General features: G+C 41.4%; 37 protein-coding genes, 3 pseudogenes and 1 CRISPR repeat array (1 of these 41 running past the window's edge). Of the genes and pseudogenes, 20 read left to right on the forward strand and 20 right to left on the reverse strand.

Translation table 11 applies throughout. From position 1 onward, the window contains the following. Positions 1-205 precede the first annotated feature (205 nt). Positions 206-514 carry a hypothetical protein gene (locus AB0756_RS02285; RefSeq protein ID WP_038091807.1) on the reverse strand — a complete coding sequence of 103 codons (309 nt, stop codon included), beginning with the start codon at positions 512-514 and terminating at the stop codon, positions 206-208. Between the two features lie 505 nt (positions 515-1,019). On the opposite strand from AB0756_RS02285, the gene AB0756_RS02290 reads away from it, so the two are divergent. Further along, entirely contained in the window at positions 1,020-1,742 is a 723-nt protein-coding gene (locus AB0756_RS02290) for an ATP-binding protein (protein WP_082051846.1), read from the forward strand. A gap of 284 nt (positions 1,743-2,026) precedes the next feature. Here the strand turns inward: AB0756_RS02290 and AB0756_RS02295 are convergent, their stop codons facing one another. Then, positions 2,027-2,980 carry a lysylphosphatidylglycerol synthase domain-containing protein gene (locus AB0756_RS02295; RefSeq protein WP_038091804.1) on the reverse strand — a complete coding sequence of 318 codons (954 nt, stop codon included), beginning with the start codon at positions 2,978-2,980 and terminating at the stop codon, positions 2,027-2,029. Between the two features lie 155 nt (positions 2,981-3,135). Between AB0756_RS02295 and AB0756_RS02300 the strand changes: the two genes are divergently transcribed. The 4 genes from AB0756_RS02300 to AB0756_RS02315 are packed head-to-tail and all read left to right on the forward strand — an operon-like array spanning position 3,136 to position 7,481. Further along, positions 3,136-3,975, forward strand: coding sequence for an alpha/beta fold hydrolase (locus AB0756_RS02300; RefSeq protein ID WP_038091801.1), 840 nt, complete (start codon positions 3,136-3,138; stop codon positions 3,973-3,975). Further along, positions 3,972-4,919, forward strand: a complete 948-nt coding sequence (locus tag AB0756_RS02305; protein ID WP_038091798.1) for an alpha/beta hydrolase — start codon at positions 3,972-3,974, stop codon at positions 4,917-4,919. Before AB0756_RS02300 ends, AB0756_RS02305 begins: the two co-directional genes overlap by 4 nt. Then, a complete protein-coding gene (locus AB0756_RS02310) occupies positions 4,916-5,818 on the forward strand; it encodes an alpha/beta hydrolase (RefSeq protein WP_038091795.1) in 903 nt (300 codons plus the stop codon). Before AB0756_RS02305 ends, AB0756_RS02310 begins: the two co-directional genes overlap by 4 nt. After that, entirely contained in the window at positions 5,811-7,481 is a 1,671-nt protein-coding gene (locus AB0756_RS02315; RefSeq protein ID WP_038091788.1) for a phosphatidylglycerol lysyltransferase domain-containing protein, read from the forward strand. The genes AB0756_RS02310 and AB0756_RS02315 overlap by 8 nt, the downstream gene beginning before the upstream one ends. 1 nt (position 7,482) lies before the next feature. Here AB0756_RS02315 and AB0756_RS02320 read toward each other — a convergent pair whose 3' ends face one another. After that, entirely contained in the window at positions 7,483-8,349 is an 867-nt protein-coding gene (locus tag AB0756_RS02320; RefSeq protein WP_050046465.1) for a formylglycine-generating enzyme family protein, read from the reverse strand. A gap of 362 nt (positions 8,350-8,711) precedes the next feature. Further along, a complete protein-coding gene (locus AB0756_RS02325; RefSeq protein ID WP_050046466.1) occupies positions 8,712-9,386 on the reverse strand; it encodes a type IV pilin-like G/H family protein in 675 nt (224 codons plus the stop codon). A gap of 562 nt (positions 9,387-9,948) precedes the next feature. Here AB0756_RS02325 and glpK point away from each other — a divergent pair. Then, positions 9,949-11,433, forward strand: a complete 1,485-nt coding sequence (gene glpK / locus AB0756_RS02330) for a glycerol kinase GlpK (protein ID WP_038108733.1) — start codon at positions 9,949-9,951, stop codon at positions 11,431-11,433. Between the two features lie 241 nt (positions 11,434-11,674). Here glpK and AB0756_RS02335 read toward each other — a convergent pair whose 3' ends face one another. The 3 genes and pseudogenes from AB0756_RS02335 to AB0756_RS02345 form a co-directional block, all read right to left on the reverse strand. Further along, the gene (locus tag AB0756_RS02335) at positions 11,675-13,330 is read right to left on the reverse strand and encodes a mucoidy inhibitor MuiA family protein (RefSeq protein ID WP_237266022.1); all 1,656 of its coding nucleotides are present in this window, start codon (positions 13,328-13,330) and stop codon (positions 11,675-11,677) included. Between the two features lie 9 nt (positions 13,331-13,339). Further along, the gene (locus tag AB0756_RS02340) at positions 13,340-15,373 is read right to left on the reverse strand and encodes a DUF4139 domain-containing protein (protein ID WP_272900278.1); all 2,034 of its coding nucleotides are present in this window, start codon (positions 15,371-15,373) and stop codon (positions 13,340-13,342) included. Between the two features lie 6 nt (positions 15,374-15,379). After that, a pseudogene (locus AB0756_RS02345) lies at positions 15,380-15,712 on the reverse strand (DUF4140 domain-containing protein); the annotation flags it as partial. 429 nt (positions 15,713-16,141) lie between these two features. On the opposite strand from AB0756_RS02345, the gene AB0756_RS02350 reads away from it, so the two are divergent. Then, positions 16,142-18,700 (forward strand): vWA domain-containing protein, encoded by a 2,559-nt coding sequence (locus tag AB0756_RS02350; RefSeq protein WP_038082038.1) that lies wholly within the window; start codon positions 16,142-16,144, stop codon positions 18,698-18,700. A 333-nt stretch (positions 18,701-19,033) separates the two neighbouring features. On the opposite strand, the gene AB0756_RS02355 is transcribed toward AB0756_RS02350, so the two are convergent. Then, complete coding sequence (locus tag AB0756_RS02355) at positions 19,034-19,561, reverse strand: hypothetical protein (RefSeq protein WP_050046468.1); 528 nt, start codon at positions 19,559-19,561, stop codon at positions 19,034-19,036. A gap of 1,168 nt (positions 19,562-20,729) precedes the next feature. Here AB0756_RS02355 and AB0756_RS02360 point away from each other — a divergent pair. Beyond that, on the forward strand, positions 20,730-24,311 hold the full coding sequence (locus tag AB0756_RS02360; protein ID WP_237266021.1) for a hypothetical protein: 3,582 nt from the start codon (positions 20,730-20,732) through the stop codon (positions 24,309-24,311). A gap of 100 nt (positions 24,312-24,411) precedes the next feature. Here the strand turns inward: AB0756_RS02360 and AB0756_RS02365 are convergent, their stop codons facing one another. Continuing rightward, a complete protein-coding gene (locus tag AB0756_RS02365; RefSeq protein WP_050046472.1) occupies positions 24,412-24,753 on the reverse strand; it encodes a GIY-YIG nuclease family protein in 342 nt (113 codons plus the stop codon). A 78-nt stretch (positions 24,754-24,831) separates the two neighbouring features. After that, positions 24,832-25,539 (reverse strand): PD-(D/E)XK nuclease family protein, encoded by a 708-nt coding sequence (locus AB0756_RS02370; RefSeq protein WP_237266020.1) that lies wholly within the window; start codon positions 25,537-25,539, stop codon positions 24,832-24,834. Between the two features lie 584 nt (positions 25,540-26,123). Between AB0756_RS02370 and AB0756_RS02375 the strand changes: the two genes are divergently transcribed. Beyond that, positions 26,124-28,652, forward strand: coding sequence for a hypothetical protein (locus AB0756_RS02375; protein WP_038082043.1), 2,529 nt, complete (start codon positions 26,124-26,126; stop codon positions 28,650-28,652). After that, positions 28,649-30,406: a hypothetical protein gene (locus AB0756_RS02380; RefSeq protein ID WP_038082044.1), complete on the forward strand. Its 1,758-nt coding sequence runs from the start codon at positions 28,649-28,651 to the stop codon at positions 30,404-30,406. Before AB0756_RS02375 ends, AB0756_RS02380 begins: the two co-directional genes overlap by 4 nt. Before the next feature lie 162 nt (positions 30,407-30,568). Here AB0756_RS02380 and AB0756_RS02385 read toward each other — a convergent pair whose 3' ends face one another. From AB0756_RS02385 to AB0756_RS02400, 4 genes and pseudogenes are all read right to left on the reverse strand, one after another. Continuing rightward, entirely contained in the window at positions 30,569-31,006 is a 438-nt protein-coding gene (locus tag AB0756_RS02385; RefSeq protein WP_038082045.1) for a hypothetical protein, read from the reverse strand. 4 nt (positions 31,007-31,010) lie between these two features. Further along, entirely contained in the window at positions 31,011-31,709 is a 699-nt protein-coding gene (locus tag AB0756_RS02390) for a ParA family protein (protein WP_237266019.1), read from the reverse strand. Beyond that, positions 31,709-31,795, reverse strand: coding sequence for a ParA family protein (locus tag AB0756_RS02395; RefSeq protein ID WP_237266094.1), 87 nt, complete (start codon positions 31,793-31,795; stop codon positions 31,709-31,711). The genes AB0756_RS02390 and AB0756_RS02395 overlap by 1 nt, the downstream gene beginning before the upstream one ends. A 328-nt stretch (positions 31,796-32,123) precedes the next feature. Then, a pseudogene (locus AB0756_RS02400) lies at positions 32,124-32,309 on the reverse strand (hypothetical protein); the annotation flags it as partial. A 665-nt stretch (positions 32,310-32,974) separates the two neighbouring features. Here AB0756_RS02400 and mltA point away from each other — a divergent pair. The 3 genes from mltA to AB0756_RS02415 all read left to right on the forward strand — a co-directional run bounded on the left by mltA (position 32,975) and on the right by AB0756_RS02415 (position 38,215). Next, entirely contained in the window at positions 32,975-34,207 is a 1,233-nt protein-coding gene (gene mltA, locus AB0756_RS02405; RefSeq protein WP_038082046.1) for a murein transglycosylase A, read from the forward strand. Between the two features lie 536 nt (positions 34,208-34,743). Next, positions 34,744-37,137: a sensor domain-containing diguanylate cyclase gene (locus tag AB0756_RS02410; RefSeq protein WP_137986533.1), complete on the forward strand. Its 2,394-nt coding sequence runs from the start codon at positions 34,744-34,746 to the stop codon at positions 37,135-37,137. Between the two features lie 700 nt (positions 37,138-37,837). Continuing rightward, positions 37,838-38,215, forward strand: coding sequence for a hypothetical protein (locus tag AB0756_RS02415; RefSeq protein WP_038082072.1), 378 nt, complete (start codon positions 37,838-37,840; stop codon positions 38,213-38,215). Between the two features lie 79 nt (positions 38,216-38,294). Here the strand turns inward: AB0756_RS02415 and AB0756_RS02420 are convergent, their stop codons facing one another. Further along, on the reverse strand, positions 38,295-39,953 hold the full coding sequence (locus tag AB0756_RS02420) for an alpha-amylase family glycosyl hydrolase (protein ID WP_038082049.1): 1,659 nt from the start codon (positions 39,951-39,953) through the stop codon (positions 38,295-38,297). A 1,054-nt stretch (positions 39,954-41,007) separates the two neighbouring features. Between AB0756_RS02420 and AB0756_RS02425 the strand changes: the two genes are divergently transcribed. From AB0756_RS02425 to AB0756_RS02455, 7 genes and pseudogenes are all read left to right on the forward strand, one after another. Continuing rightward, complete coding sequence (locus tag AB0756_RS02425; protein WP_038082050.1) at positions 41,008-41,349, forward strand: BON domain-containing protein; 342 nt, start codon at positions 41,008-41,010, stop codon at positions 41,347-41,349. Positions 41,350-41,620: 271 nt separating this feature from the next. Further along, on the forward strand, positions 41,621-42,235 hold the full coding sequence (locus AB0756_RS02430; RefSeq protein WP_137986534.1) for a hypothetical protein: 615 nt from the start codon (positions 41,621-41,623) through the stop codon (positions 42,233-42,235). A gap of 363 nt (positions 42,236-42,598) precedes the next feature. Further along, complete coding sequence (locus AB0756_RS02435; RefSeq protein ID WP_038082055.1) at positions 42,599-44,065, forward strand: AAA-like domain-containing protein; 1,467 nt, start codon at positions 42,599-42,601, stop codon at positions 44,063-44,065. Between the two features lie 1,056 nt (positions 44,066-45,121). Next, entirely contained in the window at positions 45,122-45,610 is a 489-nt protein-coding gene (locus tag AB0756_RS02440; RefSeq protein ID WP_038082061.1) for a tellurite resistance TerB family protein, read from the forward strand. A gap of 281 nt (positions 45,611-45,891) precedes the next feature. After that, complete coding sequence (locus AB0756_RS02445) at positions 45,892-47,223, forward strand: aromatic ring-hydroxylating dioxygenase subunit alpha (RefSeq protein ID WP_038082063.1); 1,332 nt, start codon at positions 45,892-45,894, stop codon at positions 47,221-47,223. 71 nt (positions 47,224-47,294) lie between these two features. Further along, a pseudogene (locus AB0756_RS02450) lies at positions 47,295-48,864 on the forward strand (mechanosensitive ion channel family protein). A 154-nt stretch (positions 48,865-49,018) separates the two neighbouring features. Continuing rightward, on the forward strand, positions 49,019-52,747 hold the full coding sequence (locus tag AB0756_RS02455; protein ID WP_038082064.1) for a WD40 domain-containing protein: 3,729 nt from the start codon (positions 49,019-49,021) through the stop codon (positions 52,745-52,747). Positions 52,748-52,855: 108 nt separating this feature from the next. Here AB0756_RS02455 and AB0756_RS02460 read toward each other — a convergent pair whose 3' ends face one another. The 5 genes from AB0756_RS02460 to AB0756_RS02480 all read right to left on the reverse strand — a co-directional run bounded on the left by AB0756_RS02460 (position 52,856) and on the right by AB0756_RS02480 (position 57,331). Further along, positions 52,856-52,966, reverse strand: coding sequence for a hypothetical protein (locus AB0756_RS02460; RefSeq protein ID WP_408019775.1), 111 nt, complete (start codon positions 52,964-52,966; stop codon positions 52,856-52,858). A gap of 286 nt (positions 52,967-53,252) precedes the next feature. Beyond that, entirely contained in the window at positions 53,253-53,447 is a 195-nt protein-coding gene (locus AB0756_RS02465) for a hypothetical protein (RefSeq protein WP_050046476.1), read from the reverse strand. Continuing rightward, on the reverse strand, positions 53,434-54,933 hold the full coding sequence (locus AB0756_RS02470; protein ID WP_038082066.1) for a S10 family peptidase: 1,500 nt from the start codon (positions 54,931-54,933) through the stop codon (positions 53,434-53,436). The genes AB0756_RS02465 and AB0756_RS02470 overlap by 14 nt, the downstream gene beginning before the upstream one ends. A gap of 122 nt (positions 54,934-55,055) precedes the next feature. Then, entirely contained in the window at positions 55,056-55,751 is a 696-nt protein-coding gene (locus AB0756_RS02475; RefSeq protein WP_038082067.1) for a hypothetical protein, read from the reverse strand. Positions 55,752-55,819: 68 nt separating this feature from the next. Next, positions 55,820-57,331: a DUF1565 domain-containing protein gene (locus AB0756_RS02480; RefSeq protein ID WP_038082068.1), complete on the reverse strand. Its 1,512-nt coding sequence runs from the start codon at positions 57,329-57,331 to the stop codon at positions 55,820-55,822. Between the two features lie 234 nt (positions 57,332-57,565). Then, positions 57,566-57,671: a CRISPR direct-repeat array (repeat unit 37 nt; unit sequence GTTTCAATCCCTAATAGGGATTCGTATAAATTGCCAC) (it continues 1,238 nt past the right edge of the window).

The raw sequence follows: 57,671 nt of genomic DNA on the forward strand, positions 1-57,671 counted from the left end.
AGAGGCGGCTCCCGTCGGGAGCCGCCTCTACCCCCTCTCGACGATTATCATTTTAATTTAAAGATCTGGGTTGATAGTTCTCTAAGCATTTATCAGGAATAACGCTAACGTCTTGAGATAATTTCATTACAATATAGTACTTAAGCCTATTTCATTTCTCTTTGTTACACTTTTACCTCTTTATTCGCCGATCTGCGGGTTACCCTTACAGGTGCAAGATCTCAGCTACAAGCATATTCAAACGAGCCGCTTTTTTTTCTCCAGTTCCACTATCAGGAATTTGTACAATCTCTTTGAAGCTAACTGAGAGGCTTGATTTTTTAACAGGTTCAGGAATGGGATTATTTGTTATTGTATAACTTGTCTGCAACTTAACGTTTTGCTTGGGTTGAGTTGGAGAAGCAGGTTGTAACGCTAAAAGCCAATTTGAATTTTCTAGTAAAGATGCAGTCACCCCTCCCAGACTTAAGGTAGTCCCAGCTATTATAGCTGCCAGTTTTCGATTCAATTTCATTGAAAAATCTCTGATTCCACGAGAAATGAGTAAAAATGCTAACAACACCCCTAATAAATCCTACTCTGCTTTTAATCGCATCAGCTTAGGACAGAGCCTTCGTCAGTCAAATGACTCTTTTTGACTACAGTTTTAGGATACGTGTAAAAAGAGAGTAACTCGTGAGCCAATTGTAAATTTTTGGTGAAAAATTCAGAAAAGTGCCATAAAACAGGCAAATATAGCACCTATCTTCGATTCCCGATTGAGAAAGCTCGAATCATTAAGAAGATGTAGGTTGGGTTGAGGAACGAGACCCAGCAATTCGATTCCATGTTGGATTAAACAATATCAACCAAGAGTTTGATGTAGTGGGCATTTGGTTTGTTACCTATCTGTTTGTCTTTTCATTAATTGCCCTACCGCTTTTTCTCTATTTAAAAGAGAGTGGTGTCTAATGACTTATGAGTAGAGCGAAGATAAATATTGGTAGACTGAAAGCGTATTCGCACTCTTGTACGATCGTATGCCTCGTTGGTTCAACATTGCAGGTCCCTGCCAAGACGATATTCATTATATGCTATCGCCAACTGCTCGGTTGCCAGATTTAATGGATCTCATTCAACAACGGAGTTATTTTGTAGTTCATGCTCCTCGGCAAACAGGTAAAACAACGGCAATGTTAGCACTGGCGCAACAGTTGACTCTAAGTGGACGCTACACGGCAGTGGTGGTATCGGCAGAAGTCGGAAGTGCGTTTAATAATGATATAGGTGCCGCAGAATTAGCGATTGTTGGAACTTGGCACGATACAATTGCAGATGTATTACCCAAAGAGCTACAAGCACCTGTTTACCATCAAGAAGAACCCGGACGGAGAATTCGAGCTTATTTACGAGCTTGGGCGCAGGCTTCACCCCGACCTTTGATCGTATTTATAGATGAAATTGACTCGCTACAAAATGAAATTGAGCGGGAATACGCGATTGGACGAGACAGGATGGATTTGTGTCTGAGATATAGAAAAACGACTTTAGGAATTGAGTTAAAAGTTTGGCGGGATAAAAAGGGCGATCCGGAAGCGGAAGGAATTGAACAGTTAGATGAATATTTAGCACGCATAGAAGTTAAAGAAGGCTGGTTATTTGTTTTTGACCGACGCAAAAATGCACCACCTTTTATCGAGCGATTGTTCACTAAAACTGTAACTACCCAAACTGGGCGTTCTATTATTATCCAAAGAGCTTAATATTTAATATAGTTGAAAAGACACTCTCACAATGCTCGTTTCCTTTAGTTAACAGTAGGTTGGCATCCACTTATTGACGATTCACATTAACAAAAATAAAAATTTCGCTATATTTTCCCTGCAAATCAATAAATATGTGGTTCTTCAGTACTTTTTAGTTTAGCATAAAAAGTACTGAAGAACCTTTTTTCTTTCTTCACTGTTCCCTGTTCCCTGTTCCCCGTTCCCTCTTCAGTACTTGTTATTTTAGCATAACAAGTACTGAAGAACCACATATATTTGTCTTAATTATTACTTTTATTTCCTAATTTTTTAGTGCCGTATCTCACTGCGTGCAATCCCAGCATTCCCCCTGCTAAAAGTGTTGGTAAGAAATAGTAAATACCTCTATAAGCAAGCATTGAACCCAGTACTGAGGCGGCAGAAACTTGAGAAGATAATATCAACAAAATCACAGTTTCAAAAACTCCTAAACCACCAGGAACATTACTAATAACCCCAGCAAACATAGCTAGTAAATAGATACCTAAAAAATCTAAATAGGAAAAGGGGATATTGGTAGGAAGCAAAACGTAAAGAATTGCTGCTGCTAAAAGCCAGTCACAGCTAGAAACAATTATTTGTGCTAAGGAGATCCTTAAAGATGGAAAACGAAACTCTTGCGAGCGCAGGTAGATTGGTTGTCTAAGAAAGAAACTGGCCAGCAAATAAGCACCTACTAGTATTAAGAAAAGAATACCGACAGGACGCACGGTCAAAAAAGGTAAATGTAATTGAGTGGGAATTTTCAAAGGATGAGTAACGAACACGATTCCAGCAACAGCAAACATTCCCAACCAAAAAGTGAAATTGGTAAAGGCAATAACTTGAGCAATAGCAAGTGCTGATATTCCCCAGGATGAGTAGAATCGATAACGAATTGCACTACCAGTCAGCAGTGCAAAACCTATGGTATTGCTGAAACTAGAGCTAATGAAGTTTGTGAAGGCAACTTTTGTCCAGCTAAGAGAACGACCAACATAGCTGAAACCTAAGATATCATAGCCAACCATAACTAAATAGCCCAAAGCAGTCAAAACAATCGACCAACTTAAGCGTTGTTTGGGTATTCTTGCTAAAGCTTGGAATACATTATGGTAATTATACTCGCGAAGTTCGTTAGCGATCGCCCAAAGGCAAACAACGAGAAGCAGTAAGCTGAATAACAAACTGAAGTTGAATTGGAGTTTTTTGAGCATGAAACAGAGTGTTTGTGTTGTCTACTACCCAATAGTCGCAATCGTTTAGAGCACATTTCAATTATTTCCGAGTTCTTCACTTTCTCGACTTATTGTGAAAGTGTTCATTTACTGAAATGGTGTGGCTCCGTTAGTCGCACCATTTTTCATGACCAATGACTCATGACTCTTTTCAAGATATCTTAACTGGTTCTACAATTCATCTGAGGCAAGGAGTGCATTTGCAAGTGTGCTATAGTCCGGGAAAAACTCCCACAGTCGTTTTTCTTCATGGAGGAACGGGTAATCGCTTCAACTTTCGTTCTCAGTATGAGTTTGCCCAAAATCAAGGCTGGGAAGTTCTAGCTTACGACTTGGCGGGACACGGACAGTCTAGCCCTTACTCTCGCTATTCCATTGGACGGCACCGTCGGGACTTACAAAGATTATTGCACCAATTTGAGATTCACTCACCGATACTCTGCTGTCACAGCTACGGAGTTCCCATTGGTTTGGAATTTGCTCAACATAACTCTGTCAGTGGCATAATTGCGATCGCAGGTGGAACTCACAACCTAGCGCCTTGGTGGGAAATTCCACTGATAAAGTTTTTCGCTTGGGGTGGTAGATATCTCTATTATTTACCGCAAGTACAAAAAATTTCTAATTGGTTATCAACCTCCTACCGCCACAGCGTTATGGAACAGTTTTTTGTAGAAAATCCAACACCAAAAGATTTTCAAGCGTACAAAGCCCTCGAAATCTTCTGGGGATACGACTTCTTTACACGTTACCCTTCACCTAAGAATTTGCACGTTCCCATCTTAGTCATTACGGGAGGTCTTGACCCGATGTTTACGCGTCATATGGGGGACGAATTAGCACGATGTTTTATCAACGCCACTCACTTGCATTTTAATAAAGCAGGGCATTTGGTTATGGCAGAGTGTCCGGAATTGGTAAACCGCGCTATTACCCATTATTTACAACAACAAGTTTATTTATTATCCTTATGAACCACAAAGAGATTAATATTCTAGTGGTAGTTGCACTGCTCGCTCTTGCAAGCTGTCACAACGTAATAGGTGTCAGAGCACAGACACTCCAAAAAGTTCCGCAGACCGCTTCAGTTCTTCCACAACTAAATGTCAGTGCCTTGGCTAAGCCTTTAACGTATAAAATTGAAACCTATAGGAGTGAGGCTATGGAGGGAAATCGTACTTATGGCATTTCTTTACCTCCAGGCTATGAGGAAAACCCAAATCAGCGCTACCCTGTAATCTTGCTCCTTCATGGTGGACATGGAGATCCTGATGATTGGTTTAAAGAGAAAAAGGGAAATGCCTTAACAACATTACAGCAGCTTTACACAACAGGTAAGTTGCCACCTAGTATTATCATTACACCAGATGGTAACGATCGACGTGGTTCTAGCCCTTACTGGGACCCCGCATATATTGATGGTCCTCACGGACAAGTATCTACAGCAGTTGGTGACGAACTCGTAAAAGTCGTTAAAGACCGTTATCGTACACTACCAACTCCAAATTTTTGGGCAATCGGTGGATTATCTTCTGGGGGTTGGGGTGCAGTGAATGTAGGACTGCATAACTTGAATCATTTCTCAATTTTATTCAGTCATAGTGGTTACTTTCGGGATAAGAGTGGACCGCAAAACAGCCCAATCTCCTATATCAAAAGCATTCCACCCGAAGCTCGAAAACGTTTGCGAGTATACTTAGATTCAGGAAAATCCGATGAAGAACTTGAGGAATCTCAAAAATTTAGTCAAGTTTTAAGCCAAGAGAAAATTTATAATGTATTTCGACAGTTTCCAGGAAGCCATACATGGAGCTACTGGCGCAAACACTTAGCGGATTCTTTAACATTTGTAGGGGAGCAGTTTAAAATTTTAGAAATACAACACGCAGCTGATAATTTAGGTTCTAGCAAACCATGAAATTATCCAAAGTATTCATTGGCGTTGTCAGTTCATTTGCCATTCTAACTGCAGCGGGTTACTGGTACGTATTTATATTGGGTGCGCCACAATTAGATCCACCTCAAGAACAGGGGGATACGGGGCTGAAGTTTCAGTTACAAACTTTTAACAGTCAAGCTATGGGTACAGCAAGACAATTCGGTCTGATTTTACCCCCGGATTATCACAAAAATCCCCAAAAGCGCTATCCAGTGATATTTCTTCTACATGGAGGTCATGATGATGCTCGTGCTTATTATGATAAATACGCAGTCTCGAATGTCTTACATCAACTCTACAAAAGTCAGAAACTACCCCCTTCAATCGTGATTACACCCGATGGAAATGATAAACGGGGTTCAAGCCCTTTGTTCGACCCTGATTATTATGATGGACCTAATGGTAAAGTGGGAACTTTGATTGGTTCGGAACTCGTACAAGTTGTCAAGTCACGCTATCGTACTCTAAACAAACCTGAATTTTGGGCGATAGGAGGTCTGTCTTCAGGTGGATGGGGAGCATTTAACATTGGCTTACGCCATCTAAATAATTTTAATATTTTCTTTAGTCATAGCGGGTATTTTACCGATGATAGCGGTCCGCAAAATAGTCCCGAACAAATTGTGCAAAAGTTATCAATTCAGGAGCGAAAGAAATTAAGAGTCTATCTTGATGCAGGGCAAAATGATCCAAATTTACTTGCATCGACTAAAACCTTCCATACAACTTTAAACAATTTGGGGATACAAAATGTATTTTATGCTTTTCCTGGAGGGCATGGCTTATCGGGTCCTGATGTCGGGTGGAACTATTTTCACAAGCATCTCAAAGATTCGCTATCCTATGTAGGCGAACAGTTTAAAAAAGAAAATGATTAATGACTTAAAAAATCGGATTGGACTTTGGAGTGCGGCGTTCCTAACGGGTTTAGTCGGAGTCGTCAATTTAGTATCAGCCGTAACGCCCAACCTGCACGATCGCACATACTGGTTAAAAGAGTTTTTTCCCTTTGATATTCGTGCTAGCGGTCATATATTTGCTGCTCTGACTGGATTTATTTTGCTGACACTTGCAACTAATTTATTACGACGGAAACGTGTTGCTTGGTTGCTAACAATTGGTTTGCTTGTTATTTCCATTGCCAGCCATTTAATTAAGGGATTGGACTATGAAGAAAGCCTTTTATCGGGAGTCTTATTAGTACAATTACTCTTGATGCGCCATCTTTTTAAAGCGCGATCCGACCGCCCGTCCATCGCACAGGGTGTAAAAGTCTTGCTTGGTGCTTTATTGTTTACCTTAGCGTATGGGACTATCGGGTTTTACTTACTCGATGGAAAATTCTCGGAAACCTTTAATTGGAGTGAAGCCATTGGTCAAACTCTAGCAATGTTTTTTACAGAAGATAATGCAGGTTTGCAACCAACAACCCGATTTGGAGAATTTTTTGCCAACTCTATCTATATTATTGCTGCAAGTACCATCACCTATGCGCTATTTATGCTCCTAAGACCCGTTTTTCTTAGGAACACTGCTACTTTAAGAGAACGACAACAAGCACGTGAAATTGTGGAAAAATATGGACGGTCTTCTTTAGCAGCACTGACATTATTAAGTGATAAAAGTTACTTTTTTAGCCCTTCTGGTAAGAGTGCGATCGCTTATGTTCCTAAAGGACGGGGAGCAATTGCTTTAGGAGACCCTATCGGACCTCCTGAAGATTGCAAAGAAGTCATTACTAGTTTTCAAATATTTTGCCAACAAAATGATTGGTATCCAGCCTTTTACCAAATTCTGCCCGATAATATAGACATCTACAAATCTTTAGGATTTCAAATATTAAAGATAGGAGAAGAGGCTATAGTCGATCTTCATAGCTTTACCTTACAGGGAAAAGCCGGAAAAAACTTAAGAACTTCAGTCAATCGAATGACAAAACTAGGTTATGAGGTTCAATTTTTTCAACCGCCCATCGACCATAACTTTTTGCGCCAATTGAAATCAGTCAGCGAGGAATGGCTGCAAATGGTACAAGGTTCAGAAAAGAAGTTTTCTTTAGGTTGGTTTGATGAGGATTACCTGCGACAATGTGAAATAGCCGCAGTTTTATCTTCCCAAGGTGAAATAGTCGCTTTTGCCAATATCTTGTCAGAGTACCAACTCAATGAAATGACTCTTGATTTAATGCGATATCGAAAGTCTGCCGAGCATGGAACTATGGACTTTCTATTTATTTCTATGTTTCAACATTACAAAGAGCAAGGCTACGATGGATTTAACATCGGTCTTTCGGCGCTTGCTGGAGTAGGTAAAACGCAGGAGTCGCGACGATTGGAAAAAGTTTTGCACTATCTATACAATCATTTGGAAAGATTTTATAATTTCCAAGGATTGCACATGTATAAGGATAAGTTCCATCCTCGTTGGGAACCGCGCTATCTGATTTATCCGAACTTGGCAACTTTACCTGATATCGTTGTTGCTTTAATTCGTGCTGATTCAGGCGATCGCCTTTTGGACTATTTTAACCCAGGAGCTTGATTCAAAACTCTTGATTTGAGATCGCAACTCGAATCCCAATATTATTACCCTTGTCCTTTGGCTCGAGATGGAAGCGAAAAGCCGAACGACAAAACCACGGGGTAAAGTCCCACGAACCACCACGCAGTATCACTCTGCTGTTATCCCTAGAATTTAACCAAGCACTACCATCTGTTGGCGAACCTTCATAGTTTTCATGCCAGCGATCGGCACACCATTCCCAAAGTAATCCGTGCATATCGTACAATCCAAAAGCGTTCGCTACTCCAAAACTGCCTACAGGCGTCGTTTCTCCCCGGTATTTTCCTTGAGGAATATCGTTATAAGTGTAAACACCATTGTAGTTAACTAGCTCGGTAGTAATTGTTTCACCAAAGTGGAAAGGAGTTGTTGTGCCAGCACGACAAGCGTATTCCCATTCTGCCTCGCTTGGAAGACGGTAAGTACGTCCGGTGTATTTTGATAATCTGTCACAAAATTCTACAGCTTCGTACCATGATATTGTTTCTACCGGGCGATCGCTCGCGTTAAATCGAGACGGATTGGGGTCAAGTTCGCAATTCACTTGTGGAAGAGTAGCGACAACTCGCCATTGCTCTTGGGTAATGAGATACTTACTTATGAAAAAGGGTGGAACGGTGACCTGATGCTGGGGACGTTCGCACTCATCACTTGCTTCTTCAGTTTCAGGCGCACCCATGATAAACGTACCGCTGGGGATAGCGACCATTTCTAAGGTGACACCATTACCGAGAGCTTCCGTCAAGTATTGAGTTTGACGCTGTTCTTGGTTAATGAATTCTCCTTGGCCATTAACGGTAACGACATCAAAGGAAAAATATGCGACTTGCTTCGACCTTGACTCCATTATCAATCTCTAAATTAGGTTACTTTGCATGGGCTGAAGCACAACCAAAAACCATCATAATTTAACTGAGGGACTTTCAAGAAATCAATTCTCAAAAACTACAAGGAACTCCGGGAAGATGACTCGTTAGTAGGAATGACAAATGTCATGCGCTCCTGGTGACATTTATTCGATGTCTGCTTCCATAAGATTAAGCTAAATTAAACTTTTGCAGGACATAAAGCACAAAGCATGGCTCCCTCCCCTGATGGAACGGTAACTATCATTACCCGTGATGGCAACAGCTTTCTGGAGATAAAGCCAACCTCTTCCACAATTTTACCCAGTTTGGTTTGAGTGAAAACCAAATTGCTAACTTTTCATTAGAGTAGAGCATGAGAATCGGGTGGACATATAATATTTTGGTCAACTAACTCAGGCGTTGCAGGTGCAATCACTGATGGTTTCTCAGTCTCGCACATTTGAGTAATCGTGATTATTTCATCTTTCCCTGAAATTTTTTTCTTAATTTTAAAAACTGCTCCCGTATAGCTTTTTAAATCACCTAATTTTGATGTAGATTTTACTATTGATTTAGTATCATCACTAGTGAGACTATATCGATAATTTTCAGTTTCATTGCGAATGTCTCTTTTTAAATCTGCTATTGTAGAAGCAAATTTATTATGTTCTTCATAAAAAGCTTGTTGCGATCTGTTAAGAGTAGCGGTAATGACTTTAGCTTCTGCCTGTTTGGCTTTATTCCTAGTTGCCATGAAAGATGGAATGCCAATCAAGGCTATCATGGAGAATGTAAATAAATAGCCTAAAGCAGCAACACCAGTACCGGCAATACAAAAGATTTTAGCTGTATTGGAAGCAGATTGAGCGCCTTCATAATCACCCTGATAATATTTGCTTTCAACTCGAGATGAAAAAACAAGAGCGACTACTCCAAGCGGTAGGAATGCCAGCAGAGTCACTAAAATTGAAGGAATTAGGTAAGTTCGCGGACAGGGAGGTACATTGGACAAGTCGGAAGGAGTTTGTTTTGACATAAATAGTAGACGAGGTAATTAGCGTTATTGGAAAATGGGAATGAATCGGAGATTGTAAAAACTCGTTTTCTGGGAGCCTCATCTGTATAGTTGCGATTGCAAACATCGCTTGGCATTTTTATAAAATTGCGATGCTACCCGTTCTCTCAAGGATCTACTAACTCTCACTCACGCTCGAAAAATACTTTAATTAACAGGATAATGAACTAAAATTATAATTGATAACCGTAAAAATACGAAAAAATAGAGTGTTTTCTTTGAAAAAACACTCATTTACAAAACGTAACTTAAGTCAAAAATATTTTATGAATGAAGCTTTTGTATCAATACTAATGATAGGGTTATTTCTGCCGCACTGTACTAGTTTTTATGGATTAACTAGCATTACATTCGTTAAGGATGAATTAACTTCACGCTCTAGGCAATCCAGAATCAAAGTTTGAAATCTTGAATTTTTGAATTTTATACTTAAGAATTACAATGCCAATTAAGTTGGAATTCTCTGATACTCAATCAAAATTTTTACCTCGTTCTTATCACAAACACATTCGAGATGTATCCCATGACTAAATATATTCTGGCATTCGATCAAGGCACCACCAGCTCGCGCTCTATTATATTTGACCGAAATGGCGAGATCCTAACCATTGCTCAGAAAGAATTTCAACAAATCTTTCCGCAGTCAGGCTGGGTAGAACATGATGCTGATGAAATTTGGTCTTCCCAAATTGGTGTTGCGAATGAAGCTTTAGCTCGCATTGGTATCAAAGCTGGAGATATCGCGGCTATTGGCATTACCAATCAACGCGAAACCACGATAGTTTGGGATCGAAAAACAGGCAAGCCAATTTATAATGCGATCGTTTGGCAAGATCGCCGCACGGCTGCTTACTGCGAGGAACTTAAGGCTGCAGGACATGAGACAACATTCCAGAAAAAAACGGGACTGGTGATCGATGCTTACTTTAGCGGTACTAAACTCAAGTGGTTGCTCGATCGCGTACCATCCGCTCGTGAAAAAGCCAAGCGTGGAGAACTGGCATTTGGAACCGTCGATAGCTGGTTGATTTGGAAACTCACTCAGGGGGAACTCCACATTACAGATGTAACTAATGCTAGCAGGACGTTGTTGTTCAATATTCACACCCAGCAGTGGGACTCGGAATTATTGTCCATTCTCGATATTCCCCCTTCTCTTCTTCCCCAAGTACGGAGTTCGTCAGAAGTCTATGGCTATACAGCCGAAGGTCTTCTAGGTAGCCGCATTCTCATTGCTGGAATTGCCGGAGACCAGCAGGCTGCAACCTTTGGGCAGGCATCGTTGCAATGTGGCATGGCAAAAAATACTTACGGTACGGGCTGCTTTATGCTGCTAAATACAGGTAATAAGCCGATGCAATCCAATCACAAGCTGCTAACTACCATCGCGTGGAGCATAAGTGGACGAACCAATTATGCCTTAGAAGGCAGCGTATTCATTGCCGGCGCAGTTGTGCAATGGTTGCGCGATGGGCTCGGAATTATTAAGCACAGCGCTGATGTGGAAGCGTTAGCTTGCAGTGTTCCCGATAACAATGGTGTGTATTTTGTACCTGCCTTTGTTGGTTTGGGCGCACCTTATTGGGACAGCTACGCTCGCGGTACGATTGTAGGTTTAAGTCGCGGCTCAACCAGTGCCCATATTGCCCGTGCAGCGCTAGAAAGTATTGCCTATCAAACATCTGATGTGATTGATGCAATGCGTCAGGATTCTAACCTCGATCTTTCAGAACTGCGGGTAGATGGTGGTGCTTCCCGCAACGATCTGCTGATGCAGTTCCAAGCTGATATTTTGGGTGTTCCCGTTGTCCGTCCAAAAATCACAGAAACGACTGCTTTGGGAGCTGCTTATCTAGCAGGATTAGCTGTTGGTTACTGGGAAAGCGAAGCGGAAATTGTGCAGCAGTGGCAGGTTGAGAAACGGTTTGAGCCAACAATTAGCGCCGATCGTCGTTTAACACTACTAGACTCTTGGCGACAAGCGATCGCTCAGACACGGCATAGGTAATAAATTTTAGTCCGCGAAGGCGGTGAGTCCAGCGCTGCAGGCGGGTTTCCCGCGCCCTGGCGACTGGCGAACCCGTATAGCCCTGCGGGCATAGCTTCGCAACGCGATGCGTCTCCGTAAGGAGATAGGGCGAACCCGGAGGGCGAACCCAAAGGGACTTTGTTTGTATAGCAGCGAATAGAATTCGCTTCAATTATTCTCTCTCTAGAATGACAAAACAGGGTCGATCGAGGAATATTGCCTACAATCCTTGCACTTCCGGAGCAGCTGATATCCTATGAACAAGAGTTGCTGACATTTGGGAATAAGGTTCAAGAGTAAAGTTCCAAGTACAAAAACCGTTGTCATCAGGTTGCACACCGTTTGTGGTTTTGTTTGCAATAACCTCTACCTTCACTTGCTCTAATTCCGAGACGGGAATGCGTTCAATCGTTTTTATGACCTTGGTCTCTGCTCCTATATTGGAAAGAAATAATGTCCTAGTTTCCGTCAGCTGATTCCATTTAGTGAGATGGTCTTGTTCTTTTTTCTCCTTGATTGTACGCTGTACCCGCATAGCTCCATCAGGACCCCATCCCATAGCAAACTTTTCACCAGGAGCAATAAATCCTATGGATGTCTTACCCACAAACTCTGTAGAACGAACTAAATCCACAGGTCCCGCAAGAATGGGGAATTTTGCTGTGTTTGTCTGTTCGCTCTTTAAAACAACTTGACAGGCAACTTCTGGCATCAAGATATACTCTACCAACGCATCTGAGGAGAAAGAAAAAATTGGTACGCGATAGGGGCGACCATCAGAGGGAATTGTCGCCTTTTTGCGAGAGCGGAGATTGCGAACTTCTCCGCCATCATCAACACCGGGTATCTCAACAGTCGCAGGCGTAGCTGGAGAAGGCGGGGTTGCTCCTGTTCCCAAACCTGTTGTCTGAATCTTTTGATTTCTGGCTTCAATCACAATTTGCTGGGATTTTTCCTGCACTTTTAACTGGTCATCACTCAGTAGAGGCGGCTCAGTTCCTAAAGATGCTCGTGCTGTGGAAAATACTAGATCGACATTGTTCCAATCTTCACCCGTGCGTTGCCAAACACAACCATCCATCCGAAAAGAAACACTCGATTGTTCTTCTAATAATAAATGTGCTTGGTGCCAGGGACGCCACATGGCATTAGGGACTACATAGTCAAAAGCAATTTCATATTCACCCGAGCGAGCGATCGTTAAATCTGCTTCTATGTAAGCAGAATAGATCCGATCGGGACGAGACAAAGCGTCTACTCTGGCAATTAAATCATCAATCTGCTGGCTCAAATGTTCCTGAGTATGGTAGCTAGTCAAAATGTCCCCACGCAGATCCCGTAACTGTTTAAATAGGATGGATAGCTGTTCGCGCCAAGATTTGGGATCGATTTGTCCCCAGATCGCATCTACAGGTAATTCCTGCAAACTTTTCGTCAGAATAGTATTTACCCTTTCAAAACAAGATTCCAAGTGTTGGCGGTCTTCAGAAGTATTGTTAAAAGATTGCAAAAGCGCTCTAAATTCTGCATACAAAGCTTGGAATTCTTCGGGTCGTTCTGCTTCTTTAACAAGCATTTGACGGCGGACGCGTACATCGTCGATCCGCGATTCTCGCTGCTCACTGCAATACTCAGCACGGAGCGATTTATCTGAAAGTACGGGAGCTACTTGCTCTACTTTAACGCGCCACAATCCCTGATTTAAATTAACTTTACCAATTCGTCTTACCTGTGCTCGGTCTTCTAGTAAAGTCACTAAAGAGACGGGAGCATCTATCGTTAATGGCTGAATTCTGTGCTTTAATTTTTCACTCGCTTGCATGATCTCTGTGTGTTCCTCTCCTGTGTGTTCTTTGCGCCTGATGCGGTTTGTCAAAAATCCCTCTTACCCTTCTCGCCGATTTCCACCAATAAGTTCGCTATCAACAAAAGTCTTGATAGTATACTCAACGGATAAACTTTCTTTTTCTTTTGCTGGAACTTCCGCCAACCAACGGTAACCCCCAACTATGGGTGCAGAACGTTCTTGCTGTTTGTACTTCTCCCAAACAGGTGTAACCCGTTCGATTTGGACATCAACTTTAGCACCTTCCGCCGGGATGGGAAGGCGTTCCCGCACTTCTATTTTTACGTTCCTCGACATCAAGTTGTTAATATCAATTTTAATAAGATGGCGCAGTTCGTTGAAAGCAACTATCGTTTCACCCGATCGCACTTCCTGATAAGACGTATTCCGAGCAACCTTAATGCTTTGTTCAACCCCAAGCCCCAGTTCCATGTGTCCTTGAGGGGGCACTGTAGCAATATTAGTAGATAAAATATACTCACCATCTACGTAAACATCCGCAGAACCGGCAAGTAGCGGTGCTAGCAAGGGATTGCGAAGTTGGGCAATTCGGAAGACATTGGTATCTTCACGGGGAACGACTATATACCGCAAGTCTACATCCGTTGTTTTACAGGTCAATGCCACAGAATGAAATTGCCCATCAGAAGGAACATCTACTCGTCCGTCTGCACGGTAGGCATAATCAAAAGACCCAGCTACGGTTCGCACGTTAATCCCACCAGGGGGAAGTGTTGTCCCAAGACAACTTTGGGCATCATTGACGGCTTGTTGTACGATTTCCAAGACATTAAAATTCACTACAACTTGGTGGCGTTTGAGGCTTTCTAAATAAACTTCCTCTTGTTGCTCAATAGATAATTTGCCGCGCTTTGCATGGTTATTAGCTCCGCCCAATCGCATCATATTATATGCTAGGAGTAAATCGAACCCTTGGCGATCGCTTTTACTGAGAGGGGGTCGGCTCAGTCCCCTGCTGCGAGTTAAAAATTCTGGTGCTGGTGATGGTGCTGGTGTACCTCGCCTCTCCAAACTCTTGAGAACTGCAATGTCTTCATTCTTTTCTGACGGGAGAGTAATACCCAAACGCTGTTGTAAGGCGTTAATCAACTCTCGAGCAGACTTTTGGCTCAAATATTGGATTTGTTGTAAATCTTCTTGTGTTAAGTTCAATACATCCGCAACAGTGTTAATTTGAGCGCGTTTGAGAGCTTTTAATGCTGCTGTACTGAGTTGCAATTCTTCAATAGGAATCGAGCTGGTGCGATCTTGAGGCGCTTGGTCTTCATCATATGCAGCACCATACGCAGCACCATATACAGCACCGGGTGCAGAAAAGCCCCGCTCAAATTCTTCTTCAAGAGTTTCTAACTGTGGCTTTAAAGGATGAACGTGTGTCAGAGGTGGAACATACACTGATGAGAAATCATCTGGAATCGCACTTTCAGGTATGCTGGCAAGTAGTGCAGCCTCCTGTTGTCGGTCGTAATCCTCAAAAAGGGCTTCAACACCAATTGGAGGTCTGCGCCACCCCGATTTTTTACTCACGGGTTGAGCTTTGCCAAGTCGTAAGGATGGTAACTCTGGTAGCGCACACCAAGCCAATGGTTCTGCAGTAGAAAGCTCCAAGCGCACTCCAGACCAATCTTCACCCGTGCGCTGACATAAGAGCGATCGCACTGCAATAGACGCACTAGATTCAGCACTATTTAACCGACACACATAAGTTGGTGTCCAACGTGCGCCAGGAACAAAATATTCTACGATTAACTGTCCGACCTCAGTCTCAAGAGCTTCCCCTTCATAACTCAAGCTAACTATAGCTGTTTTGCGAAGCTCGTTTGGTCGAGCATCCTTTGCACTTGAAGCCAAATGCTGCTTTTGTTTCAAGTCTGCCAAGTTTTCTCGAGCTAACCTCAGTTTTTCCTTATTTTCTCGCGCTTCTTGAAGGCGGAGGCGAATTTGCTCGTCACTAAAATTTGCCAGTGCAAGGCGTGCGCTTGTTGGAGAAGGAGGAGGAGCTTTACCCGGTTCTTCTTTGGGACGGTTGGGTACGTGTAACTTATCTAACACCTCAATTTCATTCTCAATAAGAGTGATGAGGTTCTCTAGCTGTTGGACGCAAGCAGTCGCAGCACGTATTTCCTCATCAAGAGGCGGATTTGGTATTTCTCGAGGTGGAGGAACGGCTAGACCAATACGAACATCGTTAGCAAGAGGCGCTGCGCCCCGTTCGACTTCCACTTTTACTCTAACACTGCTATCCTCAAGACTGAGAGGGAGTTCAGCAATTTCTACCTGTTCTGGTAATTTTTCTGGTATCAGAGGGAACTCAGCAATCCGGGTAACTGTCGCTCCAGCAGAGTAGACCTTCACACTTTCAATTCTGGATGTTAGTTGCACTATTGTCATGATCAAAACAATGGCTGAGTCGTGATTCTCTCGGTTATAACATGCGAAAAAGCCACTCAGTTTTTCAAAGAAGAATTTCTTGACTTGACATTATTTTAGTACAATTGTACTATATAAATACAGGATAGCCCTCATCCCCAACCCTTCTCTCCGCAGAAGATTACCAAAGTTCTTCTCTTTGTTCGTTTCGCTCTACAAATATCTGCATTTACCATGCCAATTAAACTAGCATAGCTTTTTGCACAAAAAAACTACGTGTTTACCCTTAAATTACGAGCTTTTCAAGAAACTCGTATTATCCAGGGTGACCGCAGGAAAAGATGAAGGATAAAGTGTGAAGGATAAAAAAGACACTCTCTATGTCTTTACTTTATACCTGAAACTTCCGAATTGTTACTTTAGCTTACCATTATCGGGGAAAGAATAAATATGGCAAAGAAATCATCAAAAAACAACAGTGCAAAACCCACTCAAAATAACAGTACATCCACTGAAAACACCAGAACAAAATTTACTCTGTACAATTTTGCGGGTAAAGAAAAAGCTTATTATCTAGTGGATAAACTTTACTTAGAAAGAAAACCAGGCGATATTCCGGAAAAATCCGTAGCCCATAGCATCATTATCATCGATCGCTCTGGTTCGATGTACGGTGACATTCAAGCATTAAAAGACACTTTGATTAAACTTCTGACTCTTGATGAATACATCAATTTCCAGTTAGTTATCACCTTAATCTCTTACTCTTCTAAAGGCGATGTCACCTGTCACTTCCAACGAATTCCCATTCAAGAAGTGATGAAACAAAATTCTCCCTACCTAGAAGCCATTCGCCAAATTCGCGCAACTTACGCAACGTGCATCTCTCAATCTATGGAGATGGCAAAATCAATGATACAAGAGGGAGAATTAACTGCTATCACTCTCCACAGCGATGGTTATGCGAACGACACTAGCCCCAGCGCGGAAGCAAAAGCTCTAGAGACAATTTGCCAAGAACTAAAAGGCAAAGATGTTTTTGTGAATACCATTGCTTATTCCCATTCATCTGACTTTAAACTTCTTTCCAAGATTGCCAATCTTGTCTCTGGTGTATGTATTAAAGCAGGTGATGTCAAAGAAGTTTACAACGCTATTTACAGCACTTCTAAATTACTAGGTAGTTCGGTAGCACCAGCGATAGAAGAACCTTTAGCTGCTGATTACAGCTATCAAATTCTTTTCTCTCAAAGTGCTAAGAAAATTAACGGGACAACAGGGACTTTAAAAATTTGTGGCTTAAAAGCAGATGATGAGGCAAAAATTTATAAATACAAGCAAATTTCCAAAGAGGCTTACGAGCAATTAGATGTACCCGTGGCTCAAAATGATGAGTCAGTGTACGCTTTTGCAAAAGCAAATTTGGCGGAAGGAAACTTAAATACTGCTAAGTATGCGATCGCAAGTACCTTTGATGCGACTTTAACTGAAAGACATGCTAAAGCCCTAACAAACGAGCAAGTTGCAGATTTTGCACAAGATATTGACATTGCACTGTTCTATCCTAAGGTCTTGAGCGAGCATGAAATCTTAGATAAAGTGAAAGTGAATGAGAAAACATCCTTGTTAGAACTCATTAAAATTTTAGAAGAACATCGTAGTAGCATCATTATTAACTTCAAGCACTTGCAGGAAAATTATCAAAGAAAAGGAATCAAAAGAGTTAAAGGTTCCAGAGATGAAAATGGCAATCTTGTCAAGCCTTGGTTAACAACTGAATATATAGATAAAACTGACTATATTGGTATGGGGTCGTTTGAGATTAACCACAACACCGCCACAGTCAATATGCTTGTCACTCGTAAAGTTAGGCTGGTGAAAGCAGAAGACAAAACCCCAATCATTGAAGTTGCAGGATTGTTAGTGAATGACCTAGCTACCTTTAATAATTACACCATCGTTAGTGATGGCGACCTCAACGTGAAATCACTGCAAGTAAAAATCAGCAGCAAGAAAGCTTTTGAAGCTTTGAAAGAACAAGGCGTGTTGGAAAAAGGTAATTCTCCTGCCAAAGAATTTGACTTTCACGATGAGTATACTATTAACCTAGATAATTTACCTTTAGTACCTTTTGAGGGATATTACAGCAGTATCGATGGTTTATTCAACCAGTTAGCTGAAATCAAAGTTCTTTCCAGTATCATTTCTGCTCATCTAAAAGAGGAGTCAGATATCTTTTTACCAGAACAGTTGGAAGAATTGAAAAAGCACTATCTTTCAAAAAGCCTTTACATTAACTTTCCAACCACCAACGAATACACAGATATCAATACAGCCCTAGCAACTGGCACTATTGATTCTAGAGTCAGTTATAAAATCGATATTGGAAGCCAAGAAATTCTCAACCTCAGCAAACTGCATTCTGCAAACAAGTTCCTTGACAGGATGTATCAGGTTTATGACAAAGACACTGGAGAGATTTTCCAAAAACCTACCTTTGAACTTGCTCTCAAGGAAAATACCGCCTACAGCCACAAGCAACTGTCATCCCGTACAAAAATCACAAAAGTGGATGAGTTTATGAAACCCATTTTTGATGATTTCTTAGGATTAGAGAAAAATGGTGTCGTGACAGCAATCCTTGCAAGAGTGGGTGCTGATAATCTGGTGCGAGTCTTGCAAGATCGGTGGGAAGGGAAACCAATTAGCAAAGAAGAAATGGTAACGGCTTTAACAGCCGCAGATAAAAAATTAGAGGCGTATGTAGAAAGAATTTATCGCGACAAAATTTGTCCTCTAGTATTCTACATCGGTTCTACAGGTCTGTTACCAGACGAAATGCAAGCCAAAGCATCCACTGCAGATGAACTAGCTGTCAAATACCCAAACTTGCAGTTTTCCAAAGATGAGCAAGAAGGAACATTTTTTGAGGTTGGTGAAAGCATTCTTAGCGTATACGCCAAGACCGAGTACTATACCAAGAAAGTTGCTGTTGGTGTAGAGGAATAGGATTGACGCCACTTTCGGTAGGACGTGGGGCTTTTGACCGATTAAGCTAAATTTGCTCAGATACCCGACTTCTTTGAGAAGTCGGGTATTTTACAGTGCCTTAGAGGTTGTTTGAAAAGTGATTTGCTGTGTTTTTAAATACCTATCGATCCCCCTGACTCAATACTGCTCGGTTAAAGAAATTATCGCATCGCTACAAGCTATAAACAGCAGGTGTTTCTAGATCCGGAATGCAGGTTTTTATACTTATCTCGGCTCAACGTCAATATTTGTTGGGGCTCCTCTGTGTCTTCGATAAGCAAAACTTTGAGGGGTACTTTTGATTGAAGTAAGTTATCGTTTAAAGCCAATATAATCTCCAAGTGCCAAAGAAAAACAGCTAGCTACTTTTTGTTTATCGATATCTTTTTCTAGCAATAGATAGTCACTACTCAAATCATCATGTAAGTAAATACAATAAAATAGTTCACAGTCATTAGACAACAGGTATGAAACAGCAACTTCTTTAGCTTCTTCAGACTCAAACTCTTCCCAAAGAGTCCAAATCCGAACATCCTTACAGACTTTTCCAAGACAGTTTGCGAGTTCTTTTGAGACTAATTTGTTTATCTGTGAAAGTCGATAGCCCTTATCAAATTCATTTTCATATAGAACTTCAGGCAATACAACTATAGAAAGTTGTTCTTCATATACGGCTAAGGCATGATTTAGGTTGTCTTGAAAGTAGAGTTGGACTGCACATGAATTATAAGAAAAAAACTCCTCTTCAGTAAATCGGCTATATTTTAAAAATGATGATATATCAGTTACAAAGAAACGTTCAACTTCAATTAGACAACGACCAATTGCTTTTTCAAGCATATTCTTTTTCTTAGATAAGAGTAAATTTAATAGCTGCGATTCACTATACATTTTAAATTTCACTCTCTACTTTTATTTTTGAGAATTTTTTTAAAGCGCTCTAGGATATAATAGAACAACCGCAACAACAGCAAAAGCTAATTGCTATTGAGTCAGCAGTCAGCAAGAAGTAAACACACTGCCCACGCTGCAAGATGAGTTAACCGCAGTGGCAGCAGGCTTAAAGTACTTGGCGCAGTGGTATAAATGCATTTGAAAGTGGGGAACTGACTAAGCGGATGGAGGATACCTACAAAAAAATTAAAAAGTCAAAGGTGTTGGATAATCCTGGCAAACGGAAGAAACTAGAATCTTTGTTGACACAGATGGAAGCGCTGCTCTTGTAAGAAGATTGATATCGTCTTTATGAAAGAGAAATAGGATTGACGTTGGATTGGGGTTGGTCAGATGTGTAAGAGACTTCCAAATAAAAAAATCTCCCAAAATTTCTTGTGGTGCGGGGTTGCGATCGCGACGCATAAGGAACGGGCGAAGACGCCCCGCAGTCGCCTCAACGGGGGGTTTTGGGGTCCCCAGGAAGTGGGTTTGGGGGGAAACCCCCGCACGGCGCTGCTCTCCGGACTACAAGATTGGATAATTTATTTCTTGGAAATCCCTAACTGAGTAGTGTACTGTTCCAATTTACATAACTTAATATCAGGTTTAGGGAGTAGGCGATCGCGCTATACTTTACTGTGCATTCTCTAATTTAGTACAATAGTATTAAAATAAAAAAGTTACTATGTTATACTGAGAGGCGAGATGAAAGCAGAGCTTCTCGAAAGACTGTTTAAAGCGATAAAGAAGCTATTGCAGAAATCAAAGCTACCTGAAGTTAATTTTTGGTTCTGGAGAACTAAATGATTGAACGGTCTTTAGAGATAAATATTGCGGTTATTTTTGCTAAGCTAAATAAGTTATGGGCGCAATACAATTTTGTGAGAGTTGATTTTTCTTCTTAAGAAAAGTGATTTATTGATAATGAAGTGAATAGAATCACTAGTTTATCCAGTGTTTGTACTAATGTAAATCGATTAAAAAAGCTATTAAAGTTACATCGAGGCTCGGGTCTCACTTTTTCGCGTTGCTCCCATAAGTTATGGAATTTAATAAACAGCCAGATCCTATCTTGTCTGATCTACCTCCAATACCACCAGCACACTGGACATCTACCCGTATGTCGATATGTGCTTGGTTAAATGAACAGGCTCCCCCTTTGGCAGAACTTTATGAGGGTGCAGTTTGCTTAATTTTTGAAAGACCAGTTCGTGGGAGATTACGATTTGTGTCTCATGCTGTTCGTGAGATACGTAATCGGTTGCCTGATTATATCTCTAATGAAAAGAGTGGCGAAAGGCTTAACTATAAAGATGAAGTAGATCAACTTTTAGCCATTTGGCAAAGTAGTGGCTTTAGCTTGAATGAAGCACCTTCAAATGACGGAGACATTCCCATTCCGCTTCAAATTTTTAATAATATACAAGAACTCCTTAAAAAACATATAGCAGTCAGTGTAAATAACAAGGAAAAAGCGATTCGCTTTTTTGAGTCATGTATTTCTGAAAATAAACCTATCCGCAATACATTGCTTCCTATAGTCGATCATTGGTGGGAAGTAACAGAATGGTTTATGGAGAACACCCACGATAGTGGTAAAGATAAACTAGCTTCCTATGAGCAGAAACTCCGCCAGCAGTTTGAGGTATTCGAGTCATTTCTCGCCGCAGTTTCTCAAAAGTTTTACGACACTGTAGATAAACTCGATGAAATCTTAAAAGAAGCTAATCCTAAACAGTTTGAACAAGCTATGGCATTGCTGATTCACCCTCAGCATTTCAGTTACTTTTTCAACCATCTACAAAATCCAAAGTGGATTAAGCCATTGAAGGACAAAGGTTTTTTCCAGAATCCTCCCCAAGTTATTGAAGATGCAAGCCAAGGTACTGTTAGCTTCCTAATGTGGCCTCAGTCTCGCTATCTAGCACGCATAGCTGCTTACCAACCGGATGCTGTGTTGGAAATTGCACAAGAAATAGAAACAAATAATCCCAGTGTCTATGAAGACTTTGTTGACGCTGCACTTCAGATGCCCCCTGAAATAGCGGTGCAACTAGTTAGTAAAGTTAAAACTTGGGTTGAATCATCATACTCGTTAAATTTACTTGCAGAGAAAATTGGTGCTTTCATAGTACATCTTGCCAAGGGTGGTCGAGTCAAAAAGGCACTAGACTTAGCTCGAACGCTACTCTTTGTTATGCCAGACCCTGATGTGAATAATGGGAAAGCAGACAACAGCATCGTTTATCGTCCCCTCCCCGAACCGCGAACACGGTTGGATAACTGGCACTATCAAGAGATTCTCAAAAAGTACATACCGGAATTAGTGAAAGTAGCAGGTAAAGATGAAACAGATGTTTTAAAGATGTTGGGTTTTCTGCTATTTGATGCCATTAAGTTCTCCCACCGCGATGAAGAAATTGAACAACTGCAGAAAAACTCACCCATCTGGGAGGATAGGTCGCTTTACTGGCGATATGCCATTGAGAATCACCCTCGAAATCGCCATCCCTATAAGGTTAAAGAACTTCTGGTAGAAGCAGTCAGAGATGCCGCAGAGCAGATTATCAAGAACGAGCCTGCGAAAATGGAAGCTATAGTCCTTACTCTGGAACAACGGCATTGGCGAATTTTTCATCGCATTGCACTTTACCTAATTCGTAAGTTCCCAAATGCAAACCCCGATTTACTTATTGAAAGGCTGGTTGACTGTAAGCGTTTCATAGATACCAGTTCTTACGAGGATTATGAATATGCACTTTTACTCAAAGAGCATTTTGCTCAACTTCCTAGGGAGGAGCAAGAGAAGATTTTTAGATGGATTGAAGTTCCTGAGCTTGACTTGTCTTGGCTAGAGGAGCGCGAGAAAAAAGCTCAGTGGATAAGATATTGGCAAAGGAACAAGCTTGCACTACTAAAAGACAGCCTTCCAACACAGTGGCAACAACGTTATGACCAGCTAATCAATGAGTTTGGTGCTGTTGAACTTTCAAAAATTGTTTCTGGAGGAGTAGGTGAAGTTAAAATTTTAGGCATTGTAAGTCCAAAGACAGATTTAGAATTGGAATCAATGAGTATTGAGGAACTCGTTTCCTTTCTCAGAACATGGGAGCAAAATTCTACAGATCCCTTTGAAGAACCATCACGACAAGGGTTAGGATCTGCTCTGGCAAGGCTTGCTGAAAAAAATCCTCAACGCTATGCACAAGCATCCGCTCAGTTCCAAGGTTTGCACCCAATATACCTAACGAACCTGCTTAGAGGGCTGCGCCAAGCTTTAAATAATCAGTCAGGACAACAGAAAGAAGTAAAAGAATTTGATTGGGCATCTGTTCTTTGTCTCTGCAGTTGGTTAGCCCAGGAGTCTGAGCAAGTTCAAAAGTTTCAGACAACTGATAACAATTCCAATAGGGATTGGCTCGAACCTTGCCGAACAGTGGCAGACTTGTTTGAAGTCGGATTGACAGTTGATAAAATTGGAATTCCGTATAATCTACGCGAGCAGGTTTGGAATACGCTCAGTCTTCTAACTCAACATCTAGACCCCACCCCTGAAAGAGAAATGGGCTACCATGGCTTTAATAATAATCCCAGTGAACTCGCGATTAATACAGTTCGTGGGGAAGCCCTGCGTGCAGTTGTTCGCTATGCCCTCTGGATTCGACACCATTTTGAGCAAATATCTGAGGGAGCAGAGCGACTGGAGCAGGGTTTTGACAATATGCCTGAAGTACCGCTGGTACTTGATGAGCATCTTAACCCAGACAAAGAGCCATCCCTTGCAATCCGCACAGTTTATGGTGAGTGGTTACCTTGGCTAAATTTACTAGATCCGCACTGGACAATTCAGAGTATAGGGAAAATTTTCCCACAAGATGAGATTTTCAGCGATATGCGACGTGCTGCTTGGGAAAGCTACATTACGAATTCTAATGTGTATGACAACGTTTTCGATGTATTGCGTGAAGAATACTGCTATAGAGTCGAACAGATCGCCTCAGCCTTGATTGAAACACCAAAACTGACACATCCTGATGAAGGTCTTTCTGAGCACTTGATGACCCTATATTGGCGTGGAAAGCTAAATTTGGATGAGCCAGAAGGATTACTGGCTCGGTTTTTTGAATTAGCTTCTGATGCGTTGCGTAGTTACGCTCTCAGATTTGTAGGGCGAAGCCTCGACAACACAAAAGACGCGATAGATCCAGAAATCCTTAATCGGCTTCAATTGCTTTGGGAAAAGCGTATTGACTCAGTACGTAGTTCAGCTGACCCTAGTTCCTATGTCAGTGAAATTGCTACTTTTGGTTGGTGGTTCAGCTCCGCGAAATTCGATGATTCTTGGGCTATTGCACAATTCAAACAGGTTCTTGAGCTAGTTGGTAAAGTAGATCCTGAGTTTTTGGTACTGAAACATCTAGCTAAGCTTGCTGATGTGATGCCAGAGTCAGCCGTTGAGTGCCTCAAACTGATAATCGAGAAAGACAAGAAAGGGGGGGGTATCTATGGCTGGCATAATGATGCTAAAACTATCCTGACTACTGCCATTAAGGGCAACAATGACAAAGCAAGACAGGTTGCTGAATCTATTATCCACCGTTTGGGCGAACGCGGTCACTGGGAATATCGGGATTTGCTTTCTGACGGCAAGTAGGGGGTAGAGTAATAATGTTCTCCTCAACTTTACGTCCCAAGTTATTAGCAGGGGTAAGTTCCTACTTGACTACCCCTCCTGTTTTTGCAATACAACCACTCTAGACAGCAAGGTTGCAAGCTGGACGGTATCTCTGTGTCAGCTTACTCTCTACTAACAGACGTTGAGCCTTGGTAGATCCTGGCATACGATACACGCCTACATAAAGGTTCAATTGATTGCCCGCTTGCTTAATCCAGCATTGAGAGGCATGATGGCTCCTAGGAAAACCTCGATCGCCAAAGTTCTCAGTTTCACCAAAGTAAATGATTTGATACGTGTCTGGCTGGGTTAGAGGATAGGGCTTGCACATGATGGCATATATACCTGCGCGATCGGGCGGGTTCCAAGTATTTAGACTCCACGGTCCTTCAAATTCGTAATCGTCCCAAACTATGCTCATTGATAATACTCCATACGAAAAGATGAAAGGTAAATGCACCGTTGGTTGTCAGCAGTGCATCCGCGCCTAAAAGGTGGATTAGCGTTTAGAAACTAAAAGACACGGTTCCTCAAGGCGAGAGGAGTCAAAGCCAACCAACTCCCGCCGACGGAATAGGTCAAGGCGTTCGAGCCAGTTATGCTTGTAAAGTTCCATCTGTGCTGGGGTAAAGATGAATTCGTCGTGGGTAGCGTCACCAATAAGGTAAAGAAGGGCTGCCTGCTCCAAGTCGTACAGCGATTCCAGCGCCAGGTAGTAAGCCGTTAACTGCTGTACCTTATCTTGAATCCAGTCCATCAAGGTCTTTGCCTTAGAAGATGTCTTGAGGTCACTCAGAGTGAGCTTGCCTTTATAGGGGCAGAGTTGGTCTATTACGCCATAGTAGCGGTACTTGAAGTTAACAACCATTTGCTCGGAGAGGAGCGGCTGGTCGAAGTTGGGAAGCACTTGCTCAAGGGCGCGAAGGTAAGGCTCGTAGCGACTGCTAACAGGGCTGAAAACCTCTCCAGTTAGGCGGGAGTGAAGAACGGCATGGGCTGCCTTCCCAGCACCGACCGCCTCGTTGCGAATGCGTTCCGCTTCTTGTTTACCTACCTGACGCTCCCATTTCTGTAGAGCTGCCTCTGACTTAGGATCTTTGGTTTGCCCTTGAATCGCGCCGACACTATAGTAGGTGTTACCAGGAATAGGAAGGTCATCATCTGCGACATAGCAGAATTGACCTGCATAAGTAGACCCCCGCAGCACAGGAAGATGTTGCTGCAGGGGGTCTACAGGGCGGAGTGTCTTGTCTTCGGCACGGTAGTACAGTGCCGCTTCGTTGGAGGGTTCCGGGCAAAGCCTTTTTTGTTGCATAATTAAATTTTGAATTTAATGAAAGAATTGGGCGGTCATGTACCGCCTTTTTATTTATAGTCCAGCAGCACTTGTAATTCAAGCGTTAAAATGCTTTATGCAGCACCATAATGCTTGAAAACGGTAAAAAAGATGGAAACCCCCGTGCATAAGGATTTTAGTCGATTGCTACCTAACATAAGCAGATACAGGATCGCAGGTTGAACTAATTAATTAGGTTTGTAGGCACCAAGAAGTGAAATCGGTTAGCAAGTATATATTCTTAAGTGCTGACACTCTCAACCTCTATAGCGCAAAAGTTTAAGGGATTATGCTAGTGCCTTCAGAGGGGCTGTATAAGTTAAGATAGGAGATTTTACAAAAATACCTGCTAAAATACTCAGGATATAGCACTAGAACGCTAGTAAAATGAGTTAGTAAATTGAGATAATCGCAAACTACAGCGCCCTAATGCTGTAGCTCTTAGGAGACAGCAGATGGATAAAGAATTTCTGGAGAAGCGCTTAAAGAAGCTGAACTGGACCCCATACAGGCTAGCCAAGGAAATTTGTGCGCTACGTGCCGAAGGTGGTAAGGTTCCTCCTGTAACTCAGTATCAGAGTGCTGTCAACAAAGCTGTCTCAGAACCAAGAAAGTCTAAGCTGGAGACTATAGAAGAATTAGTTCAAGCTCTTGGCGGAACTTTGACGATCTCATGGGATGATGAACCAGAGGAAAGCAAAATAAAGCTGTGGAGTGATGTTGCAGTAGTACTCCAAGAGCAAGCGCGCGCTAATAACACGACATTAGAAGAATGGGTAAATAGTCTTCTACAGCAGAGTTTATTTGGTTCTAAGGAAGAACTACCATATATTCCCGCAACCAGTATTAAGGGAGTACTTCAAAAGCCAATATTAATGATGAACTTGACCCCACACTGGCAACAAATCAGACAAAGTTCTGCAGACGCGCATGCAGCTTTACAATGGGTAGCTGCCGCAATCTACGAACAATCTGAGGAGACTGTACCTAGAGCGCCAATTGATGAAGTTGATTTGAGCAAGGCTCTTGAACTTAGGTTTCTCTCAAGCGATGATGGCAAGGTAAGCTTTTCCGATCCAGCAGTTCGGCACGACTACTTAGTTCGTCATGCAGTAGATTTAGCGATCGCAACTTGGGACGAACTCGAAAAGTTTGCCAATTTGTTTGATGAAATATATAGGCGCAGTTATCGTGTTACCAATAATATCGATTGTCGAATTGGTGCTAGCGTACTGCTTGTACTGAACTACGAATACAAGAAAGATATAGTAGGTCGTGTTGTCGAAATCGCAAGACTAGAAAAATCAAGAGAAAAACGAGACCGATCAAAAGGGAAGATTTACGACATCTTCTGTGATGCACTTTCAGAACTTGACCTTAAATCGGAATCTCTGGTTGCATCTCTAGTTGATGCGCTGGAACTAATACTTCAAACTAGTGCTGGATATAAAATATACTCGATTATCGAAAATCTGGCTGCCCGTTCTCAAAATAATGCAGATTTCCTCTACCACGAGTTTCTAGCACGTCCGGAGTCGCGAATTATTGAACTAGCTGTCGATGCACTTCTTGGACTGGCTAAGTTAGACCAAAAAGAAGCCCATCGCCGCGCTCTCGTTCTGACAGATTCTCAGCAGCCTACACTTCGCCGGATAGGTATTGCTGCACTAGGTAAATTTAAGTATGACACTAGCGAGCAGCGTGAGTTACTACGTGTTACTTTGGATAGACTCAATGAACTCAAAACTACCTTTAACGTGGAGACCGACCTCGTATTGCTTAGCGCCTATGGTAATTTAGTTAACAAATCAGAGAAAGCAGCAGAAGTCCTGGTTGAATTTGCATCATGTCAGAACTATGCTGTCCGGGAGCAGTTGGGCAATATATTGTTTCAGAAAGTAAGCGTTGCCAGCAGTCGTCCCTGGTACAAGGAAGCAATTTTACGTTTGGTGCGGGGTCAATCTCTCTCCCTAGAGATGTTACGAGACTTGGATTACTGTATAGAACACTACGCACAAAACGACCCAGATACTGCCCTACAAGTGGTTGAAGTCATAGCATTGGGCTGGGACTACAGCAGGAATGGAGAACAGACAAAATTTTCTGAAATGCTTAACAGTACGTTCGCTGAGCTATATAATAACAATCTTAACGCACTAAATGCAGCAATTACCCGGTGGTTCGCATCTAAAGATAAACGATTGCACCTTGCTGGAAGTGATGTGATTCGTTTCTTTAATTCAATTCCAGTAGGTGAGAGCCATGAAGAGACAACAGAAGTTGTCCGCAGGAAAGCAGCGAAAAATCGAGTCATAATGCTAAGCAAAGAAGTACTGGATACCCTTGACGAGCAAACAGTTATCAATGTACTGTCTCGGCTCGCGGGTTACATAACAGATATTGCTTCTCTTGCTGCACTTCTACTGTCGGCTATAAAGCGAGAACCCTATTCGCCTGGTATCGCAAGCTTGATTGTAGAATTCGAGAGCGAGTATGTACTGTACAATCATCCGCGTGATGCTGGCGAATACCTCAAAAGCCGAATAAAAGAAGATGACATAACAGAAGCTGAACTAAATATCATTCAGGAGGCATTAAATCGTTCCGATGCTTATTTTAATGAACGGCAAAAACTACCCCGTCTGAAGGAACTCGAACCTTCTTCACAGCAAACGTATCTTCTGCGATTAGCTAAGTGGAAGCAGCAGACCGCAATGATGCAAGAAGCAGAACGACGTTCTGTGTTTGCGAGTATATTACCAAAGGTCAGAATTAAGTACGGTCGCGGTATTTCCTATGAGCGAGATGGGGAATTTACAGACCCGTCCCCATTTGCCGCGTTTTCCTACGAGTGCGAATTGCCACAAGGAGAATTTATCGACCCCCTCGGACAATTTCATCAACGTCTTCAGTGGCAGAATGTTGGGTTGCAAGATAAGCAAAACGGAACAGAAGATGAAATCACTGGGGAGACTGCTGTATGAAATTGGTTATTCGCGAGTATCTCAGTATGCTCAAAGAGTCAAAAGAGATAGATGCGCTACTCCCCGACCTTCTTCTGATGATGGGAATTGATTTATTAAGTCGTCCTGCTGTTGGTCCGCGCCAATTTGGTGTTGATATTCCTGCTGTTGGTGTTGACCCTAAAGACAATAAGCAGAAACTATTTTTATTCACTGTGAAAGAGGGGGATATTTCTCGCACCGACTGGGATGCAGGGAAAAATGCTGTGCGTCCGTCGCTCAACGAAATACTTGACTCGTACTTGCGTAACCGTGTCCGACCAGAACACGAGGCACTACCAAAGAAAATTATCCTTGCTACTGGGGGTGAATTAAAACAAGATGTTGAACCGGACTGGGTCAACTTTGTTCATAGGTACACGACGAGCGATCCAAAATATGGCGAGATTGAGTTTGACTTTTGGGGTGGCGATCGGCTAACTTTGCTTATCGAACAGTATTTTCTTGATGAGTACTTATTTCCAGAATCCACTCAAAAGCATCTGCGTAAGACGATCGCACTAGCTGACCAAAACGAGGATGAACCGCGTTTCTTCTATGCGCTCATTGAGGAGACACTGTTTAAACGCGACTTGCCCTCTGAGAAAAATAAAAGCGCTGAGCGCAAGCGCCAGAAAGCACTTTGCTTGCTCAATCTGAGCACCAACATTGTTTTCCATTGGTGTCAAGAAGCTGATAATCTCCGACCTGCTTTACTCTGTGCCGAACGCGCCATTCTTCGTACCTGGGACTGGATGCGTCAAAACGAGCTTTTCGATTGTAAGACAACGAGCGGGAAATTTACCCAACTTTTCTTGACGTACCTTAAGGTTACTGGTGCATATGCTGCCAAGCTTCAGCAACACTGCTTTGTAAAGGATGGTTTGTTTGGCTATGGTGCAGATGAACTGGAGTACCCCCTTCGCACTTTTGAAGTCATCGGTATTCTTGGCGCACTGGGCATAGCCTTTGAGAATTTATCCGCATTTACACGCGATGAACAGCTTCGTGAGAGGTACTCTGGGCAGATGCAAGCGGTCGCACAGATGCTTGCAGGTCTAATTGAGAACAATCCTCCTGCGTTTACTCCCCGATATGACGGTCATGCGATTGACATTGCCTTGGGACTCCTAACACTCACTGCAGCTGGATACAGAGATGAAGCTGCCAATTGGGTTAAAGAACTTAGCTATCATATAGTCAACGCTTATCATTTCGGTAAATACTTCCCCATCACTTCGGACAGTTACAATGACCTTGTTGCAATGGAAGTTGGTCAAGCTCCACCGAAAGAAGAGCTGATGCACGCTTCCACGCTTCTGCCCATGCTAGCTGGTTGGTATGCTGTGTTGAATCTTGCTGATGATTATACAGCTTTCCAAGAAGCTGTGAGGAGAACTTTTACCAACACTAATTTTCAGGTGTGGTTTCCTGACGAAGATACAGACAACCACCTGTACAGCACTAATGCAGGATATGCAAGCGGGTTTACTTTCGAGCCGTTTCGATTGTCGGAAAACTTAGATGACCTGAAAACTTACATCACTCGTCTTTGTGAAAAGCACCAGGCTTTCAACAACCTCTCGTGCATTACTCGTGGGTGGTTTGTATTAGGACTCATTGCCAATCGCCATTTCCGAACCCCAATAATTCCCGTATATTGGCAACAGTATATCTGTGACTCAAAGGTGGGTGGGGAAGAGCAGCCCGAAGATGAATCAAATAATCTAGATTAGATAATAACCCAAGTTGTTAGTTATGCGATCGCTTCGCTACAGCATAGCGGCAGATCGCGAAGCGCTGCTAGATGTGCGAGTTCAAACACACTATATATTAGGTGATGAGCCTGGGAAAACTGGGGGAACTATCCCCCATGGCATAGACTTTTCAATAGTTTTTTAAACTCTTGGAAAAGACCCTGCAAATGTTTTTCCGCTTTTCTCTTGAGCTATTAAATGACTAATAATATGCTCAATAATGCTATTCAAATTTTTCCGACGACGAATCGAACGATTGGGATCGAGTTGACCAAATTTCAAGATTTCTCTTACATTCTCACCTTGCTCAACCAAGTAAATTTTGAGTTGTTCTTTACCCTGTCCTCTTAAAATTTCTCTAGATTTAGTTAAGAGGGTTTCACCATTCAATGTATGACCATCATTCAAATTTTTAACAGCTATATCGTTTGGTTCAATTGTTGTTTTAGATAATTCCTCTGTTTTAGGTAAATTAGTGTTCTTATCCATTTGCTCTTTTATAGCTTTAGCCACTTGTGGGTTTGATTCTATTACATCTGCAAGAAGTCTTAAAAAACTGGTGATTTGTGATGAATCCATTTATTTAACCTACTTTTTGAATAAATTCCTTTGCTAGTTGAGTCATAACTTGATGAGACTCAGCATATTTTTGTTTATATGTTACTTGTCCACCAAAGTCCAAAGCCTGTGCTACTTTGGCTTTTTCTGGAATTTTGGTATGAAAAACTTGTGGAAAGAAGGGATTTTCTGTAATAAATCTCATATATTCTGTTTGAGCTAATGTCCCGTTATAACGAGAAACAATAATCCCTAGAGGCTTTAAATTATGACCATTTTCATTATTAAATGCATCAATCCGTCGAAGTACGATATCTAATCCCTGAATTGACATTTTGTTCGGAACACAGGGCATTATGCAAAAATCACTTACCAAAAAAGCACTTTTAATAATTAGGTTGAGATTGGGTGGGCAATCTATCAAAATATAGTCATAATTTCCTAATAATGGTTTGAGAAGCTCTCGTAATAGATGAACGGGTTTTAATTGCGTTAGCGGATAAAAGTCCGATGATAAATATTCTTGAATTTCAAATAACACCGGGCTACTAGGTATGAAATGTAAACAGTTAAAAGAGTTTCCATTCCTCACATTAGATACAGAAGATTTGACTACAAAATCACCTTTTTTGTAGTCACTCAAGAAGAACTCAGGATGTTTGAACAAATAAGGTAAAGTTAACCCTCTACTCTCAAATTGAACATTCCAAACATCTTCCGACATTAATGCACTTCAGCTAATGCCATAACAAGCGTAGTTTTGCCTACCCCTCCTTTGAGGTTAGAAATACAGACAACTTTGGCTGACATAGTTTTACAGATTAATGCGTATTAGAAGCTACAGTTATAGGTTTCCCAAGAATTCACACAAAATAACAATTCTGATAATCAAAGGTAACAATATCTTAGGTGATGAGCCTGGTTTTTTGGGTTTGGAGTGCGATGATGCGGTTCCCCAGTTCAAAGGAGCGAGCCTGTGCGCGATATCGCTGTCCCCGTCGATCCAGATGCTCCGCGTCCCCACCGTGCTGATGTAAGCGGTGAAGGAATTCTACCGATCAGATGCTTCTTTCTTCCGTGTAATACCCGGTTGAGGTTGGGTTTTTGGTTAAGCGGGAGCTAAAAATTCTGAGCTTTACCGTGTAATACTCGGTAAAGCGTCATGTCTAACAATGTATTCTAAATAGTCAGCCCTAGTTAAGCCTGAGCATTCAGACACAATACCAAGTGCTTTCCAGGTATCATCAGTCAGTCGCAAAGAACGTACTTCACGATAATCATCATTCTTGAGCACAAACTTTCCCTGAACATCCCGTTTCTGTATAAGAACAAAAAAGTCTTACACTGAACAATAAACTCGTACCCTAGGCAATAAAGTCCTACACTAAAACCCTACGAAAAAAGGCACTGCTTCGCTGCCTTTGAGTGTAAAACCCTTTGTTAAAAGGAAATTCAGGTAAATCTAGGTGAGAACTTTATTGTCACTGGTATCCCCTAAAAAAAGTGTGAATTCAGGTTCAGGATAAAACTTTATCCCTCTTCTGTCACTCTGGGAAAAGAAAAATAAGAGCCAAATTTTAACTCTAGACAGGGCAAGGATTTGAGCGTTTATTTACTAACAAAATGGCTGAAATCAAGGTTTTTGCTAAAAGTCCTACGCTGTAAGCATTCTAGATTATTCTCTCCCGAAAGTGATAAAAGAGGGTTATTGTCAATTCAGGTTGTACAGCGCACGTAAAATCAAGGCTTCTGGGTAATGCCAGGGTAGAACATTATTGTTTCTATACAACACGGTAAATCTGCCATTTTTATATTAAGTAATGTTTCGCCAACAGTATCCGTATCTCGGCTCAACGTCAATATTTTGCTACCAACAAGAGGACTTTTAAAAAATCCTCTTAGAATTCATTTGACATACCAGTAGTGACAATATACAACAATGAGCAGAGAATTGTTATGCCGATTGAGTGATTAAATTAAATGTAAATTATGAAAAAAAACCTTGCTTTACTTTCTTTGAGTTTGGGTATTGCCCTCATTAACCCCGTCAGGTCAGCGATCGCTCAAGTCCCCACCATAGCTCCAATACCAATTACTCCAAACAACTCAACCGAACCACTACCTCCACCACTTGAAGCAATAAATGTGGGAACGTGTAAATCTCCATCGCGATGCTTGGGTTGGGATGAGCAAATTTGGGACACAAAGGGTAAACGGGGTGATAAACAAGCGTTACTAGCTTCCATTGATAACAGCTTGCGTTATTTACAAACAGATAAAGCAGTTTCAGCGTATCAAAATTATCCCATTCAAGAAATTACTCTAGATCGTGTCCGTCGTAGTTTGATCCGTTTCCGTCAATTAGTCGTTAACTCCAAATCCCCCGCACAATTACAATCTGCTGTCCGGCGGGAATTTGTTTTTTATAAATCAGTGGGTAGTGATGGTAAAGGGACTGTTAAATTTACTGCCTACTACGAACCCGTTTATACTGCCAGTCGTACCCAAACACCAATCTATAAATATCCACTTTACCAACTCCCTGCCAATTTTGACCAATGGGCAAAACCACATCCCAAGCGTATCGATTTAGAGGGGAAAAATGGTTTGCTCGGAGAGAAAAGCCCGTTGCGCGGTTTGGAAATGTTTTGGTTTCGCAATCGACTTGATGCATACTTGATTCACATTCAAGGTTCTGCCCAACTCAAACTAACTGATGGTACTACGACCTCTGTTGGCTTTGCAGGTGGAACGGATTATCCTTGGACAAGTATTGGAAAAGAACTTATTAAAAATGGGAAGCTTAAGCGTGAAAACGCTACTATGCCCGGTATAATCTCATATTTTAACCGCAATCCTCAAGATTTAAATGAATATCTACCTTTGTGGGAACGCTTTATTTTCTTTAAGGAAACTAATGGTGAGTCTGCGTCCGGCAGTATAGGGGTACCTGTAACGGCAGAGCGCAGCATTGCTACAGATAAATCTCTCATGCCTCCTGGAGCACTGGCACTGATTCATGGCTCATTCCCCTATCCAAAAATAGGTGGCGCTTTGGAATCTCGTCAGGTCAATCGCTTTGTGCTTGACCAAGACACAGGTAGTGCGATCAAAACTCCGGGACGTGTCGATTACTTTATGGGGACGGGTTCTTTAGCTGGTTCTCGGGCTGGTATCACGGGTAGTACTGGAAATTTATACTACTTGCTTTTAAAAGAATGAAAAATTTAGGGAAGGCATTGTTAGATCCTCAACGTTTGCTTTTCCTACAGATGAGAGTTATTGTCGGGGCGCAATGCATTGCGTCTCTACAACTCTAAAACGACCGTCATTCCTCGATCCATATAATATTCAATTTGTACAGCGTACAAAACCTAATTTTATCCTTTATACTTCATACTTTCTCCTTCATTAAACTGCTAATTTTTTATGTAAATTTGCTGAAAATCGGCAAATATTTTAAATCATAAAGTCATAAATTATCGCGATTGTTACTCATATGTAGCATCTCTCTTACCGAGAATATTCGGTATTTTAGCTAATTGTCAGGAAAATAAAACCACAAGAAAGTATTTATATATGATAAGTTTTGTTTCATGGTACCTAGTTACATGGGTGCCGAATTCTTATGAAAAAGAACGGGTGTGACTATTTTTCCACCTCTGTTTGGGTGCCTACTCTCAATTAGAGAAAACTTGAACTCTCAAAAATTGCTTTTCTAAAGCGAGGTGGTTATTCTGCATCAAATATCATTATTTTTGATAGCCGTATTATCTATTTCCCCAGAGCATTGCTATTCCCAAAATCCTGAATTGCTTTTGCTTGAGTTAATTTCCAATGTCGTGCTTGTTTTAGCTGTCAACTCTATTGCCCTGGCATTAATGTATTTTGTTTGCAAGCGCAAAGAGTTGCCTGACGCTCAAATCTTTTTGTTATTTGGAGTTTTGCTGATTGGTTGTGGGATAAGTCATATAATAGAAATTTGGATGCTTTGGTACAAGCAGTACTGGCTGTTAGGAGGAATCGACGCCCTAGCTGCGTGTATTGTACTATATGCAGCAATTCGATTGCCGAGAGTCATTTCGCAAGCACTTGGCGATCGCAAACGACTTGAACAAGCACTGCAAGAGTCCGAAGCAAAACTCAACGATATTTTGAATAGAGCTAGGGCTGCGATTTGCTGCCACCGAGTATTTTCCAATAAAGATTGGGAGTATGAGTACTGCTCTGCAGGTACTGAGGCTGTCCTTGGCTACACTGTAGGGGAAATCACGGCAGATAAAAATCTCTGGAGCTCGACAATACATCCTGATGACTGGGAAACGATCATTGCTCCATTGTACGAGGATATTTTCGCGGAATGCTCGAGAAATATAGAATATCGTATTCGGCATAAAGATGGCTCTGTACGATGGATTTTGGGTATATTTTGCTCGAGACGGGATGACGTTGCCGATTGTTGGATGGTAACGTCTGTATGTGTGGATATTACCTCTCTCAAGCAAGCACAAATCACTTTGCAACAACAAGCAGAACGAGAACACCTTGTTTCGCAATTGACTCAACGCATTCGCCAGTCTTTAAGCATAGAGGAGGTTTTAAATACGGGTGTTGCAGAAGTCAGGCAATTGCTGCAAGCAGACCGAGCTTTAGTTTATCAAGTTATGGCTGATGGTACGGGTACCGTTATTAGTGAAGCGGTTGCTAAGGATATTCCGCTGATTACCGGACAACCATTGCCAGAAGAAATTTTTCCTCAAGAGAATTACCAGCTCTACTATGAGGGACGTGTCCAAACGATCGCGGATATTGAACGGGATGAAATAGCTCCATGCCTTGCAGAAACACTCAGACAACTGGGCGTTAGGTCAAAAATTGTGATTCCTATTCTCGGACAGGATCGTCTTTGGGGTTTATTAATTGCCCATCAATGTCAAAACCCCCGATACTGGCAGCAGTGGGAAGTCGATTTGCTCAAACAAATTTCAGAGCAGTTAGCGATCGCAATCCATCAAGCCGATCTTTACCGTCAGATACAAACAGATTTAGCAGAACGGCAACAAACAGAGTTAGCCCTCAGAAGGGCATTGGAAAGGGAGCAGCATGCAATACATCGAGAGAGATTGATTGGAATTATTGCTCAAAACATCCGTCAGTTTCTGCATTTAGACTCAATCTTAACCACAACCGTAGAAGAAGTGCGGCAGTTTCTTCAAGTTGACAGAGTTGTTATCTACCAATTTGACGCTGAGTGGCACGGAACAGTGATAGCAGAATCAATATCAGACCCATCTTTTTCTATTCTCGGTCAGAACGTTCAAGACCCTTGTTTTCAAAAAACCATTTCTCATTCCTATTTTCAAGGACGCATTCATGCAGTTAACGATATTTTAAAAGCTAATTTAGATCCGTGTTACGTGAATTTGCTAACGACATTGCAAGCCAGAGCCGTGTTAGTTCTTCCCGTTGTCATTCATCAGAACCTTTGGGGGTTATTAATTGCTCACCATTGTGATATGCCATACCAGTGGCAACAAGCAACTTGGCATTTATTGCGACAGCTGAGTACTCAATTGGCGATCGCAATTCAACAATCAGAACTCTATCAACAGTTGGAAGAAGCCAATCGAGAACTACAGCGTCTTGCAAAGTTAGATGGCTTAACTCAAATTGCCAATCGTCGCAGCTTTGATGAATGTCTCGAGCGCGAATGGCAACGTTCAAACCGAGAACAGTCTCCTTTAAGTTTGCTCCTTTGTGATATCGATCACTTCAAACTCTACAACGATTACTACGGTCACCAAGCAGGAGATAACTGCTTGCAACAATTTGCTCAAACGCTAGATAAAGTTGTGAAAAGACCCACCGATTTAGTTGCTCGTTATGGAGGAGAAGAGTTTGCAATCCTTCTCCCCAATACCGATACGATGGGAGCAATACAGATTGTGGAACAAATTCAGCAAGCAGTTGCCCAACTTCAAATTCCTCACCTTCGCTCCGGTGTCAGTCAGTGTGTCACTGTCAGCATCGGTATTGCCTGCTTAAATCCCGCGCAAGAATTATTGCCCGAAGATTTAATTGCGATCGCAGACCAAGCTTTGTATGAAGCAAAAGCTAACGGTCGCAATGGATATAAAGTTGGTTCATCTTAAAACTTTAAGGATACATAACACTCTCAAGAAACAAGGCACAGAGAGGGCAGAAGGAAAGGAAATTGTACTTGTTTCTAAGTTAAGACAACTGTCTGAGATCGAACTTGTGCTGTTCCATTGAGGAACGGGAGCATCGCTACGGTGTTCGCCTTCACAGAAAAATCCAGTTTTTTTCCACGTTCAGATTTTTCTTTCCAAGTTCTTCACTTTTTTGGTTTATGTTCGGGTAGTTGCGGAAATAAACGCTTATACCCCGAGTAAGCATCTACCCAAGTGGTGCGGAAGTCGAGCGCACCACTCTTCTGATACCCAATTATTCTGCCAGTGGCTCGGTACTTTAATTTCAAAAATCCTGTTTCTTTGTAAAAGCATACTGTTTTAAGCGTCTTAACATCAATAAGACATAAGTTTTTACAGCAATAGATAGAAACTGGGTCTTTTGCTCTACTCTAAAATATCGTAAAAGGTTATATAGTATGAGAGTTTTCTTATTTCAAGCTCTCATAAAAATTTTTTGTGCTTTGTTTTTTTTAAGAAAATTCTTATTTATAGAAAGAGTTAAATAAATTTAATTCAAAGCAGAAACTTACTTATAATAGACATTGTCAATTTAGCCATCAGGTATAAACACACTTGACCTATTTCAATGGATCGAATACCTTAAATGGACAATTATATCTTTTCTAGGAATCCTACAAACATGAGCAGAAAACTTATACTTAACCTACTTTCTAGTTCCTCAGTTTTTGTATCTCTGATGTCTACACTAGGTGTTATTCATCCTGTCCATGCTGCTACTAATAACCAGCAATTAATCCATACTCAAAACGGTCAGACTTGTATAGCGAGTCCTCACGCTGTTAATAAATTGGTATGTATTCGGGATTCGGAAAGAAAGCAAGCATCTACTCCTGAAAAGTCATCTACCGTCACCACAGGAAAATCAGCACAGGACATTGCTATGTTGGAATTTTCGGATGAGGAAAGTGATGCGGCGATTCAGCTATTTGGATGCGATTGTCCGGCTTGCATAAATTCCTTACGTCAATTACGAGGAACTGGAAATTTAGTTTACTAAGTTTTATAAACCTTGTGAAGAAACTCTAGCATTCCCATGCAGTGCATGGGAACGAGAGTCCAAGAGGAGAAAGGTTTACTTATTGCCAAACAAACACTTTAGCTTCATAGGGTCCTAAGTCGGTTAGAATACCATCGTCACCAGCTTCAATATCATAATCGCTAGTCCATTCGTGCCACGTACCACCATTAGGAAAGTTAGGCACGTGATAACCGCCGAGGAAGTTTTCTGAGAAATTGACGACGACAACAACCCGAGAACCTTCGTCATTCCATCGGCTGTACGCTAAAACTTTTGCCTCTGGATTTTCGTGAATGAAGTCAATATTTTCCGTGTAAAGAGCATGATTGTTTTTCCGCAGATTAATCAAACCTTTGTAATGTTCAAATAAGCCACGATTCATGTCATTGCCTAGCAATTTCCAATCAATTTTGGATGACTCTTGGGTTTTCGGCTTGTACTCCCCAAACTCTTGACCCATCCAAAGCATGGGTACACCTACGGCTGTCATTAGGAGAACTGCACCTAACTTCAATCGTTTAAAAGCATCTTCATCAAAAATATTGCGGTTTCCTAATTCTACAATCAGGCGATCGTGGTCGTGGTTTGCCAAGTAATTCACAACATTCGTGCTACCCATGAAACCTTGACGCTTGCAATCAATGACGTCTTTGAGTTGTTCTAAATCAAAGGTATCGCCACAAATGTGTGCGACAACAGTATGGAGGAAACTATCATGCCAGCACCCATCCATTGGTCCGTCTACATTGGTGATGCTGGTAGTTTCAGGAATGTGTTCGGCAATATTATAAAAAGGTTTCATGCTTGCAGTTTTTTTAGCTTCCTGCACAATCCAATGCATGAAGTCATAGTTAGCAAGTTGCCGTGCTGCATCATAACGAATACCGTCAAGATGATATTCACTAATCCAGAAACGAACCGTATCTCCAATAAATCTTCGAGCAGGATAAGTCTCTAAATTTTCATCATAGTGTTCGTAATTAAATTCTGGTCCCCAGTTATTATCGGGATCGCGAGGCTCGTGATGGTACCAATAATCGTGGTCGATTTGTGTGAGGGGACAGGATGCTTCTGAATGGTTATAAATACCATCCATAATGACACGAATGCCTCTAGCATGGCACTCATCAACAAGATTTTTTAACTCTGCTGTTGAACCGTAACTTGATTCTGTGGCAAAGAAATAACGAGGATTGTAACCCCAACTATAACTACCTGGGTATTCTTTAACTGGCATTAACTCAATAGCGTTAATTCCTAGTTCGCATAGATAATCTAGTTTTTCAACTACGTGCTTGTATTTACCACGTGCATAAGGATCGTCCTCACCACCAGAAAAGTCAGCAACGTGCAATTCATAAATAACTAATTCATGGTCTGCAGGTAAAGGCTTATCGTCGTGTTGCCAAACATAAGTATCAACAATACGTTCGCCATCTTTGATTTGTATAAGACCATTGTCATTTCCGCCCCATTCATCAATGTTAGTGGCGTAAGGGTCGGTCACATCTACCCATTGGTCGGGTTCAAAAAACCAAGATTTAGATTGAACGCGAAATTTATATTGATAAGTACCGTCTTCTAATTCAACAGTGGTGCGAAAATAACCATCATCACCCTTTTGCATGGGTATTGGTTCCCAGTTAGAAAAAGAACCAATGACAGCAGCGCCTTCATTATAGGGTGCAAATAAGTTAAATTCTATTGGCTTTGTCATAGTAAATTGTGAAATTGAAATGAATTTTACGGTTTAAAAAACATTACTAACGGACAGCATTGCTAATAACTAAATAATTAACGTTTCAATGATTATTGAGTAGTTAACAATGTAGAGGCTGTGTTTCTTAGAATGTTTGGACTATCAATATTGTCAGGTTATCAAATGAATTCGCCAATAGTCCGCTAGAAATAATTAAGAACTTTATACCTCTATCTTGAGAGTGGAGAAGCGGAAATTTTTTTCAGTAGAAAGACATAATTCTACCGAATCACGAACTTGGTAGAACCAGATGTCTTGGAGAAGCTAGTACATGGAGGCAGAAGTCCACTCATTATATGGCAGAAGGGGCAAAAGCTTTTATAACTGTGCGTTTGCTCTTACTTAAAGGGTGAGAGGAATTAATTCATTGCTGGGTAAGGAAAAAACCTTATAGAGGAGTTGATTGTGCTTATTCCATGTAATACGTGGGACGAGGTAGAGGAGAACAACGATGTAATACATGGTGAAAGAAATTGAGGTTTTCCGTAAAACCGTAACGCATTGTCGGCGTTTGAGCGAAGCGCGAAATTTCTCACGGAAAGATGGCAAAAATGTGTGTGGCAAACTGATTGCATCTGAGAAGCCCTGTTGTATGAGAACAAAAAAGTTCTACATAAGACAATAAAGTCGTACACAAGACAATAAAGTCCTACACTGAAACCATCCATACTTTGGTACGTTTGCGACTGGATTTTGTATGATGGGCCGTATCACTTAAAGCATTTTCAATCATCTTGGTGTAAAACTTTATTGTCACGCTCGCTCCTCAAAAAAGGAATGGGCAAACGTCCCAAGGTAAAACTTTATTGTCAATCCAGTTTTTTTGGCTAACGTAAGATTAAGGCTTGGGGGCTACGCCAGTGTAAGACTTTATTGTCTCAATACACCTGTGGTGCGATCGCCATGCAGGGCTGATGCTTCATGTTATTGCCCCCAGAGCGATTACCAACAATCGGTAACTGTAAAAACTCTGTATGGTATAACCAAATGTGATAGTTTTTGGGTTATTCATATGGGTTGGTTACAACGATTGTTCGGACTGGAAAAGCCAGAAAATGCACAGACAAACCCTGTACCAGTAGAAACATCACCCGATGGTGGAGAAATTCCTCCTGAGAGAGTTGGTCTGAATGGAGAGTACGATCAAAGTGGACTGGCAAAACGAGTTGCACTTGCTTTTGACCAAAACTCTGAATTAAGCGAGATAGAGACCCTCTGGGTTGCTCAAACAGGTAGCACCGTTGTATTAAAAGGAAGCGTTCCCAATCAAGATATCCTTGACACAATAGTTTCTGTTGCTAGTGGAGTATCGGGTGCAACCGATGTCACTACTGACCAAGTGAGTGTTGGATAAATTTGCTGAAAAAATGCGGGTTTCTTCCGATGTACTCATCAGAGATTCTCACATTTTTTATTTCAGTTTTCCAGACAAGCGGTCAGCAGACATATACTGAAAATGACAAGTTGTAGTTATTAATAAGACTTACACATTGACAAAATAATAAAATAAAGACATTGCCTTCCAAACACCACGCATAAGAGCGATCGCTTCGGCGCAAGCTGAAAGAGCGCTTATCGCCCAGCCGCGCAAGCCGCACAAGCGTGCTTATCGCTTGGGTTTTGCTTTGTCTGGTGTAACTAGTCCTTCTAACCTAATTGCCGATCGATATCGAACTCTCTTTAAGATAGGTCAAGCAATTAAGTTATCTGACTTTCAATTACATGAAGCTATACCCCTACTTGAAGGTTTAGAAGAAGTAGTCACCCAGCCACAGACAATCTTGTCGCATATTATTCATTGGACAAGAGGACAGCCGTTTCTCACGCAAAAGCTTTGTCATTTAGTTGTGCAAGTTGCCTTAGAAAGTTATAAAGGAACGACTACCATACCGAACGGTACTGAAGGATATTGGTATTGGGTAGAACAATTAGTGCGATCGCGCATTATTCAACATTGGGAATTCCAAGATGAACCCGAACATCTGCGTACCATAAGAGATCGCTTGCTTTTTGACAAACACAAAGCAGGAAAGTTATTAAAAATTTATCAACGGGTGTTACAAGTAGAGGAACTAAAGAATAGGAATCCACTAGATAACTTGATACCAGCCGATAATAGTGAAGAACAGATAGAACTGTTACTATCTAGTTTAGTTAAAAATTATAAAGGTTATCTGAGAGTTAAAAATCCGATTTACCAGAGTATTTTTACTCCTCAATGGGTATCAAGACAGTTATAAAATTTTTTCTTTTAGAAATAATTATTATAACTTATACAAGTCAAAAGCACTAGTTACTGAATCACATTTAGACAAATTTAGGTAAATATAAAAACTTTCTGAAGAAAGAAAGTTTTTGCAAGACAACTATCCACCGAGTGGAAAAGTGCGAAAAGTACGAAAAGTAGCAAAAATAGCTAATTGATACTAGCATTGACTGTCAAGCTAGTATAATCTTACTTGCATCTATTATAATTTCAATGGAGTTAAAAAAAAATAAATGGTACTGTATCAAGACTTACTACGTAAAATTGTATTTTCAGTAAGCAAATAGAAAAAATTATTGCTTGTGATACTGATTTATAATAAATATTTGGAGCAGTAATGTATAAAACTAGACGCAATCGAGGAGCTATACTGACTTCTACAGGAATTAAACGGTTACAATCAGCAATTCTTTCTTTGGAGATAGTAGAAAATAAAGGCGAACACTTGAGTTTAGAAGAAATAAGCTCGCGCATTAATATTTCTACTAGAACTTTGAGTAAATTATGGTCTTTAAATGGATGTGTAGATCAAAAAACTATAAAACTCTGTTTTAGCGCTTTTAATCTAGAACTACATAGCGAAGACTACACCATAGTTAACAAAGCAAATGAGACTGAAACATCTGACTTATTATCTACTGCAAATATAGAAGAAAATTTATCTCAACGTTCTGAATTAACCTCATTTGTCGAAGAACATCACACACAAACCGAACAGATAGAAAATCTTTGGTCATACCCGGATGGCCCCGTACCTTTAGATTCTCACTTTTATATTGAACGTCCTCCACTAGAGAGAAAGGTTTATCGAGAAGTAACTACTAGTGGCTGCGTGATTCGGATTAGATCTCCCAAACAAATGGGTAAAAGTTCTCTTGTATTGCGGCTTTGTGCTTTTGCACAGAAACTTGGGTATCAGACTGTGAATCTGAATTGCTACCAATTTGATAGTGAGAGTCTAACTGATTTAAATAAATTGTTGCGTCGTCTTTGCTGGAAAATTGCAACTCAGTTAGGTATTGACCCCAACCTCAAGGAAAAGTGGAATGAAGAAATTGGCTACAACTTGAGTAGCGGCTTCTATTTAGAAAACTATTTGCTTGAGCAATGTCAAAGCCCAGTGGTTTTAGTGTTGAATGAAATTGACCGTTTTTTTGAATATCCTCACATTTGTCAAGAGTTTTTTGCTTTATTGAGGTCATGGTGTGAGGAAGCACGACACAATCCTAAGTGGCAAAAGCTGAGATTAGTAATGGTTTACTCAACTGAAGACTATATCTCTATGGATATTAACCTCTCTCCTTTTAATATTGGCCTACCTATTCGTCTGAACGATTTTACTCAACCACAAGTAGAAGATTTAGCGAGACGGTATGGTTTAGACTCATTTAAAGCTAAAGATTTTGCCAAACTGATGTCGTTAGTAGGAGGACATCCCGCACTAATTCAGATTAGTTTGTACTATCTTAGGTCTCAAGAAATGACTCTGCAAGAAATAATAGAGGATGCGATCGCCAATGGTGGAATCTACCGCTATCATTTATGGCGACACTGGATCAAGCTGCAAGAAAATCCTAGATTAGCAAAGACCTATGCTGAAATTCTGGCAGCAAAACAAGGTATTTCTCTTAATCCTATTGACACTTACAAGCTTGAAGGTTTGGGATTAATTTGCTTTGAAGGCGATCGCATCTTACCGCGTTGCGAAATCTACCGCACTTATTTTGCAAAACAGCTATCCCTGTCGGGGGGAGAAGAAAGTTTGAAAGCTTTACAGGGTAAAGATTTGCTCCATTTATGGTAAAAAAGATAGGTTGGGTGTCAACAAGACCTATCTAATGAAAATATGCAATTATTACCTGAATTCTACCAAACGCACCTAAAAACGCAACTGACAGTGGTACTGTATTTGAATTCAAAGAGAAGCAGACATTTGGGAAAGATTAAGAAATTTAGGCTTAATTCCTGGAGGGTCATCCAGTCTGCTTTTTAGCCCCTCTTGTCCCCCCCAGCAGCTATCCACAATTGTTTGATAGAGCAACTATAAGGTAATCGTATGCGTTCAGGGGGGTGATTGGTTGAATGACAGATAGCCCCCTAAAAGTGAGCGAGAATTTGGCAGGTTCTTATCGCCAATCAAGTACTCCCGAGTAAAGGTAAGGAAGTTTGTTGGAGTTGACTTGAGACAAGCGATGCTGCAAAGCAGCCGCGACGCGAACGCGCTTTGCGGGCTAGTGAGTGAGTACTTGGGCTCTGGTATGGGGGCAAGGAGGTTTTTTGGAGTGGACTAACTCAGCGTTGTGCGCTCGGCAATGCCGGACTGTATCGCGGAAGCGCTCTTAAGCAGTTTTGAACAAGTCTTCTTTAAGTCTTCTTTATGAGAATCCGTAGTAATCTCAGGGAGCAAAGAAGGAGATGGTTGACCAGCACGTGCAGCAACAATCGCTTTTGTCATAAATTCTTAATTTTAAGATTAATCAGTCGAAATAGAAGCGCTGACTTCTCATACATTATCTTTAACCTTATTTTCAACAATAGCCTTAAATTACTCTGATTCTACACAAGTTAATTATTTTGAATATTTATTGAATAGATGTTTGATATCAAATATCAAGCTTTAAATAGAAGATATTTTCAATTTAAAATATTTTTTTGCTAACTTTCTTAAATACCTTAACTTTCCTTGCATTTTCGCTTTGATGCTGAGATTATTTAAATGCGTAAATAGCAATAGCAGTACATCAGCAATTATAGAAAGAATTTAATGGGTAAACATTACTTATAAACCCAGGCAATAATTCTTTCATTTATAAATTGCATCTGCTAAATAATAAATTCTCAAAAAACAAAGAGGTAATGTATGAGTAATGTTCCAGAAGTACTACCTGCTTCAGAATTTCTGAAAAAGAACTTAGGTATTTCTGCAATTCCCACTGAAGCATACCTGAACTATGGATATGCTCTACTTGCTATTGCAGGTGCTGATGGAGAGGTTTCAGAAGCCGAATTTAACTGGTTAGTAAATCATCAACGCTTGGCTGGCGCTCCTGAAGAAGTAATAGTGAAATACAAAGCATTCGACTACAAAAATTCTAATTTAGAAATTTTGCTGGGTAAGATTACAGTTGATGTTCCTACTTGGTCTAAATCAAGGTCATTATTGTATCATGCAATTCAAATGGCTCGTGTTGACCATTACGCAACTGAAGAGCGACAAGCTGTAAAAAAAGCAGCTAAACTGTTAAAGGTTGAAGATGATATTGCACTTTCTCTTGAGAGATTGATAGAGACAGAAGAAGCAGTAACAGCATTACGCAAAGCACTACTACAAACTGATGTTTTAGCTTAAATCCGCTGCCGAGAGCCGATTATTCCCTTCAAGAGATTGGGAGGCTCGGTTCTCTTGGCAATGGGCGATCGCATCCCAAAATCACCAACGTTTTCGTTACCTCTGAGGGTCACAACTGAAGCCTTGCTTTCGCACAAGTTACTTCGGGAAACAATAACACTCGTTGTTACGACAGCGATTACTGTAAAAATTACAGGTTCCAACTTTCTTAAAAACCTTATTTAACCTGAGTTCGATGAACCTCTCGCCAAAGAGTCTTCGACACCCTAATTTTTTGTCAAATGAAACCGGAATTCAATTTTTTTCAGCATTGGTATCCCCTATCACCAATCGAAGACTTAGAACCCAAAAAACCAACACCAGTAACACTTTTGGGGCTGCGTTTAGTGATCTGGAAACCCAAATCATCCCAAACTTTTCAAGTATTTTTAGATCAATGTCCCCACCGCCTTGCACCCTTAAGTGAGGGACGCATTGATGAGAAAACGGGGAATTTAATGTGTAGTTATCATGGTTGGCAATTTGACAAGCAAGGAATTTGCACTCATATTCCCCAAGCAGAAAATCCAGAACTTGTGAGCAAGAATAAAGAAATTCTGTGTGCTGTAGCACTACCAGTCCGTCAGCAACAGGATTTACTCTGGGTTTGGCCAGATGTAAAATCAACTCAACAAGCTACTAATACACCCTTACCTTTGTCACCCAAAATAGATGCTAGCATTGGCTTTGTTTGGACTTCTTTTGTACGGGATTTAGAGTATGACTGGCAAACTCTTATAGAAAATGTGGCAGATCCGAGTCATGTTCCATTTTCTCATCATGGCGTGCAAGGCGATCGCGCAAAAGCCAGACCAATTGAGTTTAAAATTGAGCAATCAACAGCCAATTTGATTGAAGTGACAACATTTGGACGTGTTCAAAGAAAAATCACTTTTGAACCACCTTGTCGCTTAGAGTATACTTTCAGTTTTAGTGATAGTAGCAAACAGTTTGGATTTGTTAGCTACTGTATACCTGTATCTCCAGGTAAGTCTAGAATTATTATTTTATTTGCCCGTAACTTCGCCACAAAACTCTTTCGTCTCCAACCCCGGTGGTGGGAACATATTAACGATCGCAATTTGGTAATTGATGGAGATATGGTTCTTCTTATGCAGCAAGAGCATTTTCTTCAGCAAAGACAAACTACCCAAAGTTGGAAAACCGCCTATCAGTTACCGACAAGTGCAGACCGTTTAATTATTGAGTTTAGAAGTTGGTTCGATCGCTACTGTCACGGACAACTACCTTGGAGTGAAGTTGGAATCGAAGTTCCACTCACAAGGAATATCAATAACGATCGCCAACACATCCTCGATCGCTACAAGCAACACACCCAACATTGTCATAGCTGTCGGAAAGCACTTTTAGTTGTAGAATGCTTACAAGCAGTGCTTTTAATCTACTTTATTGTTACTGTTTGCGCTGTTGCTCTCTTTCCTGATGAATTGCGACTGACTCTGGGTTTACCCTTAATTGCGATCTCACTACTCAGTCTAGGAGCTTACGCTTGGCTAAGATTCTGGCTTCATCCAAGATTTTACTTTGTAGACTACATACATGCACGCAGATAGAAGCAACTTCAAGTACTTTTGCCCTAGTTCTCTGCTCAAATTTAATAAATCAACTAACTGATATCTACAAAATGAATAATATACTAATTATCCTGGGGGAAGTCATATTTTTAATAATCATTTTTCTGCTGTTGAACTGGCTAATTGGCATAATCTTCAAACAACTCATTAAAGTTTCTTGGCTTCAAGGAAGAACTGCAAATATCACCTTCCTGCGCCGGAGTATTAGCAAAGTTTTAATTCTGACTGGTATGGTGTTATGTCTAGCGATAGTTGGTATCAATGGAACGGTAATTTATCGAGGTGGAAACGTTCAAGAATTCCAACTTAACCTTATTCGTAGTCTTCCGACTCAATTTTGGCGCAATCTCTTCACAGCAAGTTGGAAAACTATGAGCCTCCTAATATTAGTTAAATTTAGCATTTCACCATTAAGTCGGGGTATAGACTGGATTTGCGAATACACTAAAAAAGCCGATCGAATTAAGGCTAATGATGAGAGCGTCGAAGCTTTTTTTAGAGTCTTAAAAAGAATTATTATTTATAGTATATGGATAGCTTCTGCTATTTTATGTGCGAATTTTCTTTACCTACCGACAGCTATCACCAAATATCTTTACATTGCTTTAAAAATATACATTATTATTTCAATTGGGTTACTGATTGTTAAAGCTGTTGCTACTATCGTTGATACGCTCGATGCCCTAAGTCTGAAATACTCTAGTTCTAACAATTTACTGCGTCTATATGAGCGGTTACGTCATTTAATCCCTCTCTTCAAAAAATGCTTGGAATACGTTCTCTATGTCGGTATAGTAAATCTTGTTGTACCTGAAATAGAGCCTATAGCTTGGATCGGCTCTTATACCCCTACAATTGTGCAAATTATTGGTGTTTTCTTTATTAGCAGTGTTTCGATTGAAGTCGCTTACTTTATACTTGATGAGTTCTATTTAAAAACTACAGATGTCAATGATTTACAGCGACAAAAAAGGCTGACACTAATTCCTTTAATACGGAGTTTTGCTAAATATTTCGTTTACTTTACTGCCGGAGTAACTATACTTAAATTGATTGGCATCGATCCTGCACCAATTTTAGCGAGTGCTGGAATTGTGGGTATAGCAGTCGGTCTTGGGGCGCAAAACCTAATTAATGATGTTGTTTGTGGATTTTTGATTTTGTTTGAAAACTATTACTTGGTGGGTGATTATGTTGAAGTTGGGAAAGTAGAAGAAAGAAATATTGAAGGGATTGTAGAAGCGATTGAACTGCGAACCACTCACGTTCGCCATCCCGACGGTCAATTGCAAATTGTTCGTAATGGAGATATCGGCTCGATTATCAACTACTCCAAACAGTATATATGCAAGGGTAGAAATTAGTGTTTCTTATGACTCTAATTTAGATCGTGTGTATAGAGTAGTTGAGAAGGTAGGACAGCAGTTAAAAACAGATGAACAGGATGTTCTAGAACCTACGCGAGTATCTGGAATCGAAAATTTTGGTGAGAATAATCTATTGCTGCTGACATTGACAAAAGTCAAGCCTGGAAAACACCCTCATATTCAGCGTGTTCTCCGCAAGATCTTAAGGGATACTTTTAGCCAAGAAGAAATTGAAATTTGCGGTTTTTCTTAGAATTAAAAATTTAAGGTGTATTTCATAAATCGTCTCTAAATTGTGTCGAGCTAAATCTGTGTTTTAAAATTTACAATATTTACTTTCAATAATTTATCTGCAAATTACGTAATCATTATGTTAATGTCTTTACTTATAAGAATCATACTTAAATATGAGATATCAAGTAGGGGGTAGTCTCCGCAGTGACGATCCCACATACGTTACCCGTCAGGCAGATGAACAACTCTATGCCTGCTTGAAAGCAGGCCATTTTTGTTATGTCTTCAACTCTCGTCAGATGGGCAAGTCATCGTTACTACAGCGTACAAGCTATCGGCTTAAGGAAGAAGGGCATAGCTGTGTTTACTTAGATATGACTCGCTTGGGTATTGAAGATACTGCACCAGATCAATGGTACAAGGGCCTTATTATCAGCTTATTCTATAGCTTAAAATTAGGGTCGCAAATCGACTTTCAACATTGGTGGGAAATGCAAGCAGGTATTTCCCCCGTGCAAAAACTACAGCTATTTGTTGAAGATATCTTATTACCAAATCTTAAAAGCGATTCTTTCCTAGACGGCAAAGCCAAACGCATTTTCATCTTTATTGATGAAATTGATAGTTTGCTGAGTTTAAATTTTCCAATTAATGATTTTTTTGGTTGGATTCGTCAGTGCTATAATCTACGACCACATAACTCAAAGTTTGAACGTTTGGGATTTGCACTATTTGGTGTAGCAAGTCCCTCTGACTTGATTGCAGATAAACGTCGCACGCCCTTTAATCTTGGTAAAGCAATTGAATTACAAGGCTTTGATCTGCATGAAGCCACGCCGTTGCTTCCAGGATTAGCAGAAGTAATTAGTCAACCACAAGCAATACTACAAGAGATTATTCATTGGACAGGGGGACAACCGTTTCTCACACAAAAACTCTGTGAGTTAATTACCGATGTTGCTTTTGAAACTGCCACAGGAATGATTACCCTACCTCCAGGTACAGAAGTATTGTGGGTAGAGGAATTAGTAAAAACGCGTATTATTCAAAATTGGCAGTCACAAGACGAACCCGAACATTTGCGTACTATTCGCGATCGCCTTTTATTTGACGAACAACAAGCAGGGCGGTTGTTGGGTATTTATCAACAGGTGTTGCAAGCACAAGAAGCTCTTGAGCAGGGGAACCCAGGAGCAGGGGAATCCAGGAGTACGGGAGAAGAGTTTTCCCCTCTACTTGTTGTTTCTCTTGTTCCATCTGATGACAGTCGAGAACAGACACAACTGTTGTTGTCTGGTTTAGTAGAAAAATACAATGGTTATCTCAAAATTAAAAATCCCATTTATCGGAATGTTTTTAATGCCCAATGGGTATTAAGACAATTAGATAACCTCCGTCCCTACTCACAAACATTCAACGCTTGGGTAGCATCGGGTTACAAAGATGAATCGCGTCTGTTGCGAGGACAAGCTTTAAAAGACACTCAAAATTGGTCGCAGGGCAAAAGTCTGAGCGATTTAGATTATCAATTTTTAGCCGCGAGTGCGGAATGCGATCGCCGTGAAGTGCAAATGGCATTGGAGGCTTCCCGGGCTCTAGAGATAGAAGCAAGATTAGCACAAGAGAGGAAAACGGCTCTAGAGGTAGAAGCACGACTAGCACAAGAGAAAAAAACAGCTTTATTGCAGAAATATCTACTAATTGTAGTAACTATTGGGTTGCTAGTTTCTAGTAGTTTGGGAATAGGAAGTTTTATTTTGTATCGCCAGACTCGCACAAGTGAAACTCAAGCTAAAAACAGTGAAATTCAGGCGCTTGTATCTTCTTCTGTTGGATTGTTTGCCTCGAATCGTAGATTGGATGCGCTTGTAGAAGCAATCAAAGCCAAAAAAAGACTACAAAAATTAGGTAAATCAAATACAAATCTTGCACCTCAAGTGGAAAATGCACTGCAACAAGCAGTTTATGGAGCAGATGAGTACAACCGTTTTTCGGGTCATACAGCAGCTGTTCTAGCTGTAGATGTCAGTCCTGACAGTTCTCTAATTGCCTCAGCAAGTCTAGATCAAACAATCAAGCTTTGGCGACGTGATGGTACACTAGTTGCAACTCTCAAAGGTCATACCGCAACAGTTAGGGCAGTCGATTTTAGCCCTGACGGTCAGATACTTGCCTCAGCCAGTGAAGATGGCACTATTAAACTTTGGCAGCTAGATGGCAAGCTGCTAAGAACTCTCAAAGGTCACACAGCTTCACTCTGGGGAGTCGCGTTTAGTCCCGATGGTCAGTTTCTTGCCTCTAGTAGTTTCGACAGAACGGTGAAAATTTGGCAGCGAGACGGTAAGTTGCTAAGGACGTTTCAAGGTTACAAACAGGGGTTTTGGAGAGTCGCTTTTAGTCCTAGTGGTAATATCGTTGCTGCCGCAAGTGTAGACAAAACAGTAAAACTTTGGCAGCGAGACGGTGCAGGTTGGCAAAACGCCAAATCTTTACAAACTCTCATTGGTCACACTAGTTGGGTTGTAGGAGTCGCTTTCAGCCCTGACGGTCAGACGATTGCTTCAGCAAGTGAAGACAAAACAGTAAAACTTTGGCAGCGAGACAGCAGTGATGGAAGCTACCGCCAGTATAAAACTCTTAAAGGTCACATTGCTGGCATTTGGGGAGTAGCATGGAGTCCTGATAGTCAAACTATTGCTTCCGCCAGTTTCGACAAAACGGTTAAACTATGGAGCATTGATGGGACAGAACTAAGAACGCTTAGAGGGCATAGTGCATCCGTTTGGGGAGTCGCTTTTAGTCCCGATAGCAGCTTTATTGCTTCGGCGGGGGCAGAAAACGTTGTCAGACTCTGGCAGAGTGAGAACCCATTCCAAAAGTCTATCATTGCCCATCAGTCCGGGATTTGGTCAATAGCTATTACTTCCGACAGTTCAACAATCGCCACAGCTAGCCACGAAAACACCGCTAAACTTTGGAATCGCCAAGGCAAATTACTCAAAACTTTTACTGAATCTAAGACTGTAGTCTTCGATGTTTCATTTAGTCAAGATGGTAAGTTAATTGCTCTTGCCGCTTACGATGAAACAGTAAAACTCAAGAAGCCAGACGGGACTAGTGTTGCTACTTACAAGATTCCTTTCGGTAAGCTATTGGCAGGAGTATTGAGTCCTGACGGACAAGCGATCGCAATGGCAAATGTTGACAAAATCATTCATGTATGGGTTAGAGATCGCCCTGCGCCACAGATCCTTAAAGGACATCAGGCGGAAGTTTGGCAAGTCGTATTTAGTCCGGATAGTCGCTTCATTGGTTCAGCCAGTGGTGATAGTACTGCTAAACTATGGACGGTAGATGGTGAGCCAGCGCTGCGGGAGGGTTTCCCTCCGCAGGCGACTGGCGAACCCCGAAGGGGTAAGTTGTTTAGAACTTTTGTAGGACACTCAGCAACAGTATGGAGAGTTGCCTTTAGCCCAGACGGTAAAATGGTAGCGACTGGAAGTGGCGACAATACTGTTAAGCTATGGAATCTTGAAGGCAAGTTGCTGAGAACTTTCAAAGGCCACACTGCCGCGATTTGGGGAGTTGCGTTTAGTCCTGATGGGAAAATACTTGCTTCTGGTAGCGTAGATGCTACTGTCAAACTTTGGAAGCTTGATGGTACGGAAATAAAGACCCTTAGAGGACATACTGCAGCGATTAGACAAATCGCTATCAGTCCCGATGGAAGTGTTCTAGCTTCAGGGGGTGATGATAACACGCTCACTATTTGGAACTTGCAGCGAATTCTTTACTTAGATTCACTGAGTTATGGTTGCAAGTTAATACAGGACTATTTAAAAACTAACACAGCAGTTGAGAAAGGCTCAAGCTCACTCTGCAATGACTCTCAGAACTATTAAAAATTTTCTTAATAACCTGGTTGACATCCGCAGCCTGACAACTCACCGCTCAAGAAACCCCTGATTGTGTCGCTCCAACTCGAGCGACATCAAGTTTACTTGACGCTACTAAGTCTTATCGCTATGGAATTTGTGAAGAAATTCAATCAAACTTTCAATGCCTAGTTCAAATGCTTCCTCAACATTGCCACCCAAGCGGAATGCTCCAGCCAGTTCCATGTGGACAAATCCGTGTGTAAATGCAACGACAATTCGAGCAGCACTGAGCACCAATCGTTTATTTTTGCAAAGAGTAGGCGGTGGATATCGTTTTATGCATGACCTGTTACGCCAGCACTTTGCCAATTCATATGCTCAAATCCAAAAACGGTCTTAAGTCAACTACCCACACTGAACTTGCGTTATCTGTACCACAACGTACCATAAGCTGTCACCAAGGCTGCTGCTTCCATATCGTTGAAGCAAGTTCAGATATTAATGATTACCTTATTTATGCCGTGCTGTACTAAGTTACTGTATGTTTTGGGTGAGACACCCAAAGATTTAAAGGCACTAAGAAAAAAGTGGGTGGGTGAGGTCTGTGGAACTCACGTTGTGTTACTCTAACACCCCCCCATTCCTGACTGAGATGATGCTGTTCAAGAGTTTGAGCAGATTCTCCGACAACAAATTTGCCAAACAGTTCCTCAAGCCGTTGCATTTTGGTAAAAGGCGTTCATATCGGCAAACCAGGAAGCGCGAGATTCATCCCAGGCGTAGAACATATGGCCACCTTGAAAATTTTTGAGAGTCAGATTAGAGCGAATCTCTGGATCTAATTTCATCAAATCTGCTAAATGGTTGGAGGAGAAATAGGGGGTTACCAAATCAAAGAATCCATGGGTGATGTATACCTGCATGTAAGGGTTTAAAGCCATTCCCACTCGCAAATCATCTACCGATCCAAGGAAGCCCTGCTTAAACTCTCCTTGAATTTCAAATTTCCAAGCTTTAAATACTTCAAAGTTCAACAGATGGTAAGACAAATCGGTTTCAACACCAAGGGTATCTCGTAAGTGACTGTTAATAGCGCCGGTAAACAAGCGATCCAATCCACCAAGAGTGGGGTCGGTTCCCTCGTATGTTATGCGATCGGGAAAAGGATCGATCGCGGTTATTGAAGCATCATACAGTCCCACAATCCGTTGGCGATCGCGCAACAGTTCTCTGGCAAAGACTTCAATCCCGATTCTCGCTGCTTGTCTCTCAACAAGTGTCACGGGTAAACCGATCAACCCTGCTAGCTGCTGATACACCTTCTGGCGTTCCTCAGATGTCATAGTATTTCCCAATGCCAAAAATGGAATCAGAGTTGCGCGGGCAAATTGTTCCGCAGCTGCTACGTGAGCTTGTAAATTGCCTGGTTCTCCTGCCCATTGAGCGCGACCGTGATGGGCGGCGGCGGCGGCAAAGGAGGGAATCAGGGTTGCCCAAGATGTTAGGTTATAATCGCTACCTTCAAGCAAACTAAATTCCAAAGCTGGAGAAATCAAAATGGCACCGGAAAGACCAACACCGAATTCCTGCTGTAGCGTGCGGGCTAACCTTGCCACTCGAAAACCACCGTAACTTTCTCCTGCAATAAAGATGGGGGACAGCCACCGCTTCTTTTGCGAGAGAAATCGTTGGATAAATTCTCCGAGTGCTTTCAGGTCTCGCTCAACTGCCCAAAATTCCGTTTCCTTGGGTTTATTAGCCTCCTGAGGGTTGGCTTTCTCGCTGTCTTTACCCTGAGTATCTTTGTCTTGAGGTATGGTGCGGCTAAAGCCAGTACCTATAGGATCGACAAAAACCAAATCTGTAAAGCTCAGCCAACTTTCGGCATTATCTACCAAGCGAACGGGAGGTTTGGGCAAGCTGCCACGCTCTCCAAAAGAAATGCGCTTCGGACCCAATGCTCCCATATGCAGATAAGCAGAAGCCGCGCCCGGACCACCATTAAAGACGAAAGTGAGCGGTCTTTGCGATGTTTCTTCATCTGCAGCTAAATAAGCCACGTGAAACATTTCGGCAACAGGTTTTTCCTGCTCGAACAGAGTTTGCCACTCAGAAGCAGCCGTGTAGCGGATCTGGCGATCGCCAAGCAATAGTGTATGCTCGGTTGTACTGGACTTGCGACTTGTGGGAGAATTAGGAGTATCGGGCATATTTTAAGATGGGCGTATTGATTTGGATACAAATATTGTTAGTTATATTGGGATCGGTTCAATTGCCCTTCTCTGAAAAAAATTACCTCACACTCGATCGCTTTGGCACAGCCGTACCCGACTTATCGCGTACTCCGTCCGGACAGCAATCTTCTTGAAGGCAATTCCTCATAGGAAATTGCTTTTAATTTTGATGTAAAAGATTCAGAACCCGCCCGTGTTTCTGGAGTAAATTGACCGATAGGGGGATTGTTAGTTGTAACTGGAACTATCTCCTCTGGAGCGGATGGCGAAATCTCTTCCTGTGTCTGTATCAAATCAATAGATATGCTGACTTCATTCGTTTCCACGGGGATCGCCTCAACATCAGATGTCTGTAATGGGAAATCTATCTCAGGCAATGATTCTACGACTTGCTGCGTCGTTTCCTCATATCTTGAAGTGAAAGCCTTACCTGAGGATAGATTGGGAAGTGCAGTCAGGCTTTGAGGAAATTTGCTGCAAATCAAGCGTTCAAATTCCATATTGAAATGGAAAATGGCTTGTCCCCTCCTTTGCCAGCAAGTTAATATTTGCTGCACAGAAATTGCTTTATATCGACCTTGATACAGTGCTTCAATCACAGCTAAGTGCAACCAGTTCCCTGGGTATTGCTTTTGCCAAAGTTCCACAAGCTCAATGGCGCTGTAGCCACTAAGGTCAAAACTATAGTGAATTAATAAGGCTACTGCTAAGTCGGCAGAGGTTTCCGGCGGGTTTGCTGTAAACATCTGGCTATCGACTGCTGGCAATAGACATAGATTTTGCTCCCCTCTCATATAGCCTGTCGTATTTTTAGCTACAGTTTTCTGTGTCAAGAGTTCCCCAGTCAATCAACAGGTGTCTTTTATTCTACTTCCATTATGGGTAGAGAAACGATATAAGGCGAATGAATAGCAGGGGCTGTTCCGATTGCTACCAAAGCCTGGTAAACCATTGCTGCTACTTCAGCTCGTGTTGCTTCTCGATTCCCTTCAATAAGCTTGGGATCGGGAAAATTAACAATAATTTTATTATGTGTTGCCGTCGCAACAACAGTCAAAGCTGCTTTGGGAATGGTATCGCGATCGCTATAATTAACCAAGTCCTCGCTAAATGTTGCCGACAGGGAAAGCCCACTCACTAAGGAAACGATCGCCTGCAATCTCAAGACAGGTTGCTCTGGTCGAAAGGTACGATTGCTAAAGCCACTGACAAAACCGGACTGGGCGGCAACGCGAATAGCATCATAAGCCCAGTACTCTTGTGAAATATCTGTAAATTCGGGAACCTGGCGTTTGGCAACAGGATGAAAAGCAACTGCTACCAAAGCGGCGTACTGAGCGCGAGTCATGAACGCATCTGGTTGGAAAGTACCATCTGGAAAAGGACTTATCAAGTTTTTACTGAACAACCCTTCTACAAAAGCCGTTGCCCAATGCCCAGCCATATCCGGAAAATTTGTATTAAAAAATACTATTTTTTCAGGATTTTCTACTAGTTCTACAAACTCAACCAATCCTTGTACTTCGCTCTCTAACAGATGATTTCCCACGGAAACTAATTTTTTAGAAGTGACATTACGTACATTCACTTGACCATTATTGCGAAAAACATTACCTGCGGGGTCTTGAGTGCTGCCTAAATCGGGAGTTGCCTCACCATTTACTAATAACCCATCTTGAATATTATTTTCTATAATATTGTGACGCAACACGGGATGAGCACTGCGTGAGAATGCCATTCCCGTGCGGTTTTCTGATACTTTGTTATAAGCTACTAAAGGCGCAGCAAAATCGCTAATTGCTATCCCTAAAGCATTTTTTTGCAAAACATTTCGCAACACTTCCCCCTTGCTATAACGTGCCATCACCAAACCACCAGTCGTATTTTGCACAAATACGTTATCCCGAATCGCTGGTTCGGCAGTCTCGCTTACAAACACCCCTTCACGACCGCACTGAGTAAAGGTGTTGTTAGCCAAAGTTGGGGAAGCAGATTCAATCCAAACACCAGTTCCCTTTGCCATGGGATTTGTAAGTGTTACACCTATTAATTGAGCATCAGCCTGTAACAGCAGTGTAATATTCTGCGTACCAAAACTTTGGCTGTGATACTCACCATTTCCGGAAATCAAAATACCTTTACCTTTGGTTGCTTCATTCCCAAGCACCATTACCCCATTTGGAATCACAAGGGGAAATACTTCACCACTTATAGTGCTGTAAGTTCCGGGTGCAAGCTGAATCATTTTAGCTGATGCCGTTGCTTTTAAAGCACGGGTCAGAGTTCGATAGGGGTTTGACCGTGTTCCAGAATTGGCATCATTCCCCATTACTGGGTCAACATAGAGTGTTGCTACAAGGGTAGAGTGAACCATTATCAGTGAACAGTGAACAGTGAATAGTTACAAGTAAACAGTAAACAGGTAACGGTGAACAGTGATAACTTATATCTATAACTGTTTGGGGTGACAGTAGGCGACACCCCAAAATCTATACTTGTCAGATCCCCAGTCCCCAGTTCTTAGCTCCTAATTCTCTACATTAAAGAACTCAGCGCAATTCCACACAAATACTTTGCGCTATTTCCCAATCTCAGGCGGTGCAGGTTCGTTTCAATCCCTAATAGGGATTCGTATAAATTGCCACATTATCAACGATACAGGTCGCGGTAGCGAGTCTGTGTTTCAATCCCTAATAGGGATTCGTATAAATTGC

Source organism: Tolypothrix campylonemoides VB511288_2 (assembly GCF_045999855.1).
Classification (GTDB): Bacteria; Cyanobacteriota; Cyanobacteriia; order Cyanobacteriales; family Nostocaceae; genus Scytonema; species Scytonema bouteillei_A.

Bases quoted from the DNA above. Each gene is read 5' to 3' on its own strand.
- AB0756_RS02285 (WP_038091807.1), bottom strand. From the start codon at position 514: ATGAAATTGAATCGAAAACTGGCAGCTATAATAGCTGGGACTACCTTA.
- AB0756_RS02290 (WP_082051846.1), top strand. From the start codon at position 1,020: ATGCCTCGTTGGTTCAACATTGCAGGTCCCTGCCAAGACGATATTCAT.
- AB0756_RS02295 (WP_038091804.1), bottom strand. From the start codon at position 2,980: ATGCTCAAAAAACTCCAATTCAACTTCAGTTTGTTATTCAGCTTACTG.
- AB0756_RS02300 (WP_038091801.1), top strand. From the start codon at position 3,136: ATGACTCATGACTCTTTTCAAGATATCTTAACTGGTTCTACAATTCAT.
- AB0756_RS02305 (WP_038091798.1), top strand. From the start codon at position 3,972: ATGAACCACAAAGAGATTAATATTCTAGTGGTAGTTGCACTGCTCGCT.
- AB0756_RS02310 (WP_038091795.1), top strand. From the start codon at position 4,916: ATGAAATTATCCAAAGTATTCATTGGCGTTGTCAGTTCATTTGCCATT.
- AB0756_RS02315 (WP_038091788.1), top strand. From the start codon at position 5,811: ATGATTAATGACTTAAAAAATCGGATTGGACTTTGGAGTGCGGCGTTC.
- AB0756_RS02320 (WP_050046465.1), bottom strand. From the start codon at position 8,349: ATGGAGTCAAGGTCGAAGCAAGTCGCATATTTTTCCTTTGATGTCGTT.
- AB0756_RS02325 (WP_050046466.1), bottom strand. From the start codon at position 9,386: ATGTCAAAACAAACTCCTTCCGACTTGTCCAATGTACCTCCCTGTCCG.
- glpK (WP_038108733.1), top strand. From the start codon at position 9,949: ATGACTAAATATATTCTGGCATTCGATCAAGGCACCACCAGCTCGCGC.
- AB0756_RS02350 (WP_038082038.1), top strand. From the start codon at position 16,142: ATGGCAAAGAAATCATCAAAAAACAACAGTGCAAAACCCACTCAAAAT.
- AB0756_RS02355 (WP_050046468.1), bottom strand. From the start codon at position 19,561: ATGCTTGAAAAAGCAATTGGTCGTTGTCTAATTGAAGTTGAACGTTTC.
- AB0756_RS02365 (WP_050046472.1), bottom strand. From the start codon at position 24,753: ATGAGCATAGTTTGGGACGATTACGAATTTGAAGGACCGTGGAGTCTA.
- AB0756_RS02375 (WP_038082043.1), top strand. From the start codon at position 26,124: ATGGATAAAGAATTTCTGGAGAAGCGCTTAAAGAAGCTGAACTGGACC.
- AB0756_RS02380 (WP_038082044.1), top strand. From the start codon at position 28,649: ATGAAATTGGTTATTCGCGAGTATCTCAGTATGCTCAAAGAGTCAAAA.
- AB0756_RS02385 (WP_038082045.1), bottom strand. From the start codon at position 31,006: ATGGATTCATCACAAATCACCAGTTTTTTAAGACTTCTTGCAGATGTA.
- AB0756_RS02390 (WP_237266019.1), bottom strand. From the start codon at position 31,709: ATGTCGGAAGATGTTTGGAATGTTCAATTTGAGAGTAGAGGGTTAACT.
- AB0756_RS02395 (WP_237266094.1), bottom strand. From the start codon at position 31,795: ATGTCAGCCAAAGTTGTCTGTATTTCTAACCTCAAAGGAGGGGTAGGC.
- mltA (WP_038082046.1), top strand. From the start codon at position 32,975: ATGAAAAAAAACCTTGCTTTACTTTCTTTGAGTTTGGGTATTGCCCTC.
- AB0756_RS02415 (WP_038082072.1), top strand. From the start codon at position 37,838: ATGAGCAGAAAACTTATACTTAACCTACTTTCTAGTTCCTCAGTTTTT.
- AB0756_RS02420 (WP_038082049.1), bottom strand. From the start codon at position 39,953: ATGACAAAGCCAATAGAATTTAACTTATTTGCACCCTATAATGAAGGC.
- AB0756_RS02425 (WP_038082050.1), top strand. From the start codon at position 41,008: ATGGGTTGGTTACAACGATTGTTCGGACTGGAAAAGCCAGAAAATGCA.
- AB0756_RS02435 (WP_038082055.1), top strand. From the start codon at position 42,599: ATGTATAAAACTAGACGCAATCGAGGAGCTATACTGACTTCTACAGGA.
- AB0756_RS02440 (WP_038082061.1), top strand. From the start codon at position 45,122: ATGAGTAATGTTCCAGAAGTACTACCTGCTTCAGAATTTCTGAAAAAG.
- AB0756_RS02445 (WP_038082063.1), top strand. From the start codon at position 45,892: ATGAAACCGGAATTCAATTTTTTTCAGCATTGGTATCCCCTATCACCA.
- AB0756_RS02455 (WP_038082064.1), top strand. From the start codon at position 49,019: ATGAGATATCAAGTAGGGGGTAGTCTCCGCAGTGACGATCCCACATAC.
- AB0756_RS02460 (WP_408019775.1), bottom strand. From the start codon at position 52,966: ATGGAACTGGCTGGAGCATTCCGCTTGGGTGGCAATGTTGAGGAAGCA.
- AB0756_RS02465 (WP_050046476.1), bottom strand. From the start codon at position 53,447: ATGCAACGGCTTGAGGAACTGTTTGGCAAATTTGTTGTCGGAGAATCT.
- AB0756_RS02470 (WP_038082066.1), bottom strand. From the start codon at position 54,933: ATGCCCGATACTCCTAATTCTCCCACAAGTCGCAAGTCCAGTACAACC.
- AB0756_RS02475 (WP_038082067.1), bottom strand. From the start codon at position 55,751: ATGAGAGGGGAGCAAAATCTATGTCTATTGCCAGCAGTCGATAGCCAG.
- AB0756_RS02480 (WP_038082068.1), bottom strand. From the start codon at position 57,331: ATGGTTCACTCTACCCTTGTAGCAACACTCTATGTTGACCCAGTAATG.